This window comes from Flagellimonas beolgyonensis (assembly GCF_003992615.1).
In the GTDB taxonomy this organism is placed as follows: Bacteria; Bacteroidota; Bacteroidia; order Flavobacteriales; family Flavobacteriaceae; genus Flagellimonas; species Flagellimonas beolgyonensis.
Genome location: NZ_RZMY01000002.1, coordinates 60,172 through 110,936, shown reverse-complemented (window position 1 = coordinate 110,936; position 50,765 = coordinate 60,172). Strand labels below are relative to the sequence as shown.

Sequence of the window (50,765 nt, the reverse complement as noted above, 5' to 3'; positions counted from 1 at the left end):
TATCTCAACCAATGCGACCAACATCGCCACGAATACAAGTGATATTGCTACCAATACAAGCAACATCTCAAACAATGCGACCAACATTGCGACCAACGCAAGCGATATCGCGACCAACACTAGTGATATCTCAACCAATGCGACCAACATCACCACGAACACGAGCGACATCGCGACCAACGCGACAAATATCTCAACGAACGCAACCAATATATCAACGAACACGAGCGACATTGCGAACAATTCAAGTGACATTGCGACAAATGCCTCTGACATTGCCGCGCACGTGGCCGTGGATGCGGACACCAACGTGGGCAACGAGTACAACACGGCGGTCGGCCTGAGCGGTACCTCTATCACGGTCACCGACGGTGGGGGCACGTTGAGCCAGGACCTTGACGGCGTGTTCGCCACGGACGCCGAGCTTGCCGCCGCGAGCGACGACGACATCACCGGTGCGGTGCTTGACGCACCGACCAACATATTGACGATCAGCGAGGGCACCACGGACGTCACCGTTGACCTGAGCGACCTTGACGACAGCGCCGGGGTATCGGCCAACGCGGCCAACATCGCAACGAACACCAGCGACATCGCAACCAACACAAGTGATATTGCCACCAATGCGACCAATATCTCAACCAATGCCACCAACATTGCAACGAACACCAATGACATCGCGACCAACACTAGTGATATCTCAACCAATGCGACCAACATCGCAACGAATACGAGCGATATAGCAACGAACGCGACGAACATCGCTACGAACACATCCGATATTGCCACCAATGCGACCAACATCGCCACGAACACGAGCGATATCGCTACCAATACAAGTGATATTGCAACGAACGCGACCAATATCGCAACGAACACGAGCGACATTGCGACCAATGCAACCAATATCTCGACGAACGCGACGAACATCGCCACGAACACGAGCGACATTGCGACCAATGCAACCAATATCTCGACGAACGCGACGAACATCGCCACGAACACGAGCGACATTGCGACCAATTCGACCAATATCGCTACCAACACCAGTGACATCGCGACGAATACAAGCAATATATCGACAAACGCTGCGAACATAGCAACGAACACTAGCGACATTGCCACCAACGCCTCCGATATCGCTACGCACATCGCCGCCGATGCGGACACCAACGTGGGCAACGAGTACAACACGGCAGTGGGCCTAAGCGGCACCTCCATCACCGTTTCCGACGGCGGGGGCACGTTGAGCCAGGACCTTGACGGTGTGTTCGCCACGGACGCAGAGCTGGCTGCTGCCACTGATGACGACATCACCGGTGCGGTGCTTGACGCCCCGACCAACATATTGACGATCAGCGAAGGGACAACGGACGTTACCGTTGACCTGAGCGACCTTGACGACAGTGCGGGTGTATCGGCCAATGCGGCCAACATCGCCACCAACACATCCGATATTGCGACCAATGCAACCAATATCGCAACAAACACAAGCGACATCTCAACGAACGCGGCGAACATAGCAACGAACACCAGTGACATTGCGACCAATGCGACCAACATCGCAACGAACACATCCGATATTGCCACAAATACAAGCAATATCTCAACCAATGCGACCAACATTGCGACCAACACAAGTGATATTGCCACCAATGCAACCAACATTGCGACCAATACAAGCAATATCTCAACAAATGCGACCAACATCGCCACGAACACGACGAACATCGCAACGAACACCAGCGACATCGCGACCAATACGTCTGATATCTCAACGAACGCAACCAATATTGCAACGAACACCAGTGATATTGCGACAAATGCCTCTGACATAGCGGCACACATCGCCGCGGATGCGGACACCAACGTGGGCAACGAGTACAACACGGCAGTGGGCCTTAGCGGCACCTCCATCACCGTTACCGACGGCGGGGGCACGTTGAGCCAGGACCTTGACGGTGTGTTCGCCACGGACGCCGAGCTTGCCGCTGTGAGCGATGATGATGTTAGCGTAACAAATACTGTTGCGGGTAACAGAATAGCAACAATTTCTGAACCGGGAATCGTTGCGGTGGATATCAACGAAACGGTTACCACACTGGCAACAGCCGATAGTGTTACCTATACGTACACCTCGGAAGATGGCACAACAACGGCATTCGATGGAACTGATGATCAAGCTGCTTCTGAAGTAAATTCGGATACCCCAGTAGATGTTGATGGCGATGGTGCCACTGAAGCGACTGTGGAAGATGTAATTCAAGCTATTGCCCCAATTACGGCAAAAGCGGCACGTATTTTCTATCCACCTTCAATTGCTATTGATGCATCTACCAATGGAACTGGATTTACGGTTAACCTATACTCGCAGTATATAGCACAATATGGTACACCGGCCGTAGCCAGTGCAGGTGCACCTGCAGCCGTACCAACATACAATGCAACGGATTTATATTATTATGTGACCTATGCCAATCCATCCGTTTTTGCCAATATGAGCATCGATGCAAGCGGGGTTCTTACCTACGATATTGTAGGTCAGCCTGCGGATTATAATGCATTGATCAATGTGGTGTTTGTGGTAAAATAATTATGGACTAAGATTCAAAGATTTGAAATTAACAACCCTACATAGGTCGCTTCGTATCAGTTTGTTCCTTCTTTTTGTTGGAACAGGCTTCGTAAATGCACAGTTTTTGTTGCAAGCACCCAATACAGGTGATGAAACCAATTATCGATGGTATGAAGCTTCGGACACTGGTACTGTTCTGGGAACCAATTCCTTTTACGAAGCTACCCAACCTGGTGTTTATTTCGCAACCTATGATGGCACGCTTTGTGGATCAAACGCCACGGGGTACTTTATCCTAACTGATTGCCAGGCGCCAAATAATGAAGTGACCTTGGATATTTCAGCTAGCATTCCGGCAGGGGCCACCGTAGCTTGGAGTCCAGCCTTAAGTGGCGACCAAACCCGACCAACTGTGATCAGTACACAGACAGTTGCAAGATATGTGGCAACCATAACCAAAGCGGGAAACAGTAGTGACCTGCCTCGTTTTACAGTAGTTTGTATGACCCAGGCAGCAAACTTGGTGGACGATTTGATAGCTGTGAATGAAGATGAATCCATCCTAGTCCCCATCTTTGTCAATGATAGTGACCTTCCTACCACTGGAACGCTTACCATAACCGGACCTACCAATGGATCGGTTTCCGTTAATGATAATGGGACCCCGAACGATCCTTCGGATGATTTGGTGACCTATTCACCCAATGCGGATTATAATGGTAACGATAGTTTCGACTATACAGTTTGTAATGCACTGGGAGATTGTAGTACCGCAACGGTAACTGTGGATGTACTTCCAATAGTGGACACCCTTGATGATTCGGTTTCTACCGATACTGGTGTTGCTGCTGTCATTTCATGGCTTGCCAACGACAATGATATACCCACGTCGGGCACAATCGTTGCCACCAATCCATCCAACGGAATAGTGGTTTTGAATGATAATGGTACAGTGAACAATCCTTCGGATGATAACATTACCTATACGCCAAATTCTGGTTTTGTGGGAACGGATACATTCGATTATACGGTTTGTGACAGTAATGGCAATTGCGATACAGCAACCATTACAGTGATCGTGAATGCGGCTGGAGCAGACTTGGATAGCGATAACGATGGTATCGTGGATAGTTTTGAAGATCTAAATGCCGATGGCGATAATGATCCATCAACCGATCCAACCGATACTGATTTGGATGGTATTCCCGATTATTTGGACATCGATAGTGATAATGATGGTATTCCGGATAACATTGAGGCCCAACCAGCACTTGGTTATATACCGCCAAGCAATGCTGATGCAAACGGCAACGGATTGGATGATGCCTATGAGCAAGATGGGAACGTTGGTTTGATACCTGTTGATACGGATTCGGATGGTATCCCAGATTATGTCGATACAGACAGTGATGATGACAATGTGCCAGATGCTGTTGAAGGCCACGACCATGATCAAGATGGTATTGCAGATGTGGTGCTGATTGGCTCAGATAAAGACAACGATGGCCTTGACGATGGTTTTGAAGGTGGAACTGTAATCGATATCGATGTGAACGATGAAATCGATGATCCAAGCTTGTCCATGCCGGATACCGATTCTGATGGCATACCTGATTTTAGGGATTCTGACGATGATGATGATGGCATTGAAACCATTGATGAAGATTTGGATTTAGATGGCAATTACGCCAACGATGATTCAGATTCAGATGGCATTCCGAACTATCTAGATCCTGATTTGGGTGAAACCACTGTTGAGCCGATAGACGTGATCAACGTAATTACCCCGAACGGTGATGGAATCCACGACGTGCTAACCATCAATGGAATCGAAAATTATCCGAATAATACCGTCAGAATATACAATAGGTGGGGTGTGATGGTCTTCCAGACAAGAGCATATAATTCCAGTGGAAATGTCTTTGATGGCACTTCCCAGGGAAGGGTTACCGTGGACAGGGAAAACAAATTACCGGTGGGTACCTATTTCTACGTAATCGATTATGAAGATCAGAACGGTACCATGAAACAGTTAACAGGTTACATATACATTAACAGATAAAATGAGGTTTACTGTGAAAAAAACACTTTGGAAAAACAAGGCACTAAAGTTGACTGTTCTCTTTGGAATGGCCTTAACTGGAATTGCCAATGCACAACAGGATGCACAGTACACCCAATACATGTACAATACCGTAAGTGTGAACCCTGCCTATGCAGGTTCCCGGGGCCATTTGAGCATCGCGGGGCTGTATCGCAACCAATGGCTCGGATTGGATGGAGCACCGGAAACACAGACCCTCAACATACATACTCCAGTAGGGTATCGTGGGGTTGGATTGGGTCTTTCCATAGTAAACGATAAGATTGGTCCCACTTCCGAAACCTATTTTGATGTGGATTTCTCCTATACCATCCAAACCTCTTTTGAAGGTAGATTGAGTTTTGGACTCAAAGGAAGTGCCCATATGCTGGATATTCGCTATTCCGAACTCGATGAATTTGAGGTCGATCCCCAATTGCAATCCCAGCAAGATATTCAAAACAAATTTTCGCCCAACTTAGGAGCTGGGGTGTACTATCATACCGATAAATTTTATGTGGGCCTTTCGGTTCCACGCATATTGGAGACTACCCATTTTGATTCATCTTCGGTGTCCACGGCAAAGGAACTCATGAACTATTATTTCATTACGGGCTATGTGTGGGATTTGAACCCGTTTCTAAAGTTCAAGCCCACGTTGTTGACCAAGGTGGTCCAAGGGGCGCCAATACAGGTCGACCTATCTGCCAATTTTATGTTCAACGAACGGTTTATAGCTGGGGCAGCCTACCGTTGGGATGCTGCATTCAGTGGTTTGTTGGGCTTTATGTTGTCCGATCAGATGATGGTTGGTCTTGCCTACGATAGGGAGATTACGGAACTTGGTGCTGCTACCTTTAATGATGGTTCCTTCGAAATCATTCTACGCTACGATTTCTTCAGAAACATTGGTAGAATGAAATCTCCGCGATTCTTTTAAAAAGAAATTCCGTACTTCCAGGATTCGATTGTCGGCCAAAGGTCCTATTTTTGCCTCATGAAAGAGGAACAGGTAATTTTGGTCAATGAAAAGGATGAACCCATTGGTTTGATGCCAAAAATGGAAGCCCATGAAAAAGCGTTGCTACACCGGGCTTTTTCCGTTTTTGTGATGAACGAAAAAGGGGAGACCATGCTGCAGCAACGGGCCAGCGATAAGTACCATTCTCCCTTCTTGTGGACCAATACCTGTTGTAGCCATCAACGGGATGGGGAAAGCAACATTCAGGCAGGAAAGCGTAGGCTCATGGAAGAAATGGGCTTTTCCACAGATTTGAAAGAACTGTTTTCCTTTATCTACAAGGCACCTTTCGACAATGGGCTTACCGAACATGAGTTCGACCATGTCATGATCGGGTTCTATCAAGGAGAACCGAATATCAATCCGGAAGAAGTTGCCGCTTGGAAATGGATGCTTCCTGAGGACATTAAATCCGACATTGCTGAACACCCGGATAACTATACAGCTTGGTTCAAGATTATCTTTGAACGATTTTACAACCATATTACTGCTAACACACCATCAAAATGAGAGTTAAAGCAAGTCGTAAGGCCAGTTTTAATGCGGCACATAGACTACATCGGACCGATTGGAGCGATGAAAAAAACCAAGAGATTTTCGGTAAATGCAACAATCCGAGATACCATGGCCATAACTATGATTTGATTGTTAGTGTAACAGGTGAAATTGATCAGGAGACAGGTTTTGTGATGGACCTTAAAATTCTCAAGGAATTGATTCAGGAACATGTGGAAGAGGCCTTGGATCACAAAAATTTAAACTTGGATGTCCCGGAATTTAAAAATTTGAACCCAACAGCTGAAAATATAGCCGTTGTGATTTGGAATAAACTTCGGCCGCATATCGATGCCAAGAAAGAGTTGGAAGTTGTACTCTACGAAACACCTCGTAACTTTGTAACCTATTCAGGATAATGGAATTTTACCCTTTAAAATTTACGCCCATACTCAAAGAAAGGCTTTGGGGTGGAACCAAGTTAAAGGAAGTACTTGGAAAACAAATAACCAGTGAAATTACAGGTGAAAGTTGGGAGCTTTCCGGTGTGGACGGTGATATTTCCATAGTCTCCAATGGATCTTTGAAAGGGAAATCGTTGAACAGCCTGCTGAATGAAAATGCAAAGGCCGTTTTAGGAAACCAGGTGGTTGATCGTTTTGGCGAAGAATTTCCCATACTCATCAAGTTTATCGACGCCAAGCAAGATCTCTCCATCCAACTGCACCCGAACGATGAATTGGCCAAAGAGCGTCATAATTCCTTTGGAAAAACCGAAATGTGGTACATCATGGATGCTGATCCCGGCTCACAACTCATTGTGGGTTTCAACAAGGATGTGGAAAAAGAGGAATACATCAAAAGTTTGGAAGAAGGCACCCTGCTCGATTTATTGAATTATGAGGAAGTAGGGGAAGGAGATACTTTTTTTATCAATACAGGAAAAATACATGCCATTGGGGCCGGCGTTCTTTTGGCTGAAATCCAGCAAACCTCGGATATTACATACCGCGTTTACGATTTTGACCGTAAGGATAAGGACGGAAACCTAAGGGAGCTGCATACCTGCTTGGCTGTGGATGCCATCGATTATGCCAAGAAGGATGATTTCAAGGTGGTGTATGACAAAAAAAAGGACACCGTCAATGAAATGGTGGATTGTCCCTATTTCAAAACCAATTTTTTGAACCTGGGCAAATCCTTCCATCAAGATATCTCGAAAAGGGATTCCTTTACCATTTATATGTGTGTGGACGGGGAAGCCGTGATTTCCAACGATTGGGGAAGTACACCGATCAAAAAAGGAGAGACTGTTTTACTGGCCGCAGCTAGTACCCACGTGAAAGTGGATACCCAAGCCGTAAAACTTTTAGAAGTGACCATTTAATAGTACCTTTAAAAAAAACACTGATATGCCAAGTATTCGCGATTTAAAAAAAGACATCAATTTTGTGCTCGGGGACATTATTGAAGCGGTGTATATCTGGGAAGCCGGTTCTGGAAACAAGGAATCAGAGGAAGGAACCGTGATTATTGACAAAGCCATTGATGTATTTGACGAACTTATGGACAAGGTACATCAAAAGGATGTTGAGGACCGTAAAGCCCACTTTAAGTCTATCCGAAACGAATTGGAAGTAAAGGCAACCGAGCTTGTTGAGCAACTCAACAGCATGGCCGGTTAATTAGTTGTTGGCCTCCAATAGGTCTTTCAAGGCCTTTCCATAGGTTGAAGCAGCCACTTCGGGGGACAAACCTTTGTAGATGGAATCCAGATATTTTGGATTCGCCTCGCTCACTTCGGTCACCATTAAATAAGGGGTGGCGTAGGAGTCACCATTGTTCAAGCCAAAATTAAGGGCGTACCGGTAACGGCTGACCAAGTTCCTGTCGGCCAATTGCTGCAGGGAATCCAAAACAATGGAGTCTTCCTGTGCTTCCGGTAATGAAGCCTGCTGGGCCAACGTGAGTTCCTTAATGTTGAATTTGGACATCATTTCGTAAAACTCTTCCATTTTGGCGTGCGATTTGGAACCGGAAATTTCCACATTGGTATCGAAGGTATTCCAAGCTGTGTTAATGGTAATGGTGCCCTGTTCACCAAAAAACGTGATTCGGTCATTAATATCGTTGTTGTCCTCTTTTTTAAGGTATAGGTAGTAAATGTCCGGATTGCCCACTTCCTCGGTAAAACTGAAATTGCCATCCCCCTTTATTTCCAAGGAATCCAAGATCACTAGGGTCGAATCTTGAAAATGTTGAAGGTACAGAGTCCCTTTTTTCAATCCTTTGATGTTTCCGGTCACCGTCATAGTATTCTTGCTATCCTTCCCACAAGAAATTACAACCAGACCCAAAAGCAATACGAACAAAATCCTTTTCATCATAAAATTTTAGCTCGGCAAATATCAATAATCTTCCGAAATAATTAAACTTTCGAGGCCACTTCCATCAACAAAGCACATAAATAAGCACCAGCCGTGCCCACTACGTAACCAAAAACCGCCAAAAGAATGCCCACGGAGGTTAAGGATGGATGAAATTCCGCAGCTACCACGGGAGCGGATGCGGCCCCACCCACATTGGCCTGACTGCCTACCGCCAAAAAGAAGAAGGGTGCTTTGATGATCTTGGCGACCAAGATCAACAGGCCAGCATGTATACTGATCCAAATAAGGCCAATGGCAATCAAACCCGGATTTTCCAATACTTTGGCCAAATCCATTTTCATACCGATGGTGGCCACCAAAATATAGATGAACACCCCACCAATCTTACTGGCCCCTGCTCCCTCATAATCCTTGGCCTTGGTGAAGGATAATCCAATGCCCACAAGGGTGGCAATGACCACCATCCATAAAAACTCGGAGCCCAAGGAGGACAATATTTTCTGGGGATTTCGAATGACCTCGAAATTGTCTTGAAGAAAATTGGCAAAATGATGACCTAAAAAATGGGCCAGACCAACACCCACAAAGGCGTAAAACAGCATCATAATAAAATCTTTCAAAGAGGTGACCCGTGCAATTTTCTCCGTGTAGGTGGAAACCTTTTTTTTGAGATCCTCGATGGAGGAAGTGTCCGCTTTAAGCCACTTATCAATTTTTTGGGTCTTGCCCACTCCCAATAGTATTACGGCCATCCAAAGGTTGGCCACTACAATGTCGATGAGTACCATACCCCCGTAACTTTCTTGGTTGTATTTGAAAACTTCGAGCATGGCCGCTTGGTTGGCACCACCTCCGATCCAACTGCCCGCAATGGTGGCAAGTCCACGCCAAACCGCATCGGGACCCACCCCGCCAACAGTTTCCGGGGAAAAGATGGAAACGATCAAAATGGCCAAGGGCCCACCGATAATGATACCAGCAGTTCCGGTCAAGAACATGATCAGGGCCTTGGAGCCCAAATTCAGGATGGCCTTGAGGTCGATGCTCAACGTCATTAAAATCAATGCTGCGGGCAATAAATACCTGCTGGCCACATAATACGTGTTGGAGGACGATTCATCAATAATACCAACACTGGCCAAGATGGCAGGTAGCAAATAACACATGAGAACCGTAGGTACTATATTGTAGAACTTGCCCCAAAACCCGGTTTTAATGGATGAGGTATAAAAAACAAAGCCCAAACAAAGGCAAAGGAGGCCGAAGATTACGGTGTCTTCAGTAAAGGGTAGTCGGTCCATTTTTTTTAAGCTAGAAGCTCAAATATAGGAAAATCAAAAGGGTAAGACCATCTCTGAGGTCATTTCCGTAATGGGAATAGTTTGGTATTTGTTATGATCGCTGATGCAGTATTTAGCAGGGACATTCAATTGTTCCATCCTTTTTTACCTCACAATCGCATTCTGTGGTGCAGGCATTTAAAACTATTGCTGATAAAAGAACCAATAAGACAAATACTTTTTTCATTGAAATGATTTGTGTTTTTTTAGTTAGAAAAGTTTTAAGGTTTCATGTCTAACAAGATAAATCAAATATTCAACCAATACGTCAATTTTAGGTTGATGGACCGATTTCGGGGCATAAAAGAATTTACAAAGTAATTGTCGTTGTACACCAAAAAGAGGTCTGACAATGGAGCAAATCGCCATTGCAGTCGCGAATTGAAGCCCAAATTGTCCAATTGGTTGCTGTATTGTACCAAGGTGGACCAGAAAACAGACTTATTGAAAGTGATATTGATTCTAGGGCTGATCAACCATAGATCTGCACTTTCATACGGTTCCGGTAACTTTATGCTGTTGTAATTCACCCCCATGGAAATAAATACGGTGGGCTGTAAACGAAGGCTCAAATCGCCTTCGAACACAAATCGGGTTCCGTTGTAAAAATCGCCATATCCCGGTTCCAAGGAATAGGAAAATACCCTTCGTCTATCACTTTGGAACGATACTTCGTAACTGGTATAATGATAGCCGACATCGCCGGGCAATTCAGTGCCTCCATCCGTGCCTGTAGGATCGAAGGGATCGGTGAGGAAAGTATACCTGTTAAATAAGCGGACAGCGATTTCTTCTTGCGACTTGAATTTAGCCTGCCATGAACTAAAGATGTTATAGTCCGTATTTTGATAATCCAAGGTAGGTCTCCAAATGGCATTTGGATTGAATCGAAACCCGTGGGAATTCAATTTGCCCCTTGTAGGCCAAAAATTGATTTCCACAAATGGTCTTGCCGCCACAATGTCCTGTCTGCGCACAAACCCCAAATCGGAACGAAAATCATTGCCTACAAAGTTGCTGTTCAATCCAAAATTGAGATAGCGTGAATTATACTGTAGGTTGAAACCTCCTGAAGCATTTCTGCTACCTATGTCGTGGGCAAAGGCCTGGTGGTAGTAAAATTTCCCAAACCATGTGTTGTTGGCGGAAGCTAGATTATAATCCAATCCGACCACACGGTTGTAACGATCGGTCTCTTCCAAAAAATCATATTCGTCAAAGGTTTGACGGTTCACAAATAAGAAACTGAGATTGGATCGAGCAAACATTTTCTTTTGAAATGCAAGTACCGTATTGTTGTTGCTCGCTATTTCGTTGGCTTCGTCCGCTTCCGTTTGTATGGCCAATAACCCCATACGCCAATCTTCGGTAAGTTTTCCACTGAGCCTAACCCCACCAATAATTCCATTTTGAATCGTCTCTCCATCCAAATTTTCAGCAATTCCTATCCTTCTGGAGAAAAAGGGGTTGGCATCCCGTTGGCTGCCAAAAGATCCAAAGAGGTCACTGTTATCAATAAAAAATTGTCTTCTTTCTGGTAACGAAATTTCGAATCGGCTCAGGTTTACCACCAAATTGTCCACTTCTACGTTTGAAAAATCGGGGTTGATGGTCACATCAAGGTTCATTCCGTTGCCAATGGATACTTTGGCGTCACCGCCAAAATTAATTTTACTTTCGCTGGCATCGGTCTCAAAATCCTTGCTGATAAGTCCTGTTGTATAAGGGATTAGGGCCAAGGGCGTCCTTGATTTTCCCAAAGGCTTTTCAAAGACCATATCGCCCATAAAGGCCAAGCTGTAGATCAATTGGTTTTGAGGTATTTTGATCCAGGTACTGGTCTCGTTGGTCTGCATATCGAACCGGTAACTGTTGAACCGCCACTTGGTCTCCCCCTGTTTAAATTTAAAGGAGGTAAGTGGAATGGCAATTTCACATACATAATAACCATCATATAACTTGGTTTCCCCTTGCCATTTTACGTCCCAGGAGGTAGTGAAATTATCCCGACCAGAACCTCCGTTGGAAATCAAGGCTTCCCTGCGAACACCATACGGGTTCATCCCGAAAAGGAAGGCATTGGTACCATCATTGAAGGTATCGAACAGTAAGCTGATGTTGTCGTTGCCACCAGCCCTGTAATCCCTTTGCAAGGAGGGAATCACATAGTCGTCCCCTTCCGTGTTCAGTTTGATCGCAATATATAAGGTGGTATTGTTGTACAGCATTCGAATATCGGTCTGCTGTGCGGCCAAGGTGGTATCCGATGGAAAATACTGATGAAAAGCACCGGCGCTTTCCGCCATCTCCCAAATGGGTTCGTCGAGAATACCATCAATTTTTAGTATGTCGTTGGTATAACGTACCGTGAAGGTTTTTTGGTCTTCTTGCGCAAAGAGCGCAATAGGAAGTAGTAGTAGTAGAACAACTACATAACGGAAAAAAGGCATTGGTTCAGTTTAGTCGGTTTTTCAAAAGTACAAGATAGATAGTTAAAAAAATCCCAAAAAACAGCATGCATTTGTTCTTTGGTAAAATGAAATGGAAAATTTGTAGCTTGAACACCTTTTTGGAAACCCTTTACAAGCAAAAACTATGAATCATCCTTTAAAAAAAATCCTGATACTTTTTCTTTTGGTGCCCATGCTCAACTTTGGCAATACCGTTTGGAGCAAAAGAGGACACCGTGTAACGGGACAAATTGCACAAAATCATTTGAACGGCAAGGCAAAAAGAGCATTGAATGATTTATTGGATGGCCATAGCCTGGCTTTTGTATCTACTTATGCCGATGATATTAAGGCAGACCGTGCTTTTTCCAAGTATTCCGCCTGGCATTATGTGAACTACCCGTTGGGTATGCGTTATGAAGATTCTGAGAAAAGCAAATATGGCGATATTATTATGGCAATCGAGGAATGTAAGGCGGTAGTGAAAGACGAAAATAGAAGCAGGAAAGATAGGGTGTTCCACTTAAAAATGCTGATCCATCTTATAGGAGATCTGCACCAGCCCATGCATGCCAGTAGGGCAGAGGATAAAGGCGGCAACGATATTCAAGTACAATGGTTTGGCCAAGGGAGTAACCTGCACCGTGTTTGGGACAGGGATTTAATAGAATCCTATGGCATGACCTATACAGAGTTGGCTTCCGAATTGGACAGGGTTTCAAAAAAGGAGCGCAAGCAAATTCAAGCAGGCACCATTTACGACTGGGTGGACGAATCGCACAAAATTTGCGGCGAATTGTATGATTCGGTCAAAGTAGGTGAAAAATTGGGTTACCGATACACCTATGACTACAACGACCTCTTGTTCCAACAACTCCAAAAAGGTGGATTGCGTTTGGCCAAGGTGCTAAACGATCTTTTTGATTGATATTCCCCTATTGCAAAACCGTTTTCAATTGGTTGCGGTACTCTGAAGGATTTTGTCCGGTAAATGCTTTGAAGGACTTGTTGAAGTGGGAAAAATTGTTGAATCCACTATCGTAGCAAACCTGTGTTATACTGATGGGCTGTTCGGCCAATAATTTGGAAGCATGCACCAATCGGTATTCATTTACAAATTGCGTAAACGTTTTATTGGTGATTTTTTTAAAGTACCTACAAAAGGAAGGTACCGTCATGCTGACCATATCGGAAATTTGCTCCAAACTGATGTCTTCCTTAAAATGGGCCTTTACGTGGTTGAACACTATATTGATCCTATCGTTGTCCTTCACCTCCGTTTCCAGGGAAAATCCTTCCGCATTCAATACGTGCATCTCATCCGAGGTGGCCAGTTGGTTCAATATATTAAGAATGGACAATAAGCGTTGAAAATCGGTCTGATATTCCAATATCTCCATTTTTTCGCCCACCTTCATCTTGGTCTTGCCATAAAACGCAATACCTCCTTTGGCCACTTCAAACAGTTTTTGGATGTTCTTCATTTCTGGGATGTTGAAAAAATCACTGCCCAAAAAATCCGCTTTCATCTGTATCAGGGTCTCACTTTTGTTTCCGGTGAGTTTATCGGTAAACCCGCAATGGGGCAAATTGGAACCAATCAGTATTAAGTCTCCGTTCCTATAATAGGACACATGGCTGCCTATCTGTCTTTTACCGGACCCACCGTTCACGTACACCAACTCCAATTCGGGGTGGTAATGCCAACCATTGTTTTTGTTCTCATTGTTTTCATTGAATTTCTGAAAAGTGAATGAGTGCCCAAAACTAGGTGCAATTGCTTCAAATGCCGGTTTTTGAATCATTTGTGCCATTTTTTGTTTTGTACTGTAAAGTTAGGGTGGTTCAAGGAGTGGTTATATCTACAAAATTACCACAAATATATGGTATTTTACCATTTAAGAGTTTTTAACACCTCGAAATGGTTAAAATTGCACATAAACTGGAAAATCGAGTGGTGTTCCTGTCCCTCATTGCACCATACATTTGTATCGTAATCTTAAAAAAAGCTTGAGTTATGAAATCAGTAAAGAATTTAACAGTAGCAGCGGCCCTTTTGGTAAGTGCAATCGGGTTGGCGAACACAGATGCAGCCGATTTTGGTAAAAAAGGTGCTGCCAAATACGAAGTGGAAAAGAACCTTGTTAAGGTAAACCTTGACCCCGTATTTGTGAAAAAAGGTCAGAAAGTAATGATGAACCTTTTGAACGTTTCCCAAGGGAAAGTGCTTCTTAAAGTATATGATGAACAAAAAAGATTGGTATTCGACGAGGCCATCGATGGTGAAGTGGTTGTTGAAAAAGCATTCAACTTTGAGAAGGCCTATGAAGGTAAATATACCATAGTTGTAGTGGACAAATTTGGTACCTACAAAGAAACTATGGAGGTAAGATAGTTTGTTTAGTTAATTTTTATGTGCATTGGGGGTCGAGAGGCCCCCTTTTTTTATGCGTATTTCTTTAGTTTCTCCCTTTTGCCTAGAGGAATGGCTTCATTTTCCACGGCCCATTGAAGGTGAACTTTGTCTTTGTCCCTGGCAACGATCAATCTGTACAGTTGTTGTACCGTCAGTGGTGTTTTGGCAGTTTCCACTAATTGCAGTTCATCACCCTTGGTCACCTGTCCCTTTTCCAAAACACGAACATAAGTGCCAGGATGGCCATGCTCGATAAATTCCTTTAAAATGCCTTGGTTGCCAAAACGGATGCCCAATTTATAACAGGGTTCCCTGGGCTGGGTAACCTGAACCAAGGCTGTACCAATTTTGTAGATGTTGCCCACCCTTAACGAGGTTTCATCCAAACCTTCCACAGTGAGGTTTTCCCCAAACATGCCCCAATCCCAGTCCAAATCCGGATATTTTTCCTTCCAATATGCATAGTGGTCGGCCGAGAACAGATAGCACGCCTTAAATTCACCACCATGTACTTTTAGGTCGGCAATTGTGTCCTTGGTCACTTGTTGCGAGTCAAGAAAAAGTGGTTCGTTTACAGGATATTTGTATATGCCGGTCGTGGTCTCTTCTCCATTCCAAGAGATGGTTGTAGACTGGCCGAGATTGGTGGAGATAACTTTCATAGTACCAAAAATAAAAAAACCACCGCGGTAGGCGGTGGTTCCCATTTTGTTTTTTTAGGATTAATCCTCTTTTTCCAAGCGCTTGGTCATTGTAAAACCAACCAAAAGCCCAACACCTGCCAACAAGAAGATGGTACCTGGATAAGCTACTTCCTCTTCTACTCCAAAGCTGTACACCAATATGGACGCTACAAAGATGGCCGTTCCGATACCGATGAGCAACAAGGCAATGTTCAAAATGACAACTTTCCAGAAAGGAGCGGCGGCATCCCGCTTTCCGCGGACAAAGATGCTGGCATCGGCCCCTTTTTCGATCAAGGCCAAGCGTTCTTTGTTTCGTGTTGAAAAATAGAGGTAGGCAATCGCGAAGATGACCCCAAAAATTACTGGTAAAATGATTACTTCAGATCCCATGACAATTCGTTTTAATGATTATTCAATTAATTTGTTCATAGCCTATGACGATGGTTTATTGCACCAGGTTACATAATTTTATAAAAAATGGATTTTCGGTAACCTCCGGGGAACATTTGGCGTCCAATGTGCAATGCTGACCAACAAGGAACAAGAACTGATTTCGGAAATACGTCGAGGGAATACCCGGGCCTATTCCGTTTTTGTGGACCAATATAAAGATTTGGTCTTCACCTTGGCCTTGCGGTTATTGGGAAATAGGGACGAAGCGGAGGAGGCAGCTCAGGATACGTTCATTAAAATATTCAATGCACTGGAAACCTTTAAAGGAGATTCCAAGGTGTCCACTTGGGTGTATCGCATCGCATACAATACCTGCCTAGATCGCATCAAAAAATATAAAAAAGAGCGTTTGCATGTAGATGTGGATTACATTAAGGAGGTTGCTTTTTCCGAACTGGACGACGCATTGGACAAAATGATGCAAGCCGAGCGCACGGCATTGATCAATGCCTGTTTGGCCAAACTACCGGCAGAGGATGCCGCAGTGATCACCCTCTTCTATTTTGAAGAGAAAAACTTGGTGGAAATGGAGAAGACCTTGGGACTTTCCGTGAATACCATCAAAGTAAGACTGTTTCGGGCCCGAAAAAAGCTGGCCGCGACCATGGAACAAAGTATGGAACGAGAAATGCTTGATAACAATGGATAAGCAAGAAGATAAAAAATGGGAAGAATTTTTGGACAGGATCATGGGCGAAGCTCCCTTGGAATCCCCATCCAAAGACTTTACTGCAAACATTTTGCAAAAAATTGAGACTGAATCCGCCAAAGCGGTATACCAGTACAAACCTTTGTTGTCCAAACCGGTTTTAGTGGGGGTCTTCATTGCATTTGCCGCATTGATGGCTTTTGTGGTGCTCAAATTCGGTGGGCAATCTACCGAGGGCTGGTTCGATCAGCTGCAATGGGAGCCCAATTTCCAACCCATTTGGAGTTGGATGGAACAGTACACCTCTTCCAACGTGCTTTTGTATGCCGTACTTTTGTTCGGAGTCCTATTTTTTGTGCAGCTGCCTTGGCTCAAAAAACAGTTGGAACAGGATCTTATATTAAAGTAGTGTGTATGAGTAGGCCCAATACATCAGCCCAAACTGCAAGGGAATTCGCAGGATCAAAACCCATTTGGGCAATCCCATGGCCGCTTTTTTGTCGGTCAACATATAAAAATGCACGGACAAGAACGCAGCCAGCATCAAAATAATGCCAAATATGGCCAAGGTTCTTGTAGCTTCAAAGCATAACGCAAAACCCAAAACTATTTCAACGATTCCGCTGAGGTACACCAAGGTTTTCGGAAATGGTAGATAATTGGGCATGATGCGTTCATACATCCTAGGTTTGATGAAATGCATAAACCCCGCCAATACATAAATTCCAGCCATCAAGTACAAATGCCAAGGCGCCATAGATCAATCTTTAAAGCTCCAAAAGGGAATAACGGCCGAAGTTACAGTTACAATAGTGTCTTTTTCCCGTCGCTTGCGTCGTAATCGCAGCACGTGTTTGCCTTCTTCCAATTTCGAAATGTTCAAGTTGGTTTCGAATCCCAATAACTTCTTGGGTCCTGTGGTCAAAATAAAATTTTCATCCATTGGTAACGAATCAATTTTGAAGGAATAGATTTCATTGAATGTTCTTAGATAAACGCGGCGAATACTATCCTTCTGCCGAGCACTGGTAATTTCATCGCCCCAATTGGTGTTTATTTTAATGCTGGAGGTGAGGCCCCTACGATCGGTTTTGGGTCGAAGGGAATCGTTGTAAAGGAAAATACGCTCCTCAATATTTTCAGAAAACGGAATGAAAATGTTCAAATACGATTTGGTGATCACTTTGGAGGGGATGACCACCTCCCCTGGAAAATCGCTGTCCTTCGTAAGCATGTCCAAATAATTTTCCCTATTGGCAAAGATGCTTGAGGACTTCAATTCCTTTTCCAAATAGTTGGAATTGCGGTATTCAAAACTGGTAATGACCAAAATGGCCAGGTAGATGGGAGCGAGCAACAGGATCAACCGCTTTCCAAAGCGGTTGTCCAAAAAATTGTAGACCAGAGGTCGGTACAAAAAGGAAAGGGTTAAAAAACTGAACACCCAATATATCGGAAAATAGAACTTGGCCACCCATTTGTTCCTTTTTAAAAGCCCTTGGGTTATAAAGTCGATAAACGTTAAAAACATGCCTATGACAATGAACACAATAAGCAATGCCCCCAGAATACTGCCCAAACGTTCCGGTAACCAATCCCCTTCAATGATAAAACTGGCCACCAAAACAATGGACAGGATAATCATGGTCATGGCCAGCACATAAAAAATCAACAAAAAGGAGATGGCAAACAACACACTACAATAATTCTCCAGATTGGCAATGTAGCGGTCAAAGGAAACGATGCGTTTTTTGAGGTAATTGGTAAAACGTGGGGCGTAGCGTAGCTTGTCAAATTCGATATCCCCGGAGACATACCGAAGCCCCAACGAACCAATCCACAACCCCCTTAAAATAACGTGGAGCAGCAAATTGAACAACAAGATCGAAGAAGCAATATGCAGAATAAAATACGCTACAAAACGATAGATCTGCTGTTCGTTCTCCGCGTTCACCATTTCTATTCGAAGCGGCTCGTAGGCGGTAAAGAGCCCGAAAATCGCAAAACCCGAGATGATGAGCTCCAACTCCCAGCTTTGCTGCTGTAGGGAATCCAACAGTTTTTTAAACGATGGACTTTTGTAATCGTTGTTTTCCAAGGTTGGTTTGATTGATACAACAATATAGGCATTAAAATGAAAAACCGCTCACTGAGAGCGGTTTAGTATGGTTTACTATGGATGGAATCCACCTATTTGATCATCTCATAGCTGCGGGCAATGAACTTGGTGAGTTCCTCGCCCTTGAGCAAGCCTTTGGACAATCGCGCCAAATCGAGGGATTGGTTTATCAATCGTTCCCGTTTTTTCGCAGTCTTGGTGTTCAATATTTCACTGACCAGTTCGTGGTTGGTATTCACGATCAGGTTGTACATATCAGGCATATTGCCCATACCGAACATGCCACCACCGCCAGTGCGTTGCATATCCTTCATACGGCGCATAAATTCTGGCTCCGTGATGATGAACGGAGAAGCTGAACTGTCCATGGCCTCCATTTGAATGGTGTAGCCCTTTTCTTTGACGACTTCCTCGATTTCGGATTTCAATTTGTCCTTTTCCTCGTCCGAAAGTTTGGAAATGGCGGTATCCTCCTTTTTGATGAGGTTATCGATGTGATCGGCATCAACCCGGGCAAAGGAAATTTTCTCCTTGGTGGTTTCCAATTTTTGCAACAAGTGGGGTACAATTGGGGAATCCAATAGCAGTACCTCATAACCTTTGGCCTTGGCCGCTTCAATGTAGCTGTGTTGCGCTTCTTCGTCCGAAGCGTACAGGATCACCAATTTGTCATCCTTATCCGTCTGGTTATCCTTTATTTTGGCTTCCAATTCCTCAAAGGTGTAGAAGTTGCCATCCACGGTGGGGTAGAGTGCAAATTTGTCCGCTTTTTCGAAGAATTTTTCCTCGGTAAGCATTCCGTACTCGATCACCACCTTGATGTCGTTCCACTTCTGTTCAAAATCCTCCCGGTTGTTTTTGAAAAGGGAACTCAACTTATCGGCGACTTTTCGGGTAATGTAGGACGATATCTTTTTCACGGCACCATCGGCCTGTAGGTACGAACGCGAAACGTTCAATGGAATATCCGGCGAATCGATGACCCCGCGTAGCATGGTCAAGAACTCGGGCACGATACCTTCCACATTATCGGTTACGAATACCTGGTTTTGGTACAATTGGATTTTGTCCTTTTGAATGTTGAGGTCGTTGGTCAATTTAGGGAAATACAGGATTCCCGTTAAATTGAAAGGGTAGTCCACATTAAGGTGGATGTGGAACAACGGTTCCTCAAACTGCATAGGGTACAATTCCCTGTAGAACTTCTTGTAGTCTTCGTCTGTAAGATCGGCGGGTTGTTTGGTCCAAGCTGGGTTTGGGTTATTGACAATATTGTCCACCTCTTTGGTCGGTGCCGGTTCATCTTCTTTGGCCCCTTCCGGTTTGGGCAATGTTTCGGTACGTGTGCCAAACTTGATTGGAATGGGCATGAACTTGTTGTACTTGATCAACAACTCACGGATTTTGGCCTCTTCCAAAAATTCCGTGGAGTCTTCTGCTACGTGAAGAATGATCTCGGTGCCCCTTTCGGTTTTATCTGCCGGTTCAATACTGAATTCTGGAGAACCGTCGCAGGTCCAGTGGACGGCCGGTTCCTCTTTAAAACTTTTGGTGATGATCTCCACTTTTTCCGCTACCATAAAGGCCGAATAGAAACCAAGACCAAAATGCCCGATGATTCCAGCATCCTTGCCGGCATCCTTGTATTTGTCCAAAAATTCCTCGGCACCGGAAAAAGCCACTTCATTGATGTACTTTTTCACCTCTTCTTCTGTCATACCGATTCCTTGGTCCAATATGTGGATGCGTTTGTTGTCCTTGTCCACCTTCACCTCGATGATCGGGTTGCCGTATTCCACTTTGGCCTCGCCAATGGACGTAAGGTGCTTAAGTTTTAAGGTTGCATCCGTTGCGTTGGAAATAAGCTCCCTCAAGAAAATTTCATGGTCGCTGTACAGAAACTTTTTGATCAAGGGAAAAATGTTCTCTACTGAAACATTGATTTTACCTGTTGCCATCGTTTTATCTATTTTCTTTTCTCCCTAGTGGACAAAAAAAGTACCAGAATGCTGAATCTGACAAACTGACATTTTAGGTGTCAAAAGGGGTCTGCAAAAATTTTAACAAAATTTTGTTTATCTTTTATTTGAAAAGATTAAACAAAAGAATTACTTTTGATACTGTTATAGGAAAAAATTGCTGTGAAAAAGTACTGCACTATAACAAGTTTGTTTATTTATTGGTTAGGTTGTGGAAAATGCACTTTCGCCTGAAGGTGCATTTTCTTTACCAAGTGGTCACAAACCTGTCCAGTCGCTTGTTCATCTTAAAAATTTAAAAAATGGCTTCAGCTAAGAAAACGGTTATCACGGACGCAAAAATTGTGGAATTGTACATGGACCATGTGCTGGAAAATGGTGCGGTGCCTACTTCGATCTATAAATTTTGCAAGGAAAACAAATTGAAGGAGGAGGAGTTTTATGCCCATTTTGGATCGTTTGATACTATTCAACAATCCATTTGGAGTCGCTTTTTTGAAAGCACCCTTACGTTGTTGAAAAAGAACGAGCAATACGAATCCATGACCAATGAAGAGCGGATGCTTACCTATTTCTTTACGTTTTTTGAAAACCTGACCTTGAACCGTTCCTACGTGCTCTTTGCCCTTAAGGAACACAAAAACAGTTTTGAGGGGTTGGCCCAATTGAAGGGATTACGAAAAGACTTTAAGGATTTTACCACCAAGCTGATCCGGGAAAGAAACGAGGAGAAGAACCTCAAAATTTTGAAATACAACGAACCCTTGTTTTCCGAAGGTGCATGGCTGCAATTGCTGTTCTTGCTAAAATTTTGGATGGAAGACGGATCGCCCGGGTTTGAAAAGACCGATATCGCCATAGAAAAATCAGTGACCACCATATTTCAGATTTTTGAAAACACTTCTTTGGAAAAAATCATCGATTTTGGAAAATTCCTGTATAAGGAAAAGTTTGTATAGTCGCCTATGAAAACCTTGGACAAGATACCTACCGGCAAAATTGAACGTGCCGGTAAATTGGTGAAGACCGGTGTAAAGATCGGGGGCAACTATGTAAAATATTATGGTAAGAAATGGGTGGATCCGGAAAAGGCCAAGCAGGATCTGGACCAAGATAACGCCGAAGACATTTACGATGGTTTAAAGAGCCTTAAAGGTAGCGCCCTTAAAGTGGCCCAAATGCTCAGCATGGAGAAAAACCTGCTGCCACGGGCTTATGTAGATAAATTTTCGCTTTCACAATTTTCTGTACCGCCACTATCAGCACCATTGGTTCGGAAAACCTTCAAGAACTATTTGGGAAAATACCCCGAGGATATTTTTGACACCTTTGAAAAGGATTCCATCAATGCTGCAAGTATCGGCCAAGTGCACAAAGCGACCAAAGATGGGAGGCAACTGGCCGTAAAAATCCAGTACCCAGGTGTGGCCCAAAGCATCAGCAGTGATCTCGCCTTGGTGAAACCGGTTGCCATCCGCATGTTCAACTTAAAGGGAAAGGATTCTGAAAAATATTTTAAGGAAGTGGAGCACAAATTGATCGAGGAGACCGATTATGTTTTGGAGCTTCAGCAAAGTAGTGAAATAACCAAAGCCTGCGCGGCCATACCCCACATGGAATTTCCCAACTATTATCCAGAACTCTCCAGTGAACGGATTTTGACCATGGATTGGATGGTGGGCACCCATTTGGGCGAATTCACCAAAACCGATTTTGATTCCGAATTGGGCAATCGTTTGGGCCAAGCACTATGGGATTTTTACATGTTCCAGATTCACGAGTTGCGCAAAGTGCACGCCGACCCACATCCAGGTAACTTTTTGGTGAGTCCCGAAGGCAAATTGATTGCCATCGATTTTGGATGCATTAAAACCATACCCAATGAGTTCTATGTGCCCTATTTTGAATTGGCCAAATCGGAGAACATCAACAACGATGCGGTTTTTATGCAGAAACTGTACGAGCTCGAAATATTGACCTCGACCGATACCCCCGAAGAGCTAACCTTTTTCAAGGCTCTCTTCAAGGAAATGCTCAGCATCTTCACTTCACCTTTCCATAAAGAGGAATTTGATTTTGGCGATGATGGATTCTGGTCCAAAATTGCCGAATTGAGCGAACGCTATTCCAAGGACGAACAAATCCGAAAAATGAACGGGAACCGGGGTTCGAAGCACTTTTTGTACATCAACCGCACCTTTTTTGGACTCTACAATTTGTTACACGACTTGAAAGCCAAAGTTCGGGTTAATGCCTTTGCAGTGCAGACTGTTTAGTTGAACAGGTATAAAAGCATCCCGAACCGATAGGGTAAGGGATGCTTCCAAAAGGATAACGAATTGGTTTTAATGTGACCCAGATGTGTTGTCGCTCATCGTTTCCTCTTTTTGCTTCACATATTTTTCCAACCACTGATCTTGTTCCCAGAGCAAATGTAAAATACTTTCCTTGGCACGATATCCGTGACTTTCCTTGGGCAGCATCACCAAACGTACCGTGGCGCCGAGTCCTTTTAGGGCATTGAAATAGCGTTCACTTTGCATGGGATACGTGCCGGAATTGTTGTCGGCCTCACCGTGGATCAACAACAATGGGGTCTTCATCTTATCGGCGTGCATAAAAGGGGACATGGTGTAATACACTTCTGGTGCTTCCCAATAGTTTCGCTCCTCACTTTGGAAACCAAAAGGGGTCAAGGTTCTGTTGTAGGCACCGCTGCGGGCTATCCCGGCAGCAAACAAATCGGAGTGGGATAGGAGGTTGGCCACCATAAAGGCACCATAACTGTGGCCGCCTACTGCTACTCGTTCGCGGTCGATGTACCCCAATGCATCCACAGCATCTATGGCCGCTTTGGCATTGGCCACCAATTGGCTCCTAAAGGTGTCGTTGGGTTGCTCATCCCCTTCACCGATAATGGGAAAAGAGGCATCATCGAGCACCACATAGCCCTTGGTGACCCAATAAATGGGGGAACCCCAATACGGATAGGTAAATTCATTCGGGTTCTGGGTGTTTTGTGATGCACTGTTCTTGTCTTTAAATTCCCTTGGATAGGCCCAAAGGATCATGGGCATTTTTTCTTTTTGCTCCATATCATAACCCACAGGCAAATACAGGGTTCCGGTGAGTTCCAGGCCATCATCCCGTTTATAGGTGATTACCTCCTTGTGCACATTTTGAATGCTCTTGTACGGATTTTCAAAATGGGTCAACTGCATTGGTCCCTTCCTTTTAATAATGCTTTTATAATAGTAGTTGGGATATTCACTTGGCGATTCCACGCGCACCAACAACTGATCTTTTGCCGGGTCATACTCGATGAGGCGTTCCAATTTGCCTTCCAAGTGGGAAGTGTACAAACGGGTTTTCGCTTGTGTTTTCAGATTCATTTTTTCCACAAAGGGGAATTGTCCTTCCTTGGTGTAGCCTTCACCGATCAAATAGGCGTCGTTTTTGTTGTCGAGGGCCAATACCCAACTGCCATATTTGTTTCTTTTGGTGATGAAGTTTCCAGGATCGCTATACACATCCTGATAATTTCTATCGGAAATAATTTGAGGAGCCTTGTTTGCGTTGGAAGGATTGAACACGTAGGTTTTGGTATTTCGGTCGTTCCACCAATAGTCATGCGCAATGGCCATTTCATCATTTCCCCATTGGATGTACTGGAACCTATTTTTTGTTTTTATCAAGGATTTGCCTTGACCATCAAATGGGGCATCCAGTTGAAAAATCTCGTCACGGTAAGGTACTTCGTTTTCGGGATCACCACCATCCAAGGCCATGGCATACACCAAAGAGGCGGGTTTATCGCTGCGCCAGCTTAAACTGCGCATTCCCGTGCGGGTTGCCATAAAACCTTTGGGCAAGTCCTCAATCAAGGGAACTTCCAACACGGTTTTTACCATTTGACCGCTTTTATCATAAATAGTGGTTGTAGTAGGGAACCTGTAATAGGGCACTAAATATGAAAAAGGTTTGTTGAGCGATTCCACCATCACATAATTGCCATCCGGCGAAAAACTGATACTGGTGAACATATCGGTATCCATCCATTTGGAAATGGTGCCGTCCAATCCGACCTTGTACAGTTCGGAACGGGCCAATTGTTCAAAATTGAACTCATCATTGGGGTTTTTCAATAGGTCTTGATAGGTGCGGTTCTGCGCTTTTTTGCCATCGTTGGCAGAAATGGTGGGTCCGGCAGGAACGGTTTCAGAGACATCGATCAACGGCTTTCGATTTTCGGGCAACATCTTTACCAATAGGTTATTGCCATCCTTGAACCAATTGATAACATCCCGCATATTGGCGTTAACCGAAGCTTTGGTCAAGGTGGTGGTCTTCGCGGTTTCCAAATCCAGAACCATGACCTCCACGCCATCAGCAGTGGTGTTGGTGAAAGCCATTTTGGTTTGGTCGGGCGACCAGCTAAAATTGGCCAATCTTGGATTTTCGGGAAGACCTGCTACTTGGATGCCGTCTTTATCGTCCGCGTTTTTTCCACTGCCAATCTGTTTTACCAGAACATTGTTATAATAGTTGGTACGGCTGCCTATGTTGGTCTTGGGATTGATGCGCAACCCCGCCAACCGCAGTTCGGACTCGGAAAGCTCGGCAATGGTCTTGTACGTATCGCGGTAGAGCAACAACATGTGCTGGCCATCGTCGGTGATCCACACACTGGGCGCCATGGGGGCATCCACGAGTTCCAATATCTCCGATGAAGGTTTTTGATAGGTCAATTTTTCCTGGGCATTCAGTCCCATAAAAAGGACCAAAGTAAACAGGGTTGTAAAGAATTTTTTCATGTTCATAGTTAGTATTTGATTAATGGTGTATTTCTGTCTTTTTAAAAGTACGATATTTTTAAAAGTATTATTTTGCCGGACTATTTATAAATGGCATGAATATTTGCTATTTTTCAAATTCTAACAAGCTTCTTATTTAAATAAATTTCACATGTATAATTCCAAGATTGCCGGATTGGGTTTTTATGTCCCCGAAAATGTGGTGACGAACGATGATTTGTCCAAAGTAATGGACACTAATGATGAATGGATTCAGGAGCGTACTGGAATTCAGGAACGACGCCATGTGGTGCATGGTGAGGATACCACCACCACCATGGGGGTAAAGGCGGCCCAAAAAGCCATTGAGCGGGCGGGTATCGATAAGGATGAAATCGATTTTATTGTTTTTGCCACCCTAAGTCCCGACTTTTATTTTCCAGGACCGGGGGTTTTGGTTCAGCGCGATTTGGGACTACGAACCGTGGGTGCCCTCGATATCCGAAACCAATGTTCTGGATTTGTATATGGCATTTCGGTAGCCGACCAATACATTAAAAGTGGTATGTACAAAAATGTTTTGGTGATCGGTTCCGAACTACATTCCCACGGATTGGATATGACCACCCGTGGTCGCGGTGTTTCTGTGATCTTCGGTGATGGGGCCGGGGCAGCGGTATTGACTCGCGAGGAAAATCCCGATAAAGGAATTTTATCCACCCACCTGCATTCCGAAGGGGAACATGCCGAGGAACTTTCGCTGATCGCACCAGGTATGGGTAAGCGTTGGGTAACCGACATCATTGCAGATAACGACCCTGAGGATACGTCCTATTATCCCCATATGAACGGGCAGTTTGTATTCAAAAATGCGGTGGTCCGTTTTAGTGAGGTGATTATGGAAGGATTGCAAAAGAACAACCTGGTGCCTCAGGATATTGATATGCTGATACCACATCAAGCGAATTTGCGGATATCCCAGTTTATCCAGAAAAAATTTGGATTGGGTGATGATCAAGTGTTCAATAACATCATGAAATATGGGAACACCACGGCAGCCTCCATTCCTATTGCCTTGACCGAGGCATGGGAAGAAGGCAAGATCAAAGAAGGCGATTTAGTGGTATTGGCAGCCTTTGGTAGTGGTTTTACCTGGGGTAGCGTGATCATTCGTTGGTAATGGTTGATACTATATAAAACAAAACCCCGATCCATAGGATCGGGGTTTTTTATTGAGGCCCTGGAAAGACTAACCAACCAACACTCTGACTAGGGCCTTCAAACTGCTTTTATAAGATGCCGCCACCACCTTGCTTGGTGTTGTCGTCCCTGCGCTTACGGGATTTGGCCCTGTTCTTGCCACTTCCAAAACGATAGGAAAGACCTACGTATAAGTTGTTGCTCTCCCAATTGAAATGACCTTCCTGGGCATAAGGGTAATCCCCTTCAAAGGCAAAGCGCATGGTGTTGAATATGTCGTTATAGTTTAAGCTCAAGGTTCCTTTTCCTTCAGCAAAAGCATAGCGTGCACCCAGGTTCACAAAGTACATGGGCTTGGCATCAAATTGGATGCTCTTGTTTCTGCCACGATAAAACCCGAACGCTTGCAATGTCAATTTTTTGGTTACGGTGAAACTGTTGTTCATACGCATGTTCCATGCGGTGTTGTCCACTTCTACGTTCTGGGTCACGATATCATCCTCAGACGGGTTGGGGTCGGTGGTGTTCAAGGTTTCTGTAATACCGCGCTGGGTTTGGGTAAACATATCGAAACTACCATTGATGTTCCACCATTTGGCAGGTCTGTAGTTGGCGGATACTTCCACACCGTAGGCGGAGGTCTTGTCGAAGTTGTCAAAAGTTAGAATGGTCTTGTTCAAATCTAGACGGTCCACATAAAGGGCCCTATTGATCTCGTCCGCAATACTTCGGTAAAATACACCTGCCGTAACGCTGCCGTTTTTAAGACGTTTGGTATAGTTGGCCTCGTAGGAGCTGGTAAACTGGGGCACCAAATTTGGATTTCCAAAAGCGGAGATCAATGGCGTAGCAAATTCCCTGATTGGGTTTACCTGTCCAAGACCTGGTCGGTCCACACGGCGGCTATAACTTACTTGTATCTGATCTTTTTCATTGGGTTTGTAAGTAACAAAGGCAGAGGGATACAATTGCGTATAGTTGTCCGTAAAGGCCCTCACGGCATTGGTGTCGGCTGTTACTTCAACATCTTCTATGCGCACGCCCATTTGGTAGGACCATTTTTTGAAAGACTGTCCGAAAGTGGCATAGGCCGAATAAATATCCATGGCATACACAAACTTGGTGGATGGCGTGGCCACGAGTTGCCCGTTGGAGTTGAAGGTTTGACCCGTGGAGGAATAATCCACTAGGGTTTCAAAGTTTCTGGATTCCAATCCCAATTCCAATTTGGAAATGCTGTCCAAAGGGTTCACATAGTCCAAGTTGGCAATGGTCTGGGTACGCTCGGTATCCACAAAATCCATGTAATCGGGATAGGTGGAAGCTCCTGTAGATCTAAAATCGGCATCTTGGCCACTGTTGAATCGGTTATGGTCCACTTCCAGTTCAATGTTGTGTCCCTCCTTGTTGAAATCCAATTTGTAGTCAAAATTGTACTGTTCGCTGGTATTGTCCGAAATATCCAGGAACAATTGGGTCACATTACGTGATGGGTCGTTGTTGTAGACCACAGCCGTTTTGCCATCACCTCTACCATCATAGATGTTCTGGTTGGTAAAGAACGAAATGGTATTCTTATCGTTCAAATAAAAATCCAGACCCAATTTGTACAAATGGGATTTGTTGTTGTTGAAGAAATCAAAGTTCTGGCGTGAGTTTTCATCGATACGTAAAATGGTTCCATCGTTGATCCATTTCCCGATGTTGTTGCCATAGTTGCCATAAAAATTGAACTTGCCGTTGCGGTAGTTCATATCGATAGAACTGTTGAACTTGGCCTCGATACCTTTGGTAAGACCCAAGTTCACGTTTCCGTTGAAACCGATGTTAGCGTTTTTGTGCAACACAATATTGATGATACCGCTCATACCTTCAGGATTGTACTTGGCCGAAGGGTTGGTGATCAGTTCGATGGATTTGATGGATGTGGAAGGGATTTGCTTTAACAGCTGGGCAACGGGAACGTTGGACAATTTGCCATCTACCATGACCCTAACGTTGGAATTCCCCCTTAAGGTAATATCCCCGGTTTGGGCATCCACATTTACCGATGGAATGTTGTTCATGATATCGGAAGCGGTAGCACCGGAAGTGGTCAGGTCCTTACCCACGTTGATAACCTTTCTGTCCACACGCTGCTCAATGGTGGTACGTTCGGCCACAACCTCAACCTCCGCTAGGTTTTGGGTCTCTTCCATCAAAGTGACCGTACCGATATTGATGTTCCTTTTGTTTTTATCAATGACCAATTTTTGGGAATAGGTTTTATACCCAATAAATTGTACCTCGAAGATGTAGGTCCCATCTTCCAGTTTTTTGATTTCAAATTTACCGTCTTCTGTGGTGATTCCCCCGGTAATGGTTTCACTACCGTCTTCCGATTTGATGACAATGGCCGCATAGGCAACTGGTTGGTGCATGGCATTGTCGATCACCGTTCCTTCAATGGAACCAAGGGCTGTATCAGAATTGTTGGCGTTGGAAAAATTGGGAAATAAACTGCATAGTAGGAATGCAAAAAGTAATGACACATGTTTCATGAGTTGTTCGTTTTTTGATTGATGATTGTCGATTGATTGATGATATACCTAAGACGCCACAAATCGGGGAATGTTACATCGAATTATTTTTTTTAACATTCTTTTACAGAAATTGGCACGGTGTAAGGGAAGCAACGCATTAAGGACCAACACATTGGTGTGTAAAAGAAGAAACCCCGGCACATGGGGCCGGGGTTGATACATTGATAAGCTATACTAAACACTAACCATTAACTATAAAAAAATACAGTCTTACCAATGAAAGTCATTTATCTAAAACATAGACGGAAAATTAATGTAATAGTTACAGTCTATGTGTAGGTTTAACATTAAATTTAACAAATGTCAAAAACTCTAGTTTTGGGGGCATCATTGAACCCGGGAAGATACAGTAACCTAGCTATACGCAGGTTGGTCGATCAAAACATTGAAACGACTGCTTTTGGGATACGCGGGGGAACTGTATCAGGAATACAAATTAAAGACAACTTTGTTGATTTTCAAAATATTGATACCATTACCTTGTATTTAAATCCATCCCACCAAAAAGAATATTATCAAAAAATACTGGATTTAAAACCGCGAAGGGTCATTTTTAACCCAGGTACCGAGAACCCAGAGTTCTACGAAATCCTTAGAAATGCTGGTGTTGAGGTGGAGGTGGCCTGTACCTTGGTTTTGTTGGCTACCGATCAATACTAGGTGCCGATTCTTTTTTTCGGATCAGCCAAAGCCCAAAGAATGTCAAGAGGCCGTTCAACGGTAAAAGTTCGTACCCCATCTGGTAACCACCCAAATAACTTTCTGGGATGTTGGCAACCAAAACGATGATCGTCACCGATAATACAGCAACTAACCAAACAAAATGATCCTTTATTCGGTGTTTGGTGAAAATGCCAAAGGCAAAAAGGCCCAATAAAGGCCCATACGTATAACCGGCAACGGTTAAAAGGCTATCGATCACGTTGCTGCTCAAAATATATTTAAAGGCAATGATGACCACGATCAACATCAAGCTCATTCCAATGTGGGTCTGTTTCCGTATTTTCTTTTGGTCTTTTTCGGCCTTTTTTTCCACATTCAAAAAATCCACACAGAAAGAGGTGGTCAGCGAAGTTAGGGCACTATCCGCGCTACTGTACGCAGCTGCAATGAGCCCTAGCATAAAGGTAATGGACAAAGCAAGTCCCAGACCCCCATTCAACGCCACTTCGGGAAATAGAAGATCCGTTTTTGGTGTGCCGTCCATCAATGGGATTCCGATTCCGTTGCGTTTAGCATAGATGAACAACAACGCGCCCAGTAACATAAATAGGAAGGTGACCCCGACGAGTACAAAACTGAACGAAACCATATTTTTTTGGGCATCCTTCAACGATTTACAGGTAAGGTTTTTTTGCATCATGTCCTGATCCAATCCCGTCATACATATGGTAACAAACATGCCACCCACAAACGATTTGATGAAAAAACTCCGGTCCAGTATACTGTCGGTGACCAAAAAATCATTGTAGTTTTTCAGTTCTTCGGAAGCCAAAAATTCACTAAAGCTCCAACCCAGTTCTTGGTTGATCAATACAATGGAAAGAATTACGGCCACTATCATGAACAGGGTCTGCAGGGTGTCGGTCCACACAATGGTTTTGATACCGCCTCTATTGGTGTAGATCCAAATCAACAATATGGAGATCACCACGGTAAATTCGAACCGCACGCCAAGATCATCAAAAACAAACTGTTGCAATACAATGGCGACCAAATACAATCGAAATGCGGCTCCCAACACCCGCGAAACAAAAAAGAAAAAAGCTCCGGTCTTGTGGCTTACCGAACCAAATCGCTCCAAAAGGTATTCGTAAATAGAGGTCAGGTTCAACCGATAATACAGTGGCAACAGCACAAAGGCCACCACAAAATAGCCGAACAAATAACCTATTACGACCTGCAAATAAGTGAACTGGCTATCCCCGACCCAACCCGGTACCGAAATAAAAGTGACCCCGGAAAGGGAAGCCCCCACCATGCCAAATGCGACCACATACCAAGGGGATTGCTTGCCCGCTTTAAAAAAATCTGCGTTCGAGTCATTTTTTCCGGTAAAGTAGGATATAAGGATGAGCACCAAGAAATAGGCGCCTATCAGCAATAGGATTTGTGATGCGGACATATAGGCAATTTGAAATGCAAAGTACGAAAGTAAATTGGTAACACTAAAATCGTAATTTTGTGGGAGAATCGAGACTATGGAATTTTCATCCAAATTATTGGAAAATGCAGTTTACGAAATGTCGCAGTTGCCGGGAATCGGAAAACGCACCGCTTTGCGCTTGGTATTGCACCTGCTCAAACAGCCAGAGGAACGCACAGAACATTTGACCAATGCCTTGATGAAACTGAAGTCCGAGGTCAATTTCTGTAAAAAATGCCATAATATTTCCGATACGGAGCTTTGTGAAATTTGTGCCAACCCCAAACGGGACGAAACTTTGGTCTGTGTGGTGGAGGATATCCGCGATGTAATGGCCATTGAGAACACGTCCCAATACAATGGACTTTACCATGTGTTGGGCGGTAAAATATCGCCCATGGAAGGCGTGGGTCCACAGGATTTGAACATTGTTTCCTTAATCAACAAAGTTCGTGAAGGAGGGGTAAAGGAACTTATTTTTGCCCTGAGTTCCACTATGGAAGGCGACACCACCAATTTTTATATTTACAGGCAATTGGAAGGATTGGAAGTGACCACATCCACCATTGCCCGAGGTATTTCGGTGGGTGATGAGCTGGAATACGCGGATGAGGTTACCTTGGGCAGGAGCATTTTAAACCGTGTGCCGTTCGAAAGCTCCATGAAGGCAAATTAAGACCATCAAAAAATAAACATAAATCAATAATAAGTGAATTTGTTTAGTATTTTTGCAAAATGTAAGTCCAAATCACTTTGATAAATACGAATATGTCAAAATTTGAATTGAAATTACCGCAAATGGGAGAAAGTGTCGCCGAGGCGACCTTGACCGCATGGTTGAAAGAAGTAGGCGATACCATTGAAATGGATGAGGCCGTCTTTGAAATTGCCACGGATAAGGTTGATTCCGAGGTGCCCAGTGAAGTGGAAGGTGTGTTGGTGGAAAAGCGGTTCAATGTGGACGATGTCATAAAAGTTGGTGAAGTTGTCGCTGTGATCCAAGTGGAAGGCGATGTGGCCGATACTTCGGGTGGCGATGAAGCCCCAGAAGCTGTTGAGGAAACTGTTGCGGAGCCAGTCCAGCAATTGGAAAAGCAGATGACCCAAGTGCAAGAGACCGTAGCTGTTGCCCCGGATTTTTCAAGTTCGGAGCGGTTCTATTCCCCATTAGTGAAAAATATTGCCAAGGAGGAGGGGGTTTCCATGGACGAATTGGAAGCTATAGTAGGAACAGGTAAAGAAGGCAGGGTCACCAAGAACGATATCATGGCCTATTTGGAAAGTCGTTCCAATGGCGGTGTTCAGGCGAAGGCTGCACCAGTGCAAGAGGCAGCAAAACCCACCCAGCCGGCAGCACCTGTACAAAAACAAGAAGCGGAAAAACCAAAACCGGCTCCTATGCAAGTGGGGGCGGGCAATGAAATCATTCCATTGACCCGTATGGGCAAACTCATCGCCCATCACATGATCGAAAGTGTTTCCACTTCGGCACACGTGCAGAGTTTTGTGGAAGTAGATGTGACCAACGTGGTGAACTGGCGGAACAAGGTAAAAAATGCCTTTGAGGCCCGGGAAGGTGAAAAATTGACCTTCACCCCAATCTTTATGGAAGCAGTAGCCATGGCGTTGAAAAAATACCCCATGATGAACATTTCATTGGATGGGGATAGGGTCATCAAAAAGAAGAACATCAATTTGGGTATGGCCGCTGCCTTACCGGATGGGAACCTGATTGTGCCCGTAATCAAAAATGCCGATCAATTGAATTTGGTGGGCATGGCAAAAACCGTCAACGATTTGGCCAATAGGGCGCGAAACAATCAGTTGAAACCGGATGAAATAAGGGAAGGCACCTATACCGTAACCAATGTGGGAACTTTTGGCAGTGTGTTCGGTACCCCGATCATTAACCAGCCCCAAGTGGGAATTTTGGCCCTGGGCGCCATTCGAAAAATGCCATCCGTAATCGAAACCGATAAAGGGGAGTTTATTGGCATCCGTAGCAAAATGTTTCTATCGCACAGTTATGATCACCGTGTGGTGAATGGCGCATTGGGAGGCATGTTCGTAAAAGCCGTGGCGGATTATTTGGAAGCCTGGGACGTAAACCGTGAAATTTAGGGAAAAACAGTCCTTAATCTTTTCACTATGCTTAAATTGGGGCTTCAATCCCTAATTTTTGAACTTAAAACCCCCACATGCAATTACAATTGACCAAACCCATCTGCTTTTTCGACCTGGAAACCACAGGTACCAATGTGGCCAAGGACCGGATTGTCGAAATTTCGATACTCAAGGTCTATCCAAACGGAAACAAGGAGAGTAGAACATGGCTGGTAAACCCAGAAATGCCTATTCCGCCAGAATCCGAGGCAATTCATGGCATTTCCAACGAAAAGGTGGCCAACGAACCCACTTTCAAACAACTGTCCAAGGAAATTTATAAAATGATACGCGACAGCGATTTGGCTGGATTCAACTCAGACCGCTTCGATATTCCGCTGTTGGTCGAGGAAATGCTAAGGGCCGAAATCGATTTTGATATGAAGAATATGGTTTCGGTGGACGTGCAGACCATTTTCCACAAAATGGAAAAGCGAACATTGGAGGCGGCCTACAAATTTTATTGCGACAAGAATCTGGAAGATGCCCACAGTGCCGAGGCAGATACCATGGCCACTTATGAGGTATTGTTGGCCCAATTGGAACGTTATCCCGAGCTGGAGAATAATGTCAAAAAGCTTTCCGAGTTCACTACACGCAAACAGTCATTGGATTTTGCAGGTTTCATTGCCTTGGATGAAAATGAACAGGCCATTTTTACCTTTGGCAAACATAAGGGAAGGGCCGTGGATGAAGTGTTGGAACAAGAGCCGGGCTATTTCGGTTGGATCTTGAATGCGGATTTTCCATTGTACACCAAAAAAGTGCTTACCCAAATCAAATTGAGCAAACTCAACAGCAAGTTGTAAAAAGAAAAATAACCCCCAATAGAAGTGTATGAAACTGATTTGTATAGGTCGGAACTATGTGGATCATATAGACGAGCTCAACAATGAACGGCCCGAGGAACCGGTGGTTTTCATTAAGCCGGATTCTGCAGTACTGCCCAAGGAACAGGATTTTTATATCCCGGAATTCAGTAATGATGTGCATTACGAAGTCGAAGTGCTGGTGAAGATCAAAAAGGTCGGTAAGCACATTGCTCCAGAATTTGCCCATAAATATTACGATGAAATCGGATTGGGCATCGATTTTACGGCCAGGGACCTGCAATCCAAGTTAAAGGCCAAAGGGCTCCCGTGGGAGAAGGCCAAAGGTTTTGACGGAGCAGCGGTCATCGGAAACTGGGTGTCCAAGGAAAAATTGGGCGATGTGGATAATTTGCATTTTTCCCTGATTAAAAATGGGGAAACCGTGCAGAAAGGAAATACGGCTTTGATGCTCTGGAAGATAGATGAGCTCATTGCCCACGTATCTACCTATTTCATGCTGAAGAAGGGCGACATCCTGTTCACGGGAACCCCTGCCGGTGTTGGTAAAGTAAGTCCAAATGACTACCTTGTCGGGACTTTGGAAGGAGAGAAGCTATTTGAAATTAATGTAAGATAATGATTTACAACCTCGATAAAATCAACGAAATGGCGGAAGGAGACGAAGATTTCATCGTCTCCGTAATTTCCGTTTTTTTGGAAGAAGTCCCCGAAGATCTGGAAGGATTGGAAAAGGCCATTGGAGCAAGGGATTATGAAAATGTATATAAACTGGCCCATAAGATAAAACCCAATGTGGATATTTTGGGAATGGAGCAAACTCGTGCCTGTGCCCTGGAAATTGAAACCATGGGCAAGAATGCAGCCAGTATGGCAGAAATAGAGCAAAAATTCCCGCTCTTGAAAAAAGATGTGCTACAAGTGGTATCAGAATTGAAAAAGGACTTCGATCTATAGCATGCAAGCTGAAATCATCACCATTGGGGATGAAATTCTCATTGGCCAAATTGTGGATTCCAATTCCGCATTTATTGCCAAAGAACTCAATAAAATAGGAGTTTCGGTGTATCAGATCACTTCCGTTCAGGATACCGCCGAGCATATTTATCAAGCATTGGAAGAGGCGGGCAACCGTTCCTCCGTGGTTATTGTAACGGGTGGCCTGGGCCCCACAAAGGATGATGTGACCAAACCCACACTTTGCAATTTCTTCAAAGATGAACTGGTCAGGGATGAAGCGGTCTTGGTACATATTGAAGAGCTTTTCAAAAAATACATCAACAGTCCTATTTCCGATTTGAACAGGCAGCAGGCCATGGTGCCCAAAAGGGCAACGGTTTTGCACAATGCGTACGGCACTGCACCAGGTCTACTGATGAAAAAAGGTGATGTTTCCTATTTTTTCTTGCCAGGGGTACCTTATGAAATGAAAAACCTTATCACCACCTCGGTGTTGCCCAATATCATCAAGACCTACGATCGACCACACATTGTTCATAGGACCATTTTGACCTATGGTATGGGTGAAAGTGCCATTGCTGAAAAAATCGAGGACTGGGAGAACAACTTGCAGGCTCCGATTAAATTGGCCTATTTGCCCAACTTGGGAAGGGTGAGACTTCGGCTATCGGCCAAAGGAAGCGAAAAGGAAGCTTTGCTATCGGCAATAGATGCTGAGGTGAAAAAATTGTACCCGATCATTGGTGATATTATTGTAGGGGAAGAGGAAGAAGGTCCCATTGAAGCCCAAATAGGAAAATTATTGGTAGAAAGGAAACTGACCTTGGCAACTGCTGAAAGTTTTACTGGTGGCCGCATTGCGGAACAGATTACGGCAGTTCCAGGAGCATCCAACTATTTTAAGGGAAGCGTGGTGTGCTACGCAACAGCCGTGAAGGTAAAGGTATTGGGCGTGCCACAAGAATTGATAGACGCCCATTCCGTTGTCAGTGAGGAAGTGGCCATGGCCATGGCCAAAAATGCACGAAAGGTGCTTGGAGCGGATGTAGCCATTGCCACAACCGGTAATGCAGGTCCCACAAAAGGCGACTCCGATGCCGATGTGGGAACCGTGTTCATTGCCATAAGTAGTCCGAAGGACACAATTGCCCTAAAATTCAACATGGGAAACCACAGGGAAAGGGTCGTGAAGAAGTCTGTGAACAAGGCATTTGAACTATTGTACAAAGAAATTTTAAAATTCTGAAAAAGATTTTTGTACGTCCCATTTAAATGGTATAAATTTGCAGCCTCAATAAAATCACTCAAAAGTTAGGGAGATGTCTAAAGTTTGTGAAGTAACAGGAAAAAAGGTGATGTTTGGAAACAACGTTTCCTTTTCTATCAATAAGACCAAAAGGAGATTCGACGTAAACGTTTCCAAGAAGAAATTTTACGTTCCTGAGGAAGATCGTTGGGTAACCTTGAACGTTTCTTCAAGAGGGTTGAAAATCATCAACAAAAAGGGAATCTCTGCTGTGTTGAAGGAAATCGATTCCAAAAAGTAAGTAGTTAAAGCGATTTAAGCACGATACAATGGCAAAGAAAGGAAATAGGATTCAGGTAATTTTGGAGTGCACCGAGCACAAAGAATCTGGTATGCCAGGTACTTCCAGGTACATTACCACCAAGAACAAAAAGAACACGCCAGATAGGATGGAGATCAAAAAATTCAATCCTATCCTTAAGCGTATGACCGTTCATAAAGAAATTAAGTAATCGTCTTTTTTTAAAGGCAGAAAAAAATAAGCCATGGCAAAGAAAACCGTAGCAACACTTCAGTCATCATCCAAAAGATTGACCAAGGCCATTAAAATGGTAAAGTCTCCTAAAACAGGTGCCTACACGTTTGTGGAATCTGTAATGGCTCCAGAGATGGTGAACGACTGGTTGAACAAACAATAAGGAAACAATTTCCCGATATACGAAAGCCGCTTTTATAGCGGCTTTTTTTATGTCCATTATTTTTTAATGGCTTTGCTAGCCACCATATCCCCATTTTGACTGCCTAAAACTCCCCTTACTTTGCTATATTTGACGCTTAGCTAAGAACACAAAATGAGCCTTTTTAAAAATATATTCTCAAAAGATAAAAAAGAGACTTTGGACAAGGGTCTTGAAAAATCCAAGACCAGTTTTTTGGGCAAACTGGGCAAAGCGGTTGCCGGTAAATCCAAGGTGGACGATGAGGTGCTCGATAACTTGGAAGAAGTGCTGGTCACTTCCGATGTTGGGGTGAACACCACCTTAAAGATCATCGAGCGCATCGAGGAGCGCGTTTCCCGCGATAAGTACATGGGAACCGATGAACTGAATACCATACTTCGTGAGGAAATTGCTGGGTTGTTATCCGAAACCAATAGTGGCGAAGCCACAGATTTTACAATATCCAAAGACAAAAGACCTTATGTGGTCATGGTCGTGGGCGTGAACGGAGTCGGTAAGACAACTACTATTGGAAAATTGGCCTATCAATTTAAAAAACAAGGACTTAAAGTGGTTTTGGGGGCAGCGGATACGTTCCGTGCGGCCGCCATTGATCAATTGGAAGTGTGGGCAAAAAGGGTAGATGTGCCCATCATCAAACAAAAAATGGGCAGTGATCCCGCATCCGTGGCTTTTGACACCCTAAGTTCCGCTGTTGCCGAAAATGCCGATGTGGTATTGGTGGATACTGCTGGCCGTTTGCACAATAAGGTGAATTTGATGAATGAATTATCCAAGGTAAAAAGGGTCATGCAAAAAGTAGTGCCCGATGCGCCCCATGATGTACTGTTGGTTTTGGATGGGTCAACAGGCCAGAATGCCTTTGAACAGGCCAAACAATTTACCAAGGCTACCGAAGTCACCAGTTTGGCGGTCACCAAATTGGATGGAACCGCAAAAGGGGGCGTGGTCATCGGTATTTCGGACCAATTCCAGATTCCCGTAAAATATATTGGTGTAGGGGAGGGCATTGAAGACCTTCAAGTGTTCAATAAATACGAATTTGTCGATTCATTTTTCAAACTCTAATCTATGTACAAATACATTGTTCTTGGCTTTTTGCTAATCGGATTCATAGGATGTAAACAAGAAACCAAAGTAGACAAGGAAGATGTGGTGCTTTGGACCCCCTACAACGATTCGTTGGAAGTGGCTGCCAGTGCTGAAAACGAAAGTCCGCGCATGCGCTATAAGTTCATCCAGAGCAAAGTTTTGGATAAGAACGATGTGTTTCTGCCTTTGTACGATGAGGTATCCCAATTTTCAGATGAAAAATATCAAATGATGAAACCGTTGGTGTTGGAACAAAATATTCCGTCCATCCAACAATCCATTGCCGAGGGCATGTTTACCTATGAAGATTTAGTGCTGTTCTACCTGCATCGAATCTATACTTACGAATTACCGAACAATACGACACTGAACACCATTATTGCGTTGAACCCAAATGTTTTGGTAGAAGCCAGACAATTGGACAGAAGCCAAGGCAATCACCATCCCATTTACGGGATGCCCATCCTCTTGAAAGATAATATTGGTACCTCCGAAATGAAGACCACTGCAGGTGCAATCGCCTTGATGAACAATCAGACCGATGATGCCTTTATTGTGCAACAATTGAAAGCCAAGGGGGCTTTGATCTTGGGCAAGGCGAATTTGAGTGAATGGGCCAACTATATTTGTCGCGTTTGTCCAAACGGGCAGAGTGCCGTGGGCGGACAGACCATGAATCCGTATGGGCGACAAAGATTTGATACCGGTGGCTCAAGTGCAGGAAGTGGCACCTCCACCGCGGCCAATTATGCAGTTGGAGCCGTGGGTACCGAAACTTCGGGATCCATTCTCTCCCCATCCAGTCAAAATTCCGTTGTTGGGCTTAAACCGACCATTGGATTGTTGAGCCGAACAGGGATCGTGCCGATTTCCAGTACGCTGGATACGCCCGGCCCTATGACCAAAAACGTAACGGACAATGCCATTTTGTTGGATGCCCTATTGGGCAAGGATAGCAGCGATGCCAAATCGGTGGAACCAGTGGATGGAATTCTGTCTGCCTGGGTGAAACCCGAAGCGCTGGAAAAAATGCGTTTGGGCGTAATGAAAAATCTGATGGAACGCGATTCCCTTTATGCCGCAGCTGTTGAAAAGTTGAGATTGGCAGGAGCACAAATCATGGAATTTGAACCCGAGAACATTGCCTTGGACAACTTTCTAACGTTGTTGAATCTGGATATGCGTGCCGATTTACCAGCCTACTTGAGGGCCGAAGTTAAGGATAGGGATGCGGTAAGGGTTGAAAATGTGGAAGATGTGGTCAACTTTAACAAGCAAGATACGTTGACTCGAGTCCCTTATGGGCAGCAACTGTTTGAAGGTATTTTGGCCGATTCCACTTCAGAGGCTGATTTTCAAAGGATCAAATCCAATTTGATGGATTCCGGCAGGTCGTTTTTTCAAATCATGGAGCGCGAAAATCTGGATGCGGTGTTGAGCATCAACAACTACCACGCTGGCTATGCTGCTGTTGCGGAATATCCTGCCATAACGGTTCCCATGGGATACAAACCTTCAGGGGAGCCCGAAAGCTTGACCTTTATCGGAAAACCATTTTCCGAAGCCCATTTATTGCGCATCGGCAAAGCTTTTGAAGATCTCACGCATGCCCGGAAAATTCCAGAAGCTTATAAAGACTAATTAAGGTAAGCATTCAATTTTTCCCAAAGTTGGTTGTCGAAGCTGGAAGGGCCCAATTGGCCCTCGCCTCCATCATCACCCAATCGTACGATTACTAGGTTCTGACTGGGAACCACATACAATTTTTGGTCAAAGGCCCCAAGTCCGGCAATTAGGTCGTTTGGTGCTTGGGACATTAATTCACCCGAGTAGGTAGTTTCAAAACCGGGCACCTTAAAGCTGGATTTTCCGTTGAGCCACCATAAATACCCGTAGGAGGGATTCAGATCTTGGGAGGTCGTAGTCATTTCAGTAAAGTAGGTTTTATCGGATAGAATTTCCGCATCGTCCCAAGTACCCCGATTCAGGCATAACAACCCAAACCGGGCCATACTTCTGGTATTGCTGAAAAATAGATTGTTGTATCCCACCTTTATCCATGCGCCTTGCATACCTATTTTATCCCTGATTTTTTGATAGGAATATTGTTTGAAATCCATGCCAGTGGCATTGGTCACAATTTGATCCAGCAGCGTGTAGGCGGCATTGTGATAGTACCAAAAAGTACCGGGTTCATTCTTGTACAATAAGCATTCCTTGTCATAGCAAAAAGGGTCGGCCACCGTATAATCCAATCCGGTGGTCATGGTCAAATGATGAAGAATGGTAATATTGGTTTCTTGTTCCGGGGTGAGCATGGACCATCCTTCACCCAAATATAATTGGGAAGTCTGATCAATGTATAAATGCCCTTCTTCCTGTGCAATCCCAACCGTCATGGCGGTCAATGTTTTGCCAGCGGAATTCCAAGAATGGCTGTCATCGGCAGTGAAATCGCCAAAATACCACTCAACCACTATTTTTCCATCCTTAAGGATGATGAATCCATCGGTGCCCTTATCTTCCAAAAAATCGAATAAGGCCTGTTCGGCATTCACGTTCCAACCCAGTTCTGAAGGGGTACTGGTCTGCCAAGTTGATGAACCAATAGGCGGGAAGTAGAGTGTCCCCGTTTCCGGCTCGGGTACAATCGGGTCATTGGGCTCTTCGTTGGAAGAACATCCGATGAGCAAACACATTAACAATAATAGGGATGGAATCATTGCTTTCATTGGGTGTTGTTTGTGTCTTGGACCGAACCAAGCGTTTTTGGTTTAACGTCGGGGAAGGAAAAATATGCAAGCAAATCGATGTAATGCCTTGTGTTGTTGTATTTTTGCACTCCATTTATAGCAACTATGCGGACAAAATCGCTTAAAAAGAACAAAATCAACGTGGTGACCTTGGGTTGCAGCAAGAATGTATATGATTCTGAAGTGCTCATGGGGCAACTGCGCGCCAACAATAAAGAGGTGGTGCACGAGGAAGAGGGCAATGTTGTGGTGATCAACACCTGTGGATTTATTGCCAACGCCAAGGAGGAAAGTGTGAACACCATTTTGGAGTACGTGCAAAAGAAGGAAGAAGGTTTGGTGGACAAGGTTTTTGTGACCGGTTGCTTAAGTGAGCGCTATAAACCAGATTTGGAAAAAGAAATCCCGAATGTGGACGAATATTTCGGGACAAGCGACCTGCCCAATCTTTTAAAGGCATTGGGTGCGGATTACAAGCATGAATTGATTGGGGAGCGATTGACCACAACGCCTAAAAACTATGCCTATCTGAAAATAGCAGAAGGATGTGACCGCCCCTGCTCGTTCTGCGCCATTCCGTTGATGCGGGGAAAACATAAAAGCACCCCGATAGAGGAATTGGTTGCCGAAACCGAAAAGTTGGCCGCCAAGGGGGTAAAGGAACTCATTTTGATCGCCCAAGACCTTACCTATTACGGTTTGGATCTTTATAAAAAACGCAATTTGGCAGAACTGCTCGAAGCTTTGGTTAAAGTGGAGGGCATTGAATGGATTCGTTTACATTATGCCTTCCCCACAGGATTCCCGATGGATGTGTTGGAAGTCATGAAACGCGAGCCCAAAATCTGCAATTATATTGATATTCCGCTGCAACATATTGCCGACCCCATTCTGAAGAGTATGCGCAGGGGAACTACACAGGCCAAAACTACAAAGTTGTTACAGGATTTTAGGAATGCCGTACCCGGAATGGCCATTCGGACAACAGTTATTGTGGGGTATCCCGGGGAAACGGAGGAAGACTTTCAAACGCTTAAGCAGTGGGTTCAAGAAATGCGTTTCGAGCGTTTGGGCTGCTTCACTTATAGCCATGAGGAGAATACCCATGCCTACACCTTGGAAGATAATGTGCCAGAGGAGGTAAAACAGGAGAGGGCCAATGAGATCATGGAAATCCAGTCCCAAATTTCCTGGGAACTCAACCAAGAGAAGATTGGGAAGGCATTCCGCTGCATCATCGACCGGAAGGAAGGCAATTACTTTGTGGGGCGAACCGAATTCGACTCCCCGGATGTGGACAATGAGGTATTGATCGATGCTTCCCAGCACTACGTTAAAATTGGGGACTTTACCACGATCAAGATCATCGATGCATCCGATTACGATCTGTATGGAGAGCCGCTCGCTTAGGTAACCACTTTTCAATCTGGATTATAACCCTATCAGCGTCAATAAATTGGGATGACTGATTGTTGACCCATGAACACATCTGTTTTTTGGGTCCAAAATACCCTTGGGTTTACACAAAACTGACAATCGTCATGGTTCGGTAGCTTTTGTGATGGTAATTTTATCGTCATAACCCAACCTATCCGATGAAAATCAACCTCTTAAATTCCGATTATCTTCGAATTTCTCCAAAATTGATCAACTGTTAAATCATTGATATGGACCAAAATCAACATAAGTTAAAAGCAAGTGTCGCGCTGTTGCGGATATTGATAGGGTGGCACTTTTTATTTGAAGGCGTTGTGAAGCTGTACAATCCCGAATGGACTTCGTTCGGGTATTTGGCAACCGCACAGGGGCCTTTTAAGTGGTTTTTTACCATGCTCGTGGGCAATGGCACCATTGGCATTGTGGATACCCTGAACATTGTGGCCTTGATGGTGGTGGGCATTACCTTCACCCTGGGCATTTTTGAACGCGTCGGGGCCATCGTAGGGATGGGGTTATTGGCGCTCTACTTTTTTGCACATCCACCATTGCCTGGATTGACCCAGATGAATGTGGAGGGAAGTTACTGGATCGTAAATAAAAATCTGATTGAATTGGTGGCCTGTATTGTAATCTACCAATTGCCCACAGGGGCCATTTTTGGGTTGGATTACTTCAGAAAGAACAAACTTGCTAAAATTCAGGAACAATGAAATGGACTAGAAGAGACCTTTTAAAAGGTTTGGGCGGATTGCCCATATTGGGAGCGGTTTGGTGGGCCGGAGCTGCATCATCCGTTGGTTCCCGAAAAGAACGGACCGAGATATTGGAACAGCTCAACATCGTTCCTTCATTGCCCAATGCGGTTCCCGGAATTGGCGGTGAGCCGGTTCGCGTGGGCGTCATTGGATTTGGAATTCGGGGCGAACAATTGTGCAGGGCCCTTGGATTTGCCACAAACGAATGGAGGGAGGAAATGACATTGGCAGCGCAAGAAGATCCAAACATCAAAGCACTGGAAGATTTTGACAAACAAGAAAAACTCAATGTGAAACTGGTGGGCATTTGTGATGTGTTCGATGTGCGTGCCGAGAAGTTCATCAATTCGTTTTCCACGGATGATTTCACGCCAAAACGTTATACCACCTACAAGGACATGATCCAAAGTGGGGACGTAGATGCAGTGGTCATCGCAACTCCCGATCACTGGCATGCCCCCATGTCCATCGAGGCATTGAACAATAACGTTCATGTGTATGTGGAAAAACCAATGACCCATACCGTGGAGGAAACCTATCGTTTGCGTGAAGCGGCCAAAAATTCCAAAGCCGTATTTGCGGTTGGCCACCAACACAGACAAACGTTGAGTTTTAGCACAGCAAGGGACATTGTGGAAAAAGGCACTTTAGGCCATATATCGCTGATACAGACCAATACCAACAGAAACGACGACAATGGGGCATGGAACTATGACATTCATGAAAAAGCAAGTCCTGAAACCATTGATTGGGAGCAGTTTTTAGGTTCCGCACCACAAGTGCCCTTCAACAAGAACCACTTTTTTAGATGGCGTAAATGGTGGGCCTACGGCTCTGGTCTCTCCGGGGATTTGCTGACCCATGATTTCGACCGTTTAAATTGTGTGCTCAACATGGGTATCCCTTCATCGGTAAGTGCGTCCGGTGGTGTTTACACCCATAAGGATGGCCGAAACGTACCCGATGTGATCCAGGTGAATATGGAGTTTCCGGAGTACAGTACGGGAAGCAGTCAGGTAAAGGGCAAGGAAAAGGGCATGACCTTTTGCTACAGTGCCACCTTGGGTAATGGCTTCAATCGCCCCACCATTTTAATGGGACATGACGCCACCATGGAATTGGGCAACAATCTTACCGTTTGGCCCGATGGCGGCTCCACCCGATATGCCGATATGTTGGAAAATGAAAAAATGAGGCCTAATGTGCCCATTTACCAATACAATCCAGCAGCAAACGTACCCGATGCCATTTCATCCGCAACTTCGCAATATTTTGCGGACAAAGGGTTGATGTGGACCTATATTGATGGGGTAAGGGTGGATTCCACCTTCCTGCACATGCGTGAATGGTTGAGTGTGATCAAAAATGGCGGACAAGTGAGCTGTGGTATCAAAGAAGGCTTTGAAGAAGCAATTTCTGCCCACATGGCAGGTCTTTCTTGGAAACTGGGCCGAAGGATTGAATGGGATCCGGAACAAGAACAATTGAAACCTATTGAAGGAGTCGATTTCGATCAAGTGCTGTTGGCCAATGGAAATTGGAATATGCAACAAGTAACAACCGAAACAGTAACTTGATTCGAATAGATGCTTTTTCTATGTAAGGGATGTTATCCATCAGGAAGGGTTCGGGTGGATAATGTCCCTTTTTGAAATGGAAGAATTTACCTTTTTCGTTGAAGTTCGTATTGATGGAGTTCCCTGCCCAATTGGGCCAAAAAGGGAATGCCTATCTCATCGTATTCGTAGACATCGTCGTTAAAAATGCCATCGCTGTTCACCAAAATGGTGGCGGTTACCATAAAATCAATATTGTTTTTGGTGTCCCTTATGTAAGCACAATCCGTAAGTGTGCCATAGGCATACCCCACTTTGTTGTAGATTTTGATGTAATCAGGCATGGGATCGGTACGGTCCCCAAACAGGAAAAATTTCACATAGCTATCGTAAAATTCTTCAGGATCGTATCCCAATTCTGGAGGTAGTGTGTGCATGGCTTCCAACAGGAAAGCATGCTGCTCTTCACTGAGGTTGAAACGTTCATCTTCCTGAAAAGCTTCTGGGAAAATAATACGCTTCATCAAAGCGCTTTGTGCTTCAATCGGAAAGTAATTTTTCAATGAAAAATCGAAAGGTTCCTCTACCAATTCACCATCAGCGTAATAGGCCCGTCCTTTTTTAATTTTTTTAAGCGATAGGGGTTGGGGAGGTGTATTTATGATTGGCTTACTAATACACGTGGTCGAATCGTTGAGATAAAGAATCAAGGGCTTGGTGGTTACATCATCGCCATCTGGTGCGGACAATCGATGTGCAATGCGGATGGGTGCAACACCTCTTTTACGTATCCGTCGATTAAGATCGTCCTGGCCCAAAAATTCAATCAACCTGTTATTGGCCGCATTGTCCGAAACGGCAAATATTTCTGAAATGGCCTTGGCAAAGGTGGTTTCCACGGTATCGCCCTCAATAAAGAATCGTGTGTGGAGGGAAAGTGTGTCCACCTCGTTCAACTTTTCCAGGGTGGCCACTGCTGCAGGAAATTTTGCCGTACTGGCCGGATAAAAATAGTGGTTCTTGTTTACCTGAAAATCATAATCCGTGAAAGAGATGCCCTCTTTGTTCCGATCGATCTGGGTATAGCGAATCTGTACTTCATGCGCTTTTAGGTTGTCCATGACCCTTTTGATTTTTGGGTCTTGGGAAGCCAATACCTGTTCCAATGGATCTTTTGCTATTGTACTGCCACAAGATGTAACCAAGAGCAACAATAGGTAGTACAGCCAATGGATGCGCATCGAATTACATTTATAGTTCCCCTGAATATACTTGCCCGCGATGCGGTTTTAGAATCTCTCGGATTTCCTTTAGTTCAAATTCGGCGACCACCAAGAATGCAATACTGTGGTTCGGTCCAAAATGTTCCACCCCGGAAAGGTCAAATTTTAACTCTTCCACCATTACAAATTCCTCCAGGTGTTTGCGATAGTGTTCTGCGGTCCTGGCAGCACCGGGTCCTCTGAAGTCCCAGATGATCTTAATTTTACGGTCCAAAATCTTTTCCATATTATGTGTCCAAAACAGATATTCCCTTTTCGGCAAAGTTCTTAAAATCCTCCATATATTTTTTGGATTGTTTTTTAAATGCGCCTGGCATTAAAAAGCCCATTAATTTCATACCTAAACCGGAGAATTGGAAATCCGACTCCGAGATCCATCGGGTTTTGCCGTCCTCGTCCTTGAAATAATTTTTTTGGATGTTGTGCACGCCTTTGGTATCGTAGGTGGTGTGCATTTCTTCGGGCAGTTTTTTTTTGATGATCGTTTCCACCAGTTCCATTTCACGGTTACCCATTTTGTAACTTAGGCTCATCTGCGCCCCTTCCTGTCCTGGATTTTTGGAGAGTTGTTCAAATTTTATCAGCCCCCGTTGCCAGTGTTTCATGTTCTCGGGGTCGTCCATTTTTTTGATAAATTCTTCCCTAGGGAGGTCCACTACAATTTCAGTGGTGTACTTCATTTGGTTTGGTTTTCCACTAAAGTAACAATTTCTGATGGAGTGCTCCCTACTAAAAATCTGTTAACTAAAATCGAACGTACTTGTAAGGCATTGTGTAATTGTTATTTTTGCGAAATGCTTAAGCTCCAAAAAAATAACCTAATCCTACTTTGTGCTTTTGTGGCCTTGTGGTTCACATCCTGCGAAGGACTTTTCAATAAAGAAGAAGAAAGGCACGCCCTTGCCCGGGTAGGGGACAATTATCTGTATGCAGAGGACATTGCTTCGCTCATACAAAAGGATATGACACCCGAGGACAGCACCTTGTTTGTGACCAATTACATCAACAATTGGGCGTCACGACAACTTTTTCTATCCAAATCAAAGATCAATCTGCCCGAAGAAAAATTGGCCGAATTTGACCGACTGGTCTCCGATTACCGTGCCGATCTTTACACGAGGGCCTATATTGAGGCCTTGGTGCTCCAAGCGCAGGACACTGCTATTACCGAAAACCAGTTGCGGGATTATTATGAACGGGAAAAGGAGAACTTTAAACTGAACGAAAAATTAGTGCAATTGCGGTTTTTGGGTATGCCCTCCCAGTTCTTGGACATGGATGGGGTAAAAGCCAAGCTAAGAAATTGGAAAGAAGACGATAAAGCCTATCTGGATTCGATTGCAGTACAATTTAAAAAGATCCATTTTAACGATTCCATTTGGGTAAGTTCTTCACGTGTTGTGGAGGAAATTCCCCCATTGACGGCGGCAAATGAAGCCAACTACTTAAAAAATTCACAATTTTTCGAGTTGCAAGATTCGTTAGAGGTATATTTGGGCATGGTGACCAATGTGCTGGAAGTCAATGATACAGCACCTTTTGAATATGTGGAACCCGATATCAGGCAATTGATCTTGAACCGAAGAAGGTTGAACTACGTTAAAAAATTGGAAACCGAAATTATAGATGAAGCGATTAAGAAGAAAGAATTTGAGGTTTATGAACAAAATAAGTAAAGGATTTTTGGCCATACTTGCCCTAACCGTTATTTCGGCGAGGGCACAAGAAGCCGATGAAGCATTGGGTGTAGCCGATACCACAACCACCACCAACAAGGTAAAATTGGATGGAATCGCTGCGGTAATTGGCGATTACGTGATCTTGGAATCGGATATCGACAAAACCTTGATCGACCTAAAGACCCAAGGAGCCTCCACCGAGGATATAACCCGATGTGGTCTTTTGGGCAAATTGATGGAAGATCGTTTGTACGCACATCAAGCCGTACAGGACAGTTTGCTGGTTTCGGATGAAATGGTGAATGCCAAGAGCGATCTACAGATACAACAATTGGCCCAACAAATTGGAAGTGTGGAAAAAATGTTGAAGTACTACAAAAAACCGGACATGGAAAGTTTCCGTTCCGAATTGTTCGAGATCAACAAATTGCGCATGTTGTCCGAAAAGATGCAAGGCAAGATCATCGAGGATATTGAAGTGACCCCCGAGGAAGTACGACAGTTTTTCTTTAATATTCCAGAAGATGAGCGCCCCGTTTTTGGAGCAGAGCTCGAAATTGCCCAAATCGTAAAACAACCGAAAGTGCCCGAAGAGGAAAAGCAAAAGGTGATCAATTTATTAAAGGGCATCAAACAGGATGTGGACGAGAACGGTGCCAGTTTCAACGTAAAGGCCATTGTATATTCCCAAGATCCCGGGTCACAATCCAGGGGTGGACTCTACACCATGACCAAGGAGACCCAATTTGTTAAGGAATTCAAGGATGTGGCTTTCAGCCTTCAAGAAGGCGAGGTTTCCGAGCCCTTCGAAACCACTTTTGGTTTCCATATCATTTATGTGGAGAAGGTAAGGGGACAGGAAAGGGATGTACGCCATATTTTAAGAATACCCGAAATTCCACAGAGTTCCATTGATGAAGCCGTTCGCGAATTGGATAGCATCCGTCAACACGTAATGGATGGCAAATACACCTTTGCCGAAGCGGCCCTTAATTTTTCAGATGAAAAGGAAACTAAATATGATGGCGGTCTTTTACGGAACCCCATAAACTTTGATTCCAAGTTCGAATTGACCAAAATGGACCCAACCCTGTACAACCAGGTTCGTAACATTAAAGATGGGGAAATCTCAAGGCCTATACGTGAAGATGATCCAAGGGGAGGTGCTCCTAAGTTCAAAATCATGAAGATTACCAACCGCTATGATGAACACAAAGCGGATTTTGCCAAGGATTATCTAAAAATACAGGAATTGGCCCTTCGCGAAAAACAGTTTAAGGCAATAAAGGAATGGATGGCCGAACATATTGAGGATACCTATATCCACGTGAACGCCGACAACCGAAATTGTGATTTTGCAAACAACTGGGTAAAAGAATAAATAGATGTCGGATGTAACCGCGGTGGAAAACCTGGTCAAAAAGCACCAAGAATTAAAAAAGGAGATTGCCAAGGTCATAGTGGGCCAAGACACGGTAATCGAACAGATTTTACTTTCCATCTATACGGGTGGGCACTCCTTATTGATTGGTGTTCCCGGTTTGGCCAAGACTCTTATGGTCAATACCATCGCGCAAACCTTGGGTCTCGATTTTAAACGGATCCAGTTTACTCCCGACTTAATGCCCAGTGATATTTTGGGCAGTGAGGTTTTGGATCAAAACCGAAATTTCAAGTTCATTATGGGCCCCATTTTTGGTAATATCATCCTAGCGGACGAAATCAACCGTACCCCGCCTAAAACGCAGGCTGCCCTTTTGGAGGCCATGCAGGAGAAAGCAGTGACCATTGCTGGAAAACAATACAAGCTGAACAGGCCCTATTTTGTATTGGCCACGCAAAACCCGATTGAGCAGGAAGGAACCTTTCCGTTGCCCGAAGCACAATTGGACCGTTTCATGTTCGCCATAGAACTGAAATACCCCTCCATAGCCGAGGAAATTCAAGTGGTAAAGGCCACCACAAACGATGAAGAAGTACATGTGAACCCCCTTTTCAACGCGGAGGAAATCATTGAAGTACAACATTTGATCCGAAGAATACCGGTGCCCGACAACGTGATTGACTATGCCGTACGCTTGGTCAATAGGACAAGACCGGGTCAGGAAGGCTCATCAGATTATGTAAACAACTATGTGGATTGGGGCGCAGGTCCCCGGGCTTCACAGAACTTGGTACTGGGTGCCAAGGCCCATGCAGCCATCCATGGTAAGTTCTCTCCCGACATCGAGGACGTAAAGGCAGTTGCCATTGGCATTTTGCGCCATAGGGTGCTCAAAAACTACAAAGCCGAAGCCGAAGGCATCTCAGAGGAAACAATTATCTCGGAATTGTTATAAATATCAAGTCATAGATACTTATTTAGCGCAATTCTAATTCCAAAATCCTTCGTTATTTAGTAAATTTACCGAATTACTAAAATCTTAAAACTCAATTGTAGAATGGCATTTGATATAGACATGATTAAGGGCGTCTACGCTTCCATGGGGGAACGCGTGGATAAGGCCCGTGAACTGGTAGGAAAACCATTGACTTTGGCAGAGAAAATCCTCTACTCACATTTGTGGGATGGAATGCCTACCAAAAAATTTACCAGGGGAAAGGATTATGTTGATTTTGCACCAGATAGAATTGCCTGTCAAGATGCGACGGCCCAAATGGCCTTGCTTCAGTTTATGCAAGCAGGCAAGGATAAAGTTGCCGTGCCAACTACAGTACATTGTGATCACTTGATCCAAGCCAAACAAGGTGCGGCTGCGGATTTGAAACATGCCAACGAGACCAGTAGCGAAGTTTTTGACTTCTTGGGGTCCGTTTCCAATAAATACGGTATCGGATTTTGGAAACCAGGTGCCGGTATCATCCACCAAGTGGTATTGGAAAACTATGCA

General features: G+C 44.3%; 50 protein-coding genes (1 of these 50 running past the window's edge). 33 read left to right on the top strand and 17 right to left on the bottom strand.

Annotated elements, in window-relative coordinates:
- On the bottom strand, positions 1-276 hold a 276-nt coding region (locus EO131_RS17240; RefSeq protein ID WP_206512833.1), incomplete at its 3' end, for a hypothetical protein.
- Between the two features lie 127 nt (positions 277-403).
- Between EO131_RS17240 and EO131_RS17060 the strand changes: the two genes are divergently transcribed.
- From EO131_RS17060 to EO131_RS00965, 7 genes are read left to right on the top strand one after another with little or no spacing between them, the layout of a single operon-like run.
- A complete protein-coding gene (locus EO131_RS17060) occupies positions 404-2,593 on the top strand; it encodes a beta strand repeat-containing protein (RefSeq protein WP_164731579.1) in 2,190 nt (729 codons plus the stop codon).
- Between the two features lie 22 nt (positions 2,594-2,615).
- Positions 2,616-4,637, top strand: a complete 2,022-nt coding sequence (locus EO131_RS00990; RefSeq protein WP_127018484.1) for a T9SS type B sorting domain-containing protein — start codon at positions 2,616-2,618, stop codon at positions 4,635-4,637.
- Position 4,638: 1 nt separating this feature from the next.
- The gene (locus EO131_RS00985) at positions 4,639-5,598 is read left to right on the top strand and encodes a PorP/SprF family type IX secretion system membrane protein (protein WP_127018483.1); all 960 of its coding nucleotides are present in this window, start codon (positions 4,639-4,641) and stop codon (positions 5,596-5,598) included.
- 57 nt (positions 5,599-5,655) lie between these two features.
- Positions 5,656-6,189, top strand: coding sequence for an isopentenyl-diphosphate Delta-isomerase (idi, locus tag EO131_RS00980; protein WP_127018482.1), 534 nt, complete (start codon positions 5,656-5,658; stop codon positions 6,187-6,189).
- Positions 6,186-6,593, top strand: a complete 408-nt coding sequence (locus tag EO131_RS00975) for a 6-pyruvoyl trahydropterin synthase family protein (protein ID WP_127018481.1) — start codon at positions 6,186-6,188, stop codon at positions 6,591-6,593. Before idi ends, EO131_RS00975 begins: the two co-directional genes overlap by 4 nt.
- On the top strand, positions 6,593-7,561 hold the full coding sequence (locus EO131_RS00970; protein WP_127018480.1) for a type I phosphomannose isomerase catalytic subunit: 969 nt from the start codon (positions 6,593-6,595) through the stop codon (positions 7,559-7,561). Before EO131_RS00975 ends, EO131_RS00970 begins: the two co-directional genes overlap by 1 nt.
- A gap of 25 nt (positions 7,562-7,586) precedes the next feature.
- Positions 7,587-7,859, top strand: a complete 273-nt coding sequence (locus EO131_RS00965; RefSeq protein ID WP_127018479.1) for a hypothetical protein — start codon at positions 7,587-7,589, stop codon at positions 7,857-7,859.
- Here the strand turns inward: EO131_RS00965 and EO131_RS00960 are convergent, their stop codons facing one another.
- From EO131_RS00960 to EO131_RS00950, 3 genes are all read right to left on the bottom strand, one after another.
- Positions 7,860-8,558: a DUF4369 domain-containing protein gene (locus tag EO131_RS00960; protein ID WP_241243758.1), complete on the bottom strand. Its 699-nt coding sequence runs from the start codon at positions 8,556-8,558 to the stop codon at positions 7,860-7,862. It lies immediately after the preceding gene.
- Positions 8,559-8,602: 44 nt separating this feature from the next.
- On the bottom strand, positions 8,603-9,865 hold the full coding sequence (locus EO131_RS00955; protein WP_127018477.1) for a DUF819 family protein: 1,263 nt from the start codon (positions 9,863-9,865) through the stop codon (positions 8,603-8,605).
- Between the two features lie 287 nt (positions 9,866-10,152).
- Positions 10,153-12,354, bottom strand: a complete 2,202-nt coding sequence (locus tag EO131_RS00950; protein ID WP_127018476.1) for a DUF5916 domain-containing protein — start codon at positions 12,352-12,354, stop codon at positions 10,153-10,155.
- Positions 12,355-12,499: 145 nt separating this feature from the next.
- Between EO131_RS00950 and EO131_RS00945 the strand changes: the two genes are divergently transcribed.
- Positions 12,500-13,282 carry a S1/P1 nuclease gene (locus tag EO131_RS00945; RefSeq protein WP_127018475.1) on the top strand — a complete coding sequence of 261 codons (783 nt, stop codon included), beginning with the start codon at positions 12,500-12,502 and terminating at the stop codon, positions 13,280-13,282.
- 7 nt (positions 13,283-13,289) lie between these two features.
- Here EO131_RS00945 and EO131_RS00940 read toward each other — a convergent pair whose 3' ends face one another.
- Complete coding sequence (locus EO131_RS00940; protein ID WP_127018490.1) at positions 13,290-14,159, bottom strand: AraC family transcriptional regulator; 870 nt, start codon at positions 14,157-14,159, stop codon at positions 13,290-13,292.
- A 212-nt stretch (positions 14,160-14,371) separates the two neighbouring features.
- On the opposite strand from EO131_RS00940, the gene EO131_RS00935 reads away from it, so the two are divergent.
- Entirely contained in the window at positions 14,372-14,749 is a 378-nt protein-coding gene (locus EO131_RS00935) for a hypothetical protein (protein ID WP_127018474.1), read from the top strand.
- 50 nt (positions 14,750-14,799) lie between these two features.
- Here EO131_RS00935 and EO131_RS00930 read toward each other — a convergent pair whose 3' ends face one another.
- Together EO131_RS00930 and EO131_RS00925 are read right to left on the bottom strand one after the other, a co-directional pair.
- On the bottom strand, positions 14,800-15,477 hold the full coding sequence (locus EO131_RS00930; RefSeq protein WP_241243757.1) for an MOSC domain-containing protein: 678 nt from the start codon (positions 15,475-15,477) through the stop codon (positions 14,800-14,802).
- Positions 15,478-15,492: 15 nt separating this feature from the next.
- A complete protein-coding gene (locus tag EO131_RS00925) occupies positions 15,493-15,846 on the bottom strand; it encodes a DUF6249 domain-containing protein (RefSeq protein ID WP_127018473.1) in 354 nt (117 codons plus the stop codon).
- Between the two features lie 133 nt (positions 15,847-15,979).
- Between EO131_RS00925 and EO131_RS00920 the strand changes: the two genes are divergently transcribed.
- Positions 15,980-16,558: an RNA polymerase sigma factor gene (locus EO131_RS00920; protein WP_127018472.1), complete on the top strand. Its 579-nt coding sequence runs from the start codon at positions 15,980-15,982 to the stop codon at positions 16,556-16,558.
- On the top strand, positions 16,551-16,967 hold the full coding sequence (locus tag EO131_RS00915) for a hypothetical protein (protein ID WP_127018471.1): 417 nt from the start codon (positions 16,551-16,553) through the stop codon (positions 16,965-16,967). Before EO131_RS00920 ends, EO131_RS00915 begins: the two co-directional genes overlap by 8 nt.
- Here EO131_RS00915 and EO131_RS00910 read toward each other — a convergent pair.
- The 3 genes from EO131_RS00910 to htpG all read right to left on the bottom strand — a co-directional run bounded on the left by EO131_RS00910 (position 16,959) and on the right by htpG (position 20,635).
- Positions 16,959-17,315, bottom strand: coding sequence for a DoxX family protein (locus tag EO131_RS00910; RefSeq protein WP_127018470.1), 357 nt, complete (start codon positions 17,313-17,315; stop codon positions 16,959-16,961). The genes EO131_RS00915 and EO131_RS00910 overlap by 9 nt on opposite strands.
- A gap of 3 nt (positions 17,316-17,318) precedes the next feature.
- Positions 17,319-18,656: a hypothetical protein gene (locus EO131_RS00905; protein ID WP_127018469.1), complete on the bottom strand. Its 1,338-nt coding sequence runs from the start codon at positions 18,654-18,656 to the stop codon at positions 17,319-17,321.
- A 92-nt stretch (positions 18,657-18,748) separates the two neighbouring features.
- Positions 18,749-20,635, bottom strand: a complete 1,887-nt coding sequence (gene htpG, locus EO131_RS00900) for a molecular chaperone HtpG (RefSeq protein ID WP_127018468.1) — start codon at positions 20,633-20,635, stop codon at positions 18,749-18,751.
- 323 nt (positions 20,636-20,958) lie between these two features.
- On the opposite strand from htpG, the gene EO131_RS00895 reads away from it, so the two are divergent.
- Positions 20,959-21,615 carry a TetR/AcrR family transcriptional regulator gene (locus EO131_RS00895; RefSeq protein ID WP_127018467.1) on the top strand — a complete coding sequence of 219 codons (657 nt, stop codon included), beginning with the start codon at positions 20,959-20,961 and terminating at the stop codon, positions 21,613-21,615.
- A 6-nt stretch (positions 21,616-21,621) separates the two neighbouring features.
- Complete coding sequence (locus EO131_RS00890) at positions 21,622-22,932, top strand: ABC1 kinase family protein (RefSeq protein WP_127018466.1); 1,311 nt, start codon at positions 21,622-21,624, stop codon at positions 22,930-22,932.
- A gap of 69 nt (positions 22,933-23,001) precedes the next feature.
- Here EO131_RS00890 and EO131_RS00885 read toward each other — a convergent pair whose 3' ends face one another.
- Entirely contained in the window at positions 23,002-25,470 is a 2,469-nt protein-coding gene (locus EO131_RS00885) for an alpha/beta hydrolase family protein (RefSeq protein WP_127018488.1), read from the bottom strand.
- A 151-nt stretch (positions 25,471-25,621) separates the two neighbouring features.
- Here EO131_RS00885 and EO131_RS00880 point away from each other — a divergent pair, with 151 nt between their 5' ends.
- Positions 25,622-26,629, top strand: a complete 1,008-nt coding sequence (locus EO131_RS00880) for a 3-oxoacyl-ACP synthase III family protein (RefSeq protein WP_127018465.1) — start codon at positions 25,622-25,624, stop codon at positions 26,627-26,629.
- A 109-nt stretch (positions 26,630-26,738) separates the two neighbouring features.
- Here the strand turns inward: EO131_RS00880 and EO131_RS00875 are convergent, their stop codons facing one another.
- Positions 26,739-29,189 carry a TonB-dependent receptor gene (locus tag EO131_RS00875; RefSeq protein WP_127018464.1) on the bottom strand — a complete coding sequence of 817 codons (2,451 nt, stop codon included), beginning with the start codon at positions 29,187-29,189 and terminating at the stop codon, positions 26,739-26,741.
- 342 nt (positions 29,190-29,531) lie between these two features.
- On the opposite strand from EO131_RS00875, the gene EO131_RS00870 reads away from it, so the two are divergent.
- Positions 29,532-29,891, top strand: coding sequence for a CoA-binding protein (locus tag EO131_RS00870; protein WP_127018463.1), 360 nt, complete (start codon positions 29,532-29,534; stop codon positions 29,889-29,891).
- Here EO131_RS00870 and EO131_RS00865 read toward each other — a convergent pair.
- Positions 29,875-31,356: a sodium:solute symporter gene (locus tag EO131_RS00865; RefSeq protein WP_127018462.1), complete on the bottom strand. Its 1,482-nt coding sequence runs from the start codon at positions 31,354-31,356 to the stop codon at positions 29,875-29,877. The genes EO131_RS00870 and EO131_RS00865 overlap by 17 nt on opposite strands.
- 76 nt (positions 31,357-31,432) lie before the next feature.
- On the opposite strand from EO131_RS00865, the gene recR reads away from it, so the two are divergent.
- The 11 genes from recR (at position 31,433) to EO131_RS00810 (ending at position 40,049) form a co-directional block, all read left to right on the top strand.
- Positions 31,433-32,053: a recombination mediator RecR gene (recR, locus tag EO131_RS00860; protein ID WP_127018461.1), complete on the top strand. Its 621-nt coding sequence runs from the start codon at positions 31,433-31,435 to the stop codon at positions 32,051-32,053.
- 92 nt (positions 32,054-32,145) lie between these two features.
- Positions 32,146-33,498 carry a dihydrolipoamide acetyltransferase family protein gene (locus tag EO131_RS00855; protein WP_127018460.1) on the top strand — a complete coding sequence of 451 codons (1,353 nt, stop codon included), beginning with the start codon at positions 32,146-32,148 and terminating at the stop codon, positions 33,496-33,498.
- A gap of 77 nt (positions 33,499-33,575) precedes the next feature.
- A complete protein-coding gene (locus EO131_RS00850) occupies positions 33,576-34,349 on the top strand; it encodes a 3'-5' exonuclease (protein WP_127018459.1) in 774 nt (257 codons plus the stop codon).
- Positions 34,350-34,377: 28 nt separating this feature from the next.
- The gene (locus EO131_RS00845) at positions 34,378-34,989 is read left to right on the top strand and encodes a fumarylacetoacetate hydrolase family protein (protein WP_127018458.1); all 612 of its coding nucleotides are present in this window, start codon (positions 34,378-34,380) and stop codon (positions 34,987-34,989) included.
- Positions 34,989-35,327 carry an Hpt domain-containing protein gene (locus EO131_RS00840; RefSeq protein ID WP_127018457.1) on the top strand — a complete coding sequence of 113 codons (339 nt, stop codon included), beginning with the start codon at positions 34,989-34,991 and terminating at the stop codon, positions 35,325-35,327. The genes EO131_RS00845 and EO131_RS00840 overlap by 1 nt, the downstream gene beginning before the upstream one ends.
- Before the next feature lies 1 nt (position 35,328).
- Positions 35,329-36,576 (top strand): competence/damage-inducible protein A, encoded by a 1,248-nt coding sequence (locus EO131_RS00835; RefSeq protein WP_127018456.1) that lies wholly within the window; start codon positions 35,329-35,331, stop codon positions 36,574-36,576.
- Positions 36,577-36,649: 73 nt separating this feature from the next.
- Positions 36,650-36,877: a 50S ribosomal protein L28 gene (gene rpmB / locus EO131_RS00830; RefSeq protein ID WP_119642089.1), complete on the top strand. Its 228-nt coding sequence runs from the start codon at positions 36,650-36,652 to the stop codon at positions 36,875-36,877.
- 28 nt (positions 36,878-36,905) lie between these two features.
- The gene (gene rpmG / locus EO131_RS00825; protein WP_031444791.1) at positions 36,906-37,088 is read left to right on the top strand and encodes a 50S ribosomal protein L33; all 183 of its coding nucleotides are present in this window, start codon (positions 36,906-36,908) and stop codon (positions 37,086-37,088) included.
- A gap of 33 nt (positions 37,089-37,121) precedes the next feature.
- Entirely contained in the window at positions 37,122-37,274 is a 153-nt protein-coding gene (locus EO131_RS00820; protein WP_072879696.1) for a DUF4295 domain-containing protein, read from the top strand.
- 153 nt (positions 37,275-37,427) lie between these two features.
- Complete coding sequence (gene ftsY, locus EO131_RS00815; RefSeq protein ID WP_127018455.1) at positions 37,428-38,384, top strand: signal recognition particle-docking protein FtsY; 957 nt, start codon at positions 37,428-37,430, stop codon at positions 38,382-38,384.
- Positions 38,385-38,387: 3 nt separating this feature from the next.
- Positions 38,388-40,049 (top strand): amidase family protein, encoded by a 1,662-nt coding sequence (locus EO131_RS00810; protein WP_127018454.1) that lies wholly within the window; start codon positions 38,388-38,390, stop codon positions 40,047-40,049.
- On the opposite strand, the gene EO131_RS00805 is transcribed toward EO131_RS00810, so the two are convergent.
- Positions 40,046-41,140: a serine hydrolase domain-containing protein gene (locus tag EO131_RS00805; RefSeq protein WP_127018453.1), complete on the bottom strand. Its 1,095-nt coding sequence runs from the start codon at positions 41,138-41,140 to the stop codon at positions 40,046-40,048. The genes EO131_RS00810 and EO131_RS00805 overlap by 4 nt on opposite strands.
- Positions 41,141-41,266: 126 nt before the next feature.
- On the opposite strand from EO131_RS00805, the gene rimO reads away from it, so the two are divergent.
- From rimO to EO131_RS00790, 3 genes are all read left to right on the top strand, one after another.
- Complete coding sequence (gene rimO / locus EO131_RS00800) at positions 41,267-42,571, top strand: 30S ribosomal protein S12 methylthiotransferase RimO (protein WP_127018452.1); 1,305 nt, start codon at positions 41,267-41,269, stop codon at positions 42,569-42,571.
- Positions 42,572-42,828: 257 nt separating this feature from the next.
- Complete coding sequence (locus tag EO131_RS00795) at positions 42,829-43,311, top strand: DoxX family membrane protein (RefSeq protein ID WP_127018451.1); 483 nt, start codon at positions 42,829-42,831, stop codon at positions 43,309-43,311.
- Positions 43,308-44,933, top strand: a complete 1,626-nt coding sequence (locus EO131_RS00790; protein WP_127018450.1) for a Gfo/Idh/MocA family protein — start codon at positions 43,308-43,310, stop codon at positions 44,931-44,933. The genes EO131_RS00795 and EO131_RS00790 overlap by 4 nt, the downstream gene beginning before the upstream one ends.
- A gap of 86 nt (positions 44,934-45,019) precedes the next feature.
- Here the strand turns inward: EO131_RS00790 and EO131_RS00785 are convergent, their stop codons facing one another.
- The 3 genes from EO131_RS00785 to EO131_RS00775 are packed head-to-tail and all read right to left on the bottom strand — an operon-like array spanning position 45,020 to position 46,875.
- On the bottom strand, positions 45,020-46,153 hold the full coding sequence (locus tag EO131_RS00785) for a serine hydrolase (RefSeq protein ID WP_127018449.1): 1,134 nt from the start codon (positions 46,151-46,153) through the stop codon (positions 45,020-45,022).
- A 10-nt stretch (positions 46,154-46,163) separates the two neighbouring features.
- Positions 46,164-46,421, bottom strand: a complete 258-nt coding sequence (locus EO131_RS00780; RefSeq protein ID WP_127018448.1) for a hypothetical protein — start codon at positions 46,419-46,421, stop codon at positions 46,164-46,166.
- A gap of 1 nt (position 46,422) precedes the next feature.
- Positions 46,423-46,875 (bottom strand): SRPBCC family protein, encoded by a 453-nt coding sequence (locus EO131_RS00775; RefSeq protein WP_127018447.1) that lies wholly within the window; start codon positions 46,873-46,875, stop codon positions 46,423-46,425.
- A gap of 114 nt (positions 46,876-46,989) precedes the next feature.
- Here EO131_RS00775 and EO131_RS00770 point away from each other — a divergent pair, with 114 nt between their 5' ends.
- The 4 genes from EO131_RS00770 to EO131_RS00755 all read left to right on the top strand — a co-directional run.
- Positions 46,990-47,871, top strand: a complete 882-nt coding sequence (locus EO131_RS00770; protein ID WP_127018446.1) for a peptidyl-prolyl cis-trans isomerase — start codon at positions 46,990-46,992, stop codon at positions 47,869-47,871.
- Positions 47,855-49,255, top strand: coding sequence for a peptidylprolyl isomerase (locus EO131_RS00765; protein ID WP_127018445.1), 1,401 nt, complete (start codon positions 47,855-47,857; stop codon positions 49,253-49,255). The genes EO131_RS00770 and EO131_RS00765 overlap by 17 nt, the downstream gene beginning before the upstream one ends.
- Positions 49,256-49,259: 4 nt before the next feature.
- Positions 49,260-50,213, top strand: a complete 954-nt coding sequence (locus EO131_RS00760) for an AAA family ATPase (RefSeq protein WP_127018444.1) — start codon at positions 49,260-49,262, stop codon at positions 50,211-50,213.
- A 102-nt stretch (positions 50,214-50,315) separates the two neighbouring features.
- Positions 50,316-50,765, top strand: partial view of an aconitate hydratase gene (locus EO131_RS00755; protein ID WP_127018443.1) — the start only. 1,818 nt of this gene lie beyond the right edge of the window; 450 of the gene's 2,268 nt are visible here — the first part of the coding sequence; its start codon is at positions 50,316-50,318; its stop codon lies beyond the right edge, outside the window.

Coding starts and splice junctions, on each gene's coding strand:
- EO131_RS00985 (WP_127018483.1), top strand. CDS start 4,639: ATGAGGTTTACTGTGAAAAAAACACTTTGGAAAAACAAGGCACTAAAG.
- idi (WP_127018482.1), top strand. CDS start 5,656: ATGAAAGAGGAACAGGTAATTTTGGTCAATGAAAAGGATGAACCCATT.
- EO131_RS00975 (WP_127018481.1), top strand. CDS start 6,186: ATGAGAGTTAAAGCAAGTCGTAAGGCCAGTTTTAATGCGGCACATAGA.
- EO131_RS00970 (WP_127018480.1), top strand. CDS start 6,593: ATGGAATTTTACCCTTTAAAATTTACGCCCATACTCAAAGAAAGGCTT.
- EO131_RS00965 (WP_127018479.1), top strand. CDS start 7,587: ATGCCAAGTATTCGCGATTTAAAAAAAGACATCAATTTTGTGCTCGGG.
- EO131_RS00960 (WP_241243758.1), bottom strand. CDS start 8,558: ATGAAAAGGATTTTGTTCGTATTGCTTTTGGGTCTGGTTGTAATTTCT.
- EO131_RS00955 (WP_127018477.1), bottom strand. CDS start 9,865: ATGGACCGACTACCCTTTACTGAAGACACCGTAATCTTCGGCCTCCTT.
- EO131_RS00950 (WP_127018476.1), bottom strand. CDS start 12,354: ATGCCTTTTTTCCGTTATGTAGTTGTTCTACTACTACTACTTCCTATT.
- EO131_RS00945 (WP_127018475.1), top strand. CDS start 12,500: ATGAATCATCCTTTAAAAAAAATCCTGATACTTTTTCTTTTGGTGCCC.
- EO131_RS00940 (WP_127018490.1), bottom strand. CDS start 14,159: ATGATTCAAAAACCGGCATTTGAAGCAATTGCACCTAGTTTTGGGCAC.
- EO131_RS00935 (WP_127018474.1), top strand. CDS start 14,372: ATGAAATCAGTAAAGAATTTAACAGTAGCAGCGGCCCTTTTGGTAAGT.
- EO131_RS00930 (WP_241243757.1), bottom strand. CDS start 15,477: ATGGGAACCACCGCCTACCGCGGTGGTTTTTTTATTTTTGGTACTATG.
- EO131_RS00925 (WP_127018473.1), bottom strand. CDS start 15,846: ATGGGATCTGAAGTAATCATTTTACCAGTAATTTTTGGGGTCATCTTC.
- EO131_RS00920 (WP_127018472.1), top strand. CDS start 15,980: ATGCTGACCAACAAGGAACAAGAACTGATTTCGGAAATACGTCGAGGG.
- EO131_RS00915 (WP_127018471.1), top strand. CDS start 16,551: ATGGATAAGCAAGAAGATAAAAAATGGGAAGAATTTTTGGACAGGATC.
- EO131_RS00910 (WP_127018470.1), bottom strand. CDS start 17,315: ATGGCGCCTTGGCATTTGTACTTGATGGCTGGAATTTATGTATTGGCG.
- htpG (WP_127018468.1), bottom strand. CDS start 20,635: ATGGCAACAGGTAAAATCAATGTTTCAGTAGAGAACATTTTTCCCTTG.
- EO131_RS00895 (WP_127018467.1), top strand. CDS start 20,959: ATGGCTTCAGCTAAGAAAACGGTTATCACGGACGCAAAAATTGTGGAA.
- EO131_RS00890 (WP_127018466.1), top strand. CDS start 21,622: ATGAAAACCTTGGACAAGATACCTACCGGCAAAATTGAACGTGCCGGT.
- EO131_RS00885 (WP_127018488.1), bottom strand. CDS start 25,470: ATGAAAAAATTCTTTACAACCCTGTTTACTTTGGTCCTTTTTATGGGA.
- EO131_RS00880 (WP_127018465.1), top strand. CDS start 25,622: ATGTATAATTCCAAGATTGCCGGATTGGGTTTTTATGTCCCCGAAAAT.
- EO131_RS00875 (WP_127018464.1), bottom strand. CDS start 29,189: ATGAAACATGTGTCATTACTTTTTGCATTCCTACTATGCAGTTTATTT.
- EO131_RS00870 (WP_127018463.1), top strand. CDS start 29,532: ATGTCAAAAACTCTAGTTTTGGGGGCATCATTGAACCCGGGAAGATAC.
- EO131_RS00865 (WP_127018462.1), bottom strand. CDS start 31,356: ATGTCCGCATCACAAATCCTATTGCTGATAGGCGCCTATTTCTTGGTG.
- recR (WP_127018461.1), top strand. CDS start 31,433: ATGGAATTTTCATCCAAATTATTGGAAAATGCAGTTTACGAAATGTCG.
- EO131_RS00855 (WP_127018460.1), top strand. CDS start 32,146: ATGTCAAAATTTGAATTGAAATTACCGCAAATGGGAGAAAGTGTCGCC.
- EO131_RS00850 (WP_127018459.1), top strand. CDS start 33,576: ATGCAATTACAATTGACCAAACCCATCTGCTTTTTCGACCTGGAAACC.
- EO131_RS00845 (WP_127018458.1), top strand. CDS start 34,378: ATGAAACTGATTTGTATAGGTCGGAACTATGTGGATCATATAGACGAG.
- EO131_RS00840 (WP_127018457.1), top strand. CDS start 34,989: ATGATTTACAACCTCGATAAAATCAACGAAATGGCGGAAGGAGACGAA.
- EO131_RS00835 (WP_127018456.1), top strand. CDS start 35,329: ATGCAAGCTGAAATCATCACCATTGGGGATGAAATTCTCATTGGCCAA.
- rpmB (WP_119642089.1), top strand. CDS start 36,650: ATGTCTAAAGTTTGTGAAGTAACAGGAAAAAAGGTGATGTTTGGAAAC.
- rpmG (WP_031444791.1), top strand. CDS start 36,906: ATGGCAAAGAAAGGAAATAGGATTCAGGTAATTTTGGAGTGCACCGAG.
- EO131_RS00820 (WP_072879696.1), top strand. CDS start 37,122: ATGGCAAAGAAAACCGTAGCAACACTTCAGTCATCATCCAAAAGATTG.
- ftsY (WP_127018455.1), top strand. CDS start 37,428: ATGAGCCTTTTTAAAAATATATTCTCAAAAGATAAAAAAGAGACTTTG.
- EO131_RS00810 (WP_127018454.1), top strand. CDS start 38,388: ATGTACAAATACATTGTTCTTGGCTTTTTGCTAATCGGATTCATAGGA.
- EO131_RS00805 (WP_127018453.1), bottom strand. CDS start 41,140: ATGAAAGCAATGATTCCATCCCTATTATTGTTAATGTGTTTGCTCATC.
- rimO (WP_127018452.1), top strand. CDS start 41,267: ATGCGGACAAAATCGCTTAAAAAGAACAAAATCAACGTGGTGACCTTG.
- EO131_RS00795 (WP_127018451.1), top strand. CDS start 42,829: ATGGACCAAAATCAACATAAGTTAAAAGCAAGTGTCGCGCTGTTGCGG.
- EO131_RS00790 (WP_127018450.1), top strand. CDS start 43,308: ATGAAATGGACTAGAAGAGACCTTTTAAAAGGTTTGGGCGGATTGCCC.
- EO131_RS00785 (WP_127018449.1), bottom strand. CDS start 46,153: ATGCGCATCCATTGGCTGTACTACCTATTGTTGCTCTTGGTTACATCT.
- EO131_RS00780 (WP_127018448.1), bottom strand. CDS start 46,421: ATGGAAAAGATTTTGGACCGTAAAATTAAGATCATCTGGGACTTCAGA.
- EO131_RS00775 (WP_127018447.1), bottom strand. CDS start 46,875: ATGAAGTACACCACTGAAATTGTAGTGGACCTCCCTAGGGAAGAATTT.
- EO131_RS00770 (WP_127018446.1), top strand. CDS start 46,990: ATGCTTAAGCTCCAAAAAAATAACCTAATCCTACTTTGTGCTTTTGTG.
- EO131_RS00765 (WP_127018445.1), top strand. CDS start 47,855: ATGAACAAAATAAGTAAAGGATTTTTGGCCATACTTGCCCTAACCGTT.
- EO131_RS00760 (WP_127018444.1), top strand. CDS start 49,260: ATGTCGGATGTAACCGCGGTGGAAAACCTGGTCAAAAAGCACCAAGAA.